General features: G+C 44.4%; 47 protein-coding genes. 34 read left to right on the forward strand and 13 right to left on the reverse strand.

Annotated features, from left to right (window positions below):
• Nucleotides 1–324: 324 nt before the first annotated feature.
• Nucleotides 325–570: a YfhL family 4Fe-4S dicluster ferredoxin gene (locus tag CWC03_RS07210; RefSeq protein WP_138581190.1), complete on the reverse strand. Its 246-nt coding sequence runs from the start codon at nt 568–570 to the stop codon at nt 325–327.
• Nucleotides 571–572: 2 nt separating this feature from the next.
• The gene (gene trhP / locus CWC03_RS07215) at nt 573–1,931 is read right to left on the reverse strand and encodes a prephenate-dependent tRNA uridine(34) hydroxylase TrhP (RefSeq protein ID WP_138581191.1); all 1,359 of its coding nucleotides are present in this window, start codon (nt 1,929–1,931) and stop codon (nt 573–575) included.
• A gap of 584 nt (nt 1,932–2,515) precedes the next feature.
• Here trhP and ndk point away from each other — a divergent pair.
• The 10 genes from ndk (at nt 2,516) to CWC03_RS07275 (ending at nt 13,310) form a co-directional block, all read left to right on the forward strand.
• On the forward strand, nt 2,516–2,947 hold the full coding sequence (ndk, locus tag CWC03_RS07230; protein WP_010377338.1) for a nucleoside-diphosphate kinase: 432 nt from the start codon (nt 2,516–2,518) through the stop codon (nt 2,945–2,947).
• A 195-nt stretch (nt 2,948–3,142) separates the two neighbouring features.
• Nucleotides 3,143–4,279, forward strand: coding sequence for a dual-specificity RNA methyltransferase RlmN (gene rlmN, locus CWC03_RS07235; RefSeq protein ID WP_039494386.1), 1,137 nt, complete (start codon nt 3,143–3,145; stop codon nt 4,277–4,279).
• Nucleotides 4,280–4,420: 141 nt separating this feature from the next.
• Nucleotides 4,421–5,914, forward strand: a complete 1,494-nt coding sequence (pilW, locus tag CWC03_RS07240) for a type IV pilus biogenesis/stability protein PilW (RefSeq protein WP_138581193.1) — start codon at nt 4,421–4,423, stop codon at nt 5,912–5,914.
• A gap of 8 nt (nt 5,915–5,922) precedes the next feature.
• A complete protein-coding gene (locus CWC03_RS07245; RefSeq protein ID WP_249313971.1) occupies nt 5,923–6,774 on the forward strand; it encodes a RodZ domain-containing protein in 852 nt (283 codons plus the stop codon).
• 5 nt (nt 6,775–6,779) lie between these two features.
• Nucleotides 6,780–7,898 (forward strand): flavodoxin-dependent (E)-4-hydroxy-3-methylbut-2-enyl-diphosphate synthase, encoded by a 1,119-nt coding sequence (ispG, locus tag CWC03_RS07250; RefSeq protein WP_010377346.1) that lies wholly within the window; start codon nt 6,780–6,782, stop codon nt 7,896–7,898.
• Nucleotides 7,899–8,077: 179 nt separating this feature from the next.
• On the forward strand, nt 8,078–9,355 hold the full coding sequence (hisS, locus tag CWC03_RS07255) for a histidine--tRNA ligase (protein ID WP_138581195.1): 1,278 nt from the start codon (nt 8,078–8,080) through the stop codon (nt 9,353–9,355).
• Between the two features lie 9 nt (nt 9,356–9,364).
• A complete protein-coding gene (locus CWC03_RS07260; RefSeq protein WP_095728661.1) occupies nt 9,365–9,982 on the forward strand; it encodes a YfgM family protein in 618 nt (205 codons plus the stop codon).
• A 9-nt stretch (nt 9,983–9,991) separates the two neighbouring features.
• The gene (gene bamB, locus CWC03_RS07265) at nt 9,992–11,173 is read left to right on the forward strand and encodes an outer membrane protein assembly factor BamB (RefSeq protein WP_138581196.1); all 1,182 of its coding nucleotides are present in this window, start codon (nt 9,992–9,994) and stop codon (nt 11,171–11,173) included.
• 74 nt (nt 11,174–11,247) lie between these two features.
• Nucleotides 11,248–12,717, forward strand: coding sequence for a ribosome biogenesis GTPase Der (gene der, locus CWC03_RS07270; RefSeq protein ID WP_138581197.1), 1,470 nt, complete (start codon nt 11,248–11,250; stop codon nt 12,715–12,717).
• 206 nt (nt 12,718–12,923) lie between these two features.
• Nucleotides 12,924–13,310, forward strand: coding sequence for a VOC family protein (locus CWC03_RS07275; RefSeq protein WP_138581198.1), 387 nt, complete (start codon nt 12,924–12,926; stop codon nt 13,308–13,310).
• Between the two features lie 43 nt (nt 13,311–13,353).
• On the opposite strand, the gene CWC03_RS07280 is transcribed toward CWC03_RS07275, so the two are convergent.
• The 4 genes from CWC03_RS07280 to CWC03_RS07295 all read right to left on the reverse strand — a co-directional run bounded on the left by CWC03_RS07280 (nt 13,354) and on the right by CWC03_RS07295 (nt 15,297).
• Nucleotides 13,354–13,710 carry a DUF2750 domain-containing protein gene (locus tag CWC03_RS07280; RefSeq protein ID WP_010605663.1) on the reverse strand — a complete coding sequence of 119 codons (357 nt, stop codon included), beginning with the start codon at nt 13,708–13,710 and terminating at the stop codon, nt 13,354–13,356.
• Nucleotides 13,711–13,721: 11 nt separating this feature from the next.
• Nucleotides 13,722–14,300, reverse strand: coding sequence for a glutathione S-transferase family protein (locus CWC03_RS07285; RefSeq protein ID WP_138581199.1), 579 nt, complete (start codon nt 14,298–14,300; stop codon nt 13,722–13,724).
• A gap of 99 nt (nt 14,301–14,399) precedes the next feature.
• Entirely contained in the window at nt 14,400–14,681 is a 282-nt protein-coding gene (locus CWC03_RS07290; protein WP_010377362.1) for a peptidylprolyl isomerase, read from the reverse strand.
• Between the two features lie 64 nt (nt 14,682–14,745).
• The gene (locus CWC03_RS07295) at nt 14,746–15,297 is read right to left on the reverse strand and encodes a glutathione peroxidase (RefSeq protein ID WP_171040220.1); all 552 of its coding nucleotides are present in this window, start codon (nt 15,295–15,297) and stop codon (nt 14,746–14,748) included.
• Between the two features lie 67 nt (nt 15,298–15,364).
• On the opposite strand from CWC03_RS07295, the gene CWC03_RS07300 reads away from it, so the two are divergent.
• From CWC03_RS07300 to CWC03_RS07310, 3 genes are all read left to right on the forward strand, one after another.
• The gene (locus CWC03_RS07300) at nt 15,365–15,853 is read left to right on the forward strand and encodes a GNAT family N-acetyltransferase (protein WP_138581201.1); all 489 of its coding nucleotides are present in this window, start codon (nt 15,365–15,367) and stop codon (nt 15,851–15,853) included.
• A 138-nt stretch (nt 15,854–15,991) separates the two neighbouring features.
• On the forward strand, nt 15,992–17,959 hold the full coding sequence (locus CWC03_RS07305) for a hybrid sensor histidine kinase/response regulator (protein ID WP_138581202.1): 1,968 nt from the start codon (nt 15,992–15,994) through the stop codon (nt 17,957–17,959).
• A gap of 158 nt (nt 17,960–18,117) precedes the next feature.
• The gene (locus tag CWC03_RS07310; protein WP_138581203.1) at nt 18,118–19,251 is read left to right on the forward strand and encodes a response regulator; all 1,134 of its coding nucleotides are present in this window, start codon (nt 18,118–18,120) and stop codon (nt 19,249–19,251) included.
• A gap of 142 nt (nt 19,252–19,393) precedes the next feature.
• Here the strand turns inward: CWC03_RS07310 and queG are convergent, their stop codons facing one another.
• Nucleotides 19,394–20,527, reverse strand: a complete 1,134-nt coding sequence (queG, locus tag CWC03_RS07315; protein ID WP_138581204.1) for a tRNA epoxyqueuosine(34) reductase QueG — start codon at nt 20,525–20,527, stop codon at nt 19,394–19,396.
• Between the two features lie 11 nt (nt 20,528–20,538).
• On the opposite strand from queG, the gene CWC03_RS07320 reads away from it, so the two are divergent.
• From CWC03_RS07320 to hflC, 9 genes are all read left to right on the forward strand, one after another.
• The gene (locus tag CWC03_RS07320) at nt 20,539–22,023 is read left to right on the forward strand and encodes an NAD(P)H-hydrate dehydratase (RefSeq protein WP_138581205.1); all 1,485 of its coding nucleotides are present in this window, start codon (nt 20,539–20,541) and stop codon (nt 22,021–22,023) included.
• An 11-nt stretch (nt 22,024–22,034) separates the two neighbouring features.
• Nucleotides 22,035–22,493, forward strand: coding sequence for a tRNA (adenosine(37)-N6)-threonylcarbamoyltransferase complex ATPase subunit type 1 TsaE (gene tsaE, locus CWC03_RS07325; protein ID WP_209319077.1), 459 nt, complete (start codon nt 22,035–22,037; stop codon nt 22,491–22,493).
• On the forward strand, nt 22,486–23,829 hold the full coding sequence (locus tag CWC03_RS07330) for an N-acetylmuramoyl-L-alanine amidase (RefSeq protein WP_138581206.1): 1,344 nt from the start codon (nt 22,486–22,488) through the stop codon (nt 23,827–23,829). Before tsaE ends, CWC03_RS07330 begins: the two co-directional genes overlap by 8 nt.
• Before the next feature lie 3 nt (nt 23,830–23,832).
• Nucleotides 23,833–25,698, forward strand: a complete 1,866-nt coding sequence (gene mutL / locus CWC03_RS07335) for a DNA mismatch repair endonuclease MutL (RefSeq protein WP_249313972.1) — start codon at nt 23,833–23,835, stop codon at nt 25,696–25,698.
• A 106-nt stretch (nt 25,699–25,804) separates the two neighbouring features.
• The gene (gene miaA / locus CWC03_RS07340; protein ID WP_212748146.1) at nt 25,805–26,695 is read left to right on the forward strand and encodes a tRNA (adenosine(37)-N6)-dimethylallyltransferase MiaA; all 891 of its coding nucleotides are present in this window, start codon (nt 25,805–25,807) and stop codon (nt 26,693–26,695) included.
• A gap of 76 nt (nt 26,696–26,771) precedes the next feature.
• Nucleotides 26,772–27,035 (forward strand): RNA chaperone Hfq, encoded by a 264-nt coding sequence (gene hfq / locus CWC03_RS07345; protein ID WP_128728666.1) that lies wholly within the window; start codon nt 26,772–26,774, stop codon nt 27,033–27,035.
• Nucleotides 27,036–27,059: 24 nt separating this feature from the next.
• Entirely contained in the window at nt 27,060–28,349 is a 1,290-nt protein-coding gene (gene hflX / locus CWC03_RS07350) for a ribosome rescue GTPase HflX (RefSeq protein ID WP_010605651.1), read from the forward strand.
• 92 nt (nt 28,350–28,441) lie between these two features.
• Nucleotides 28,442–29,617 (forward strand): FtsH protease activity modulator HflK, encoded by a 1,176-nt coding sequence (hflK, locus tag CWC03_RS07355; protein WP_138581208.1) that lies wholly within the window; start codon nt 28,442–28,444, stop codon nt 29,615–29,617.
• A gap of 5 nt (nt 29,618–29,622) precedes the next feature.
• Entirely contained in the window at nt 29,623–30,501 is an 879-nt protein-coding gene (hflC, locus tag CWC03_RS07360) for a protease modulator HflC (RefSeq protein ID WP_138581209.1), read from the forward strand.
• 489 nt (nt 30,502–30,990) lie between these two features.
• Here the strand turns inward: hflC and CWC03_RS07365 are convergent, their stop codons facing one another.
• Nucleotides 30,991–32,151, reverse strand: coding sequence for a DcaP family trimeric outer membrane transporter (locus tag CWC03_RS07365; RefSeq protein ID WP_138581210.1), 1,161 nt, complete (start codon nt 32,149–32,151; stop codon nt 30,991–30,993).
• Between the two features lie 319 nt (nt 32,152–32,470).
• Between CWC03_RS07365 and acs the strand changes: the two genes are divergently transcribed.
• Together acs and CWC03_RS07375 are read left to right on the forward strand one after the other, a co-directional pair.
• A complete protein-coding gene (gene acs, locus CWC03_RS07370) occupies nt 32,471–34,411 on the forward strand; it encodes an acetate--CoA ligase (protein ID WP_138581211.1) in 1,941 nt (646 codons plus the stop codon).
• Nucleotides 34,412–34,497: 86 nt separating this feature from the next.
• The gene (locus tag CWC03_RS07375; protein WP_095729712.1) at nt 34,498–35,151 is read left to right on the forward strand and encodes a response regulator transcription factor; all 654 of its coding nucleotides are present in this window, start codon (nt 34,498–34,500) and stop codon (nt 35,149–35,151) included.
• Nucleotides 35,152–35,198: 47 nt separating this feature from the next.
• Here the strand turns inward: CWC03_RS07375 and CWC03_RS07380 are convergent, their stop codons facing one another.
• From CWC03_RS07380 to CWC03_RS07390, 3 genes are read right to left on the reverse strand one after another with little or no spacing between them, the layout of a single operon-like run.
• Nucleotides 35,199–36,383 carry a vWA domain-containing protein gene (locus CWC03_RS07380; RefSeq protein ID WP_010605646.1) on the reverse strand — a complete coding sequence of 395 codons (1,185 nt, stop codon included), beginning with the start codon at nt 36,381–36,383 and terminating at the stop codon, nt 35,199–35,201.
• Between the two features lie 2 nt (nt 36,384–36,385).
• Complete coding sequence (locus CWC03_RS07385) at nt 36,386–37,219, reverse strand: AAA family ATPase (protein WP_138581212.1); 834 nt, start codon at nt 37,217–37,219, stop codon at nt 36,386–36,388.
• Nucleotides 37,220–37,265: 46 nt separating this feature from the next.
• The gene (locus tag CWC03_RS07390; protein WP_502705367.1) at nt 37,266–37,565 is read right to left on the reverse strand and encodes a DUF1653 domain-containing protein; all 300 of its coding nucleotides are present in this window, start codon (nt 37,563–37,565) and stop codon (nt 37,266–37,268) included.
• Nucleotides 37,566–37,586: 21 nt separating this feature from the next.
• On the opposite strand from CWC03_RS07390, the gene CWC03_RS07395 reads away from it, so the two are divergent.
• The 10 genes from CWC03_RS07395 to rpoS all read left to right on the forward strand — a co-directional run bounded on the left by CWC03_RS07395 (nt 37,587) and on the right by rpoS (nt 44,711).
• Nucleotides 37,587–38,057: a DUF2947 domain-containing protein gene (locus CWC03_RS07395; RefSeq protein WP_138581213.1), complete on the forward strand. Its 471-nt coding sequence runs from the start codon at nt 37,587–37,589 to the stop codon at nt 38,055–38,057.
• Between the two features lie 84 nt (nt 38,058–38,141).
• Entirely contained in the window at nt 38,142–38,780 is a 639-nt protein-coding gene (locus CWC03_RS07400) for a hypothetical protein (RefSeq protein WP_171040221.1), read from the forward strand.
• 38 nt (nt 38,781–38,818) lie between these two features.
• Nucleotides 38,819–39,112 carry a cell division protein FtsB gene (gene ftsB, locus CWC03_RS07405; protein ID WP_010605642.1) on the forward strand — a complete coding sequence of 98 codons (294 nt, stop codon included), beginning with the start codon at nt 38,819–38,821 and terminating at the stop codon, nt 39,110–39,112.
• Nucleotides 39,096–39,794 carry a 2-C-methyl-D-erythritol 4-phosphate cytidylyltransferase gene (gene ispD, locus CWC03_RS07410; RefSeq protein WP_138581214.1) on the forward strand — a complete coding sequence of 233 codons (699 nt, stop codon included), beginning with the start codon at nt 39,096–39,098 and terminating at the stop codon, nt 39,792–39,794. The genes ftsB and ispD overlap by 17 nt, the downstream gene beginning before the upstream one ends.
• Nucleotides 39,787–40,263 (forward strand): 2-C-methyl-D-erythritol 2,4-cyclodiphosphate synthase, encoded by a 477-nt coding sequence (gene ispF, locus CWC03_RS07415; protein ID WP_138581215.1) that lies wholly within the window; start codon nt 39,787–39,789, stop codon nt 40,261–40,263. The genes ispD and ispF overlap by 8 nt, the downstream gene beginning before the upstream one ends.
• Entirely contained in the window at nt 40,260–41,297 is a 1,038-nt protein-coding gene (gene truD / locus CWC03_RS07420; protein WP_138581216.1) for a tRNA pseudouridine(13) synthase TruD, read from the forward strand. The genes ispF and truD overlap by 4 nt, the downstream gene beginning before the upstream one ends.
• Nucleotides 41,298–41,332: 35 nt before the next feature.
• Nucleotides 41,333–42,073: a 5'/3'-nucleotidase SurE gene (surE, locus tag CWC03_RS07425; RefSeq protein WP_138581217.1), complete on the forward strand. Its 741-nt coding sequence runs from the start codon at nt 41,333–41,335 to the stop codon at nt 42,071–42,073.
• A gap of 9 nt (nt 42,074–42,082) precedes the next feature.
• Nucleotides 42,083–42,721, forward strand: coding sequence for a protein-L-isoaspartate(D-aspartate) O-methyltransferase (locus tag CWC03_RS07430; RefSeq protein ID WP_138581218.1), 639 nt, complete (start codon nt 42,083–42,085; stop codon nt 42,719–42,721).
• 124 nt (nt 42,722–42,845) lie between these two features.
• Entirely contained in the window at nt 42,846–43,667 is an 822-nt protein-coding gene (locus tag CWC03_RS07435; protein ID WP_138581219.1) for a peptidoglycan DD-metalloendopeptidase family protein, read from the forward strand.
• 63 nt (nt 43,668–43,730) lie between these two features.
• On the forward strand, nt 43,731–44,711 hold the full coding sequence (rpoS, locus tag CWC03_RS07440; protein WP_017217021.1) for an RNA polymerase sigma factor RpoS: 981 nt from the start codon (nt 43,731–43,733) through the stop codon (nt 44,709–44,711).
• Nucleotides 44,712–44,801: 90 nt separating this feature from the next.
• On the opposite strand, the gene CWC03_RS07445 is transcribed toward rpoS, so the two are convergent.
• Nucleotides 44,802–47,651 (reverse strand): valine--tRNA ligase, encoded by a 2,850-nt coding sequence (locus tag CWC03_RS07445; protein WP_130164772.1) that lies wholly within the window; start codon nt 47,649–47,651, stop codon nt 44,802–44,804.
• A gap of 20 nt (nt 47,652–47,671) precedes the next feature.
• The gene (locus tag CWC03_RS07450) at nt 47,672–48,118 is read right to left on the reverse strand and encodes a DNA polymerase III subunit chi (protein WP_010377414.1); all 447 of its coding nucleotides are present in this window, start codon (nt 48,116–48,118) and stop codon (nt 47,672–47,674) included.
• Nucleotides 48,119–48,440: the final 322 nt, after the last annotated feature.

Consider the following 48,440-nt stretch of genomic DNA (forward strand, 5'->3'; position numbering starts at 1 on the left):
AATGAACCTTAGCTGCGGATAATTAATGCCTTTCTAGCAGCCAGTTTTAGCGCTAACTGTGTTGAATTCACTTCCAATAGCCAGCTATTGGTGCGTAAATTCGCCTTGCCTACAAGGATGTAGGTACCTGGGCGGTAGCAGGACGCGAGAGTGGAGTTATCCCCAAAACTCTCTAGCTAGATAAGAAAGTAATTTAATGTAATTTTAAAAACAGAGGGTTAGATCATTCCTTATCCTAACCTCAGGTTTGGAAATTTTTATCGTGAGGTAGGGAAGAGGGGGGAGCTGAGAGGCTAACAAGATGAAGCGCGTGGCTTCATCTTGTTATTCAGTGAGTCGAAGGTACTTTTCGGCTAATTGATCAAGGCTTTCTTTATGATTTGGATCTGGTTTGATGCAATCAATGGGGCAGACACTCACACAGGTGGGTGTATCGTAATGACCAACGCATTCGGTGCATTTATCAGGGTCAATTTGATAAATTTTATCGCCCATGTAAATAGCCTGATTAGGGCACTCAGGGTCGCACATATCACAATTGATACATTTATCAGTAATAAGTAGCGCCATCGTTATGCCTTTTTAAAAGGATTACGAGTGTCCTCACTTTGGCCTAAATTGCGCATTAAAATGGCGTGACTTAAGTCTATGTCTTCTGGCAGTGGAATTTTGACGATATGACCAGAGCCCTTGGCATCGTTTATCGTCTCGCCTTTTTTATTTTCCATGTGTTCAAGATTAAAGTGAATATTGCCCTTAGGCGTCATCAATTCTAAGCTGTGACCAGTACAGAACTTGTTTTTAACCTCAATTTCAACGAGGCCATTGTTAGTGCGACCTAGCACTTCACCAACAAACTGCTGCTGATCAGATACTGAGTGGCCGTAGTCGTAATTTTGATAGTCTTGATGTACATGACGTTTCAAGAAGCCCTCGGTATATCCTCGGTGGGCTAGGTTTTCTAGGGTCTTCATTAAGCTTGGGTCAAATGGTTTACCCGCAACAGCATCATCAATGGCTTTACGATAGACTTGTGCGGTGCGAGCAACATAATAAAATGACTTGGTACGGCCTTCGATTTTAAGGCTATGCACGCCCATGCGAGTCAGTTGCTCAACATACTGGACAGCACGTAAATCTTTTGAATTCATGATGTAAGTACCATGCTCATCCTCAAATGCTGGCATGTATTCACCAGGTCGACCTTGCTCTTCGAGCATAAACACTTCGTCGCTTGGTTGACCTTCCCCTAAGGTTGGAATAATCGCTTTTGGATCGACCTTATGGACAACATCCCCGGTTTCGTTTTCTTGACCAGGTTTCACATCGTAACTCCAGCGGCAAGCATTGGTACACGTACCTTGGTTTGGATCGCGCTTGTTGATATAACCCGACAATAAACAGCGACCAGAATAAGCCATGCATAAGGCGCCGTGAACGAACACTTCAAGCTCAGTATCTGGGCACAATGTACGAATTTCTTCTATTTCTTGTAGCGACAACTCGCGAGAAAGAATAACCCGCTCAACCCCTTGTTTGGCCCAAAATTGCACTGCTGCATAGTTAACGGCATTCGCTTGTACGGATAGGTGAATTGGCATGTCTGGCCACTTATCGCGCACCAGCATAATTAGCCCGGGATCGGACATGATAAGCGCATCTGGCTTCATCGCGATAACAGGCTCAATATCACGCAAGTAAGTTTTCACTTTGCCATTGTGCGGTGCAATATTTGATACGACATAGAGCCTTTTGTTTTGTTGATGGGCTTCGTTGATTCCGATTTCGAGGTTGCTTAAGTCAAATTCGTTATTACGTACGCGCAGGCTATATCTTGGTTGTCCGGCGTAAACAGCATCGGCACCGTACGCAAAAGCGTAACGCATATTCTTTAAACTGCCGGCAGGAGAGAGAAGTTCTGGTACAAACATGGTTTACCTCATACATTGAACTAGGGCCTGTTGACCTTTGCTGTTTTATTTTTGTTCTCCTGAGTGTGTTTTGGTCGCGACGCTCGACTTGCCGCCTAGTAATCTAGGCAAAAGTTGAGCAACAATGAACAAAGCGCACTCAGGTGAACCCAAAGGGCAGCGCTTGATTGGCATTTCTACTGTGTTATCGCCTGACTCACATAGAACAACTATGCTACGCAGGCTCTGCCTTGTATAAATACCAATCACACTGCTGCAAAAACAAACTTGAAAGATAAACAGGCCCTAATTACGGGTCAGCTGTTGAGTGATTTCGCGTGCTGATTCTAAAAAGCGGCGCAGTATAGAAGAAAGCTAAGTAAGTAATTTTGATGTAGATCAGGTTTTTTGACATTGTGCAAGGAAGGGCAAGTGACCTTGTTGTTAAGGCTTCGGCTGGCAATTCTGCGTATTTAATCGACAAATAATTCACCAAACTTTCGTTTCTTCGCAAAGAAAGCGGCTCGAGATAGTAGGTTTTTTCTACCAAAACACGTATAATTCGCGCCCGTTAATATTCACAATAATATTTTGGAGCAAAAAAGATGGCTTTAGAGCGCACTTTTTCAATCATCAAGCCTGATGCTGTAGCTAAAAACCACATCGGTGCTATCTACAACCGTTTTGAGTCTGCTGGTCTTAAAATCGTTGCATCAAAAATGGTTCACCTTTCTCAAGAGAAAGCTGAAGGTTTCTACGCAGAGCACAAAGAGCGTCCTTTCTTTGGTGCACTAGTTTCTTTCATGACTTCTGGTCCAGTAATGGTTCAGGTGCTTGAAGGTGAAGACGCAGTTCGTAAAAACCGCGAAATCATGGGTGCTACTAACCCTGCTGAAGCGCTAGCTGGTACGCTACGTGCTGACTACGCAGACAGCATCGACGAGAACGCAGTACATGGTTCTGACGCGCCTGAGTCTGCTGCTCGCGAAATCGCTTACTTCTTCGCTGAAGAAGAGATCTGCCCACGTACTCGTTAATTCGAGACTTGGTGCCAAAGAAGGGCTTTCGAGCCCTTTTTTTGTCCCGCAGCTAAGTTACGGGATAAGCGTGCTTTGTAAAGTAATCACACTACTTCACAAAACACGTTACATTATTTGTGATGTTTGCTGCTTTTTTGTACAATGCGTTGTTGGCAATTTAGCTGTTCTTACCGTCTTTAACCGAGGTTGTTCATGACCACTATTGAGAAAAAAATTAACTTACTTGATTTAAATCGCGAGGGGATGCGCGAGTTATTTGCATCATATGGCGAGAAGCCATTTCGCGCGGATCAGGTGATGAAATGGATTTATCATTTTGGTATCGATAACTTCGATGACATGAGCAATCTGAATAAAAAGTTGCGTGCGCGTTTGCAAGCTGAGTGTGAGATTAAGGCGCCTGAAATTTCAGTAAAGCAAGTGGCTTCTGACGGTACTATAAAATATGCTCTATTACTTGAAGGCGGCCAAGAAGTTGAAACTGTGTGGATCCCAGAAAAAGATCGAGCAACATTGTGTGTGTCTTCCCAAGTTGGTTGTGCGCTAGAATGTACTTTTTGCTCAACGGCGCAGCAGGGCTTTAACCGTAACTTAAAAGTGTCTGAGATCATTGGTCAGGTTTGGCGCGTGGCAACCGACATTGGTCTACATAAAGGCGATAGCACTAAACGCCCGATTACTAACATCGTGATGATGGGTATGGGTGAGCCTCTGTTAAACCTAAATAACGTTGTACCAGCGATGGAGCTGATGATGGACGATTGGGCATTTGGTTTATCCAAGCGCCGCGTCACGCTAAGTACATCAGGCGTGGTACCAGCGCTTGATATCTTGAAAGAAAAGATTGATGTGGCACTGGCGATTTCGCTACATGCGCCAAACAATCCACTACGTGATGTGCTTGTACCAATCAACAAAAAGTATCCGATTGAAGAGTTCTTAGCAGCATGCCGTCGCTATATCGATGGCTCTAAAGCAAATAAAGACGTCACCATTGAGTACGTGATGCTACAAGACGTGAATGACAGTACAGATCATGCCCATGAGTTGGTGCAAGTTCTCAAAGGCACGCCGTCAAAAATTAACCTGATCCCATTTAACCCGTTCCCAGGTAATGAATATGGCCGCTCGAGCAACAGCCGTATCGATAGGTTTTCTAAGGTACTACAAGCGGCAGGACTTACCTGTATCGTGCGTCGTACCCGTGGCGATGACATTGACGCTGCGTGTGGACAGCTAGTAGGTGATGTTGTAGACAGAACCAAACGTTTAGCTAAGAAAAAACAGCGTGACGATAATGCCATTGCTGTCAATGTGAGCGCACAATAATATTAATGAGCTGGGTAAACCCAGCTCATTTCTTCTTAACAACAGATAAGTTCTGACTATCTTACAAAAAATAGATGAATCTCTTAGCCTTTTGGGTAATATAGGGCACACATAGAACCCAGTGGCATTCAAAGGTGAGTGATGCAATCGCGAAATTATCGCAAAACAGGATTGGCTGCATCCATTCTCGCAGGCGCGAGTTTAGTTCTGTCAGGTTGTGTGACGGAGAGTAGTTATCGCTCCGACGGGCGTCCTGTGGCCGAACAACAAGTCAATAACACCAATGCCGCAAGAACTCGCATTGCACTGGCACTTCAATATCTCAACTCAGGTAACACCACCTCAGCCAAATTTAATTTAGAGCGAGCATTACAGTTAGCGCCGAAATTGGCCGAAGCCCATTATACGTTGGCGTATTACTATGAGCAGGTAGGTGAGCAGCAACGCGCTGATAACGCTTATCAGGCGGCTTTAGATATTGAGCCTGATAACCCTGACACCCTAAACAACTACGGTACTTTTCTTTGTCGAGTTGGTCAGTATGACAAGGCGAGCCAATATTTTTTCAAAGCGATAGAGGTACCAAGTTATTTGCGGGTATCGGCAAGCTATGAAAACTTGGCGCTGTGTGCGCTGAAACAAAATGAGTATTCCCTGGCCGAGGAGTATCTGCAAAGTGCGATTAAGCATAACGCTCAGCAGATATCGTCGCAACTTGCGCTCGCGGGCCTGTACTATGCTCGCAGCGATTTCTTAAGAGCAGAAGATGTGCTTGATAATGTTGCCAAGCGTGGATTTATTTCACCAAGAAGCTTAATGCTTGGACACTTAGTACATGTGCAAATGGGCCACCTACAGAAGGCGCAAGACATCGCCACGACCTTGGTGCAAAGTTACCCCAAATCTGCCCAAGCAGGGCTTATCTTAACTGATAACATTGCTGCAAGTGAATTTGAACGGTTGCGCAATCGCTATCGAGAAGCACAGTTAAATAAGCTTGCCGAGGCATCGCCCAATCATATTGTTGCAAATCCAAAAATTAAAATTAAACGTAAGAAAACGCAATCGAATTCAACCCAATCATTCACCGTTGATTCACCCGCTGAGACCAATAATTTTGCGCCTTCGGCAAAACCTGAAGAGGCAAAAAGCATGTCTTTAGTGAACGTGAGTCAGGACTCTGAAGCTCGGGTTGAGTTTTATCAACCGGACCCATCGGAAGTCACATTTAGTCCTCGCTCACGCGAGCCTCAAGTGTTAGCGAGTACATCGTCAAGCAGTACAAGTGTACCGTTATTAAATCGTGATGTTGCGCCTCCTCAGGTACCTTTTCATACTGTTATTGCAGGTGAAAACCTATTTAGTATTTCAGTCAAATACGACATTAAAATGGTTGAATTGATGGAATATAATCAAGTGCGGGAATCTGCAAGATTGTACGCAGGTCAAAAGGTGTATCTTAATAACCCCAATGTTGTGCATGAAATTGTGGCGGGAGATACTTTGCTCAGTATTGCCGATCGATATGGTGTGTTGATCGATGAAATTATGCGATGGAATAAACTTACTCCTGATGTGGCGCTGCAAGCAGGCCACGGATTATTAATTGTAGACCCAACAAATTACGTTTTATGAACCAAACAATGAAAGAGCAGGAAGCACCTGAACAAGAGCAGCCTTCACTCGGGCAAACTTTAGCAACGGCAAGACAAAATGCTGGGATCAGCTTTGCTGAAATTGAATCGCGTTTAAAGATGACCCACGCCCAACTTACCAAGCTCGAGCAGGATGACTATCAAGACCTAGGGCCTGAAACTTTTGTGCGTGGCTATATCAAAAATTACGCGGCGCTATTGGGGTTAAACCCTGTAGAAGTACTGGCTAAATATCAATCGCCAGAGTTGCCGCTACAGAAAAAGCGGATGCAAAGCTTTTCTCGCCGCACTCACAAAGAAGCCCACGATAACCGCCTAATGATGGTGAGCTACATCGTGCTGGCTATCGTACTGGGGTCATCGGCATTTTGGTTTTGGCAGACTAATAGCTCAGAACAAGAAATGGTGTCCGAAACGCCGGTTACTCAGCTTGAGACGCCAGCTGAAAACATCACAACACCAGCGGCCAATGAGATGGCATTACCTTCTGAGCAAAACAATGAAATAGCCCCGCAAAGCGAGTCGCAGGTGAGCGAAACGGAGGTTTCAGCACCTGTTGAAGCGAAACCGCAAGCGGTAAAACGAGATCCAGCATTGAGCACGGTAGTCATGCATTTTAACGAAGAAAGTTGGGTTGAAATGTTTGACGCAACACAAGAGCGAGTTGCGTTTGGTGTTAAAAAAGCGGGATATACCATGACAGTTGAAGGTAAGGCCCCTTTTTCTGTTATACTCGGCAAGCATCAGGCCGTAGAGGTCACGCTTGACGGCAAACCAGTGTCATTGCCTGCGTTTACTAAAAACCGTCTAGCTAAATTCAATTTACCGTTAACAGAGTAGTCAGCATGTTTTCAGAACCACCTATAAAGCGTAGAAAATCAACAAGGATCTATGTCGGTAATGTGCCTATTGGTGATGGCGCACCGATAGCTGTACAGTCTATGACAAACACTAATACTCTAGATGTTGATGCGACGGTGGCACAAATTAGAGCTATCCAAGACGCCGGGGCGGATATTGTCCGTGTTTCTGTGCCGACAATGGATGCAGCTGAAGCATTCAAAAGCATTAAAGAGCAAGTGGATATTCCACTCGTCACAGATATTCACTTCGATTACCGTATTGCATTACAAGTGGCTAAGTATGGTGCCGACTGCTTACGGATAAACCCAGGTAATATTGGCAGTGAAGACCGTATTCGTGCAGTGATTGATGCGGCGGGTGAGCACAACATTCCAATTCGTATTGGCGTGAATGGCGGTTCACTAGAGCGCGATTTGCAAGAAAAGTATGGTGAACCAACACCTGAAGCCTTGCTTGAGTCTGCGATGCGACATGTCGAAATTCTCCAGCGCCATAATTTTGATCAGTTTAAAGTCTCAGTAAAAGCTTCCGACGTGTTCTTAGCCGTTGGCGCTTATCGGTTACTGGCAAAAGAGATTGACCAACCTCTGCACCTTGGGATCACAGAGGCTGGTGGTTTTAGAGCTGGTTCGGTTAAATCGGCAGTTGGTCTAGGTATGCTACTTGCTGAAGGGATTGGTGATACATTACGTGTTTCACTGGCGGCTGATCCGGTGCAAGAAATCAAAGTGGGTTTTGATATTCTAAAGTCGCTGCGAATTCGTTCGCGCGGCATTAATTTTATTGCTTGCCCAAGTTGTTCTCGTCAAGAATTTGATGTAGTGAATACTATGAATCAGCTTGAGGAGCGACTAGAAGATATCGTCACACCAATTTCGGTTTCTGTGATTGGTTGCGTGGTAAATGGCCCTGGCGAAGCACTTGTCAGTGACTTAGGTCTTGCTGGCGCAAATCGCCGTTCAGGCCTTTATATTAATGGCGAGCGCCAAAAGACACGGATTGATAATGATGATATTGTCGCTCAATTAGAGTCTCAGATCCGAGAATATGTAGAGAAAAAAGAAAGCGAAGAAAAAATCGATGTAAAAATCATCGACTGATACCGGTGTAATCGTTAAGATAAGCGAATTTTCGCGCTTTCTCACGGCGTGCTAGACTGCACGACGATAAATGGCATTAAAGAAATAAAACCAATGCGATGAGACTGTTTTAGCGTATTTAGTTAAAGGGCTAAAGCAGCAGGAAATCGGTTGGTGACAAATTTAAGTTAGGGTTTTCAGTGACTAAACAACTTCAGGCAATCCGTGGAATGAATGATTGTCTGCCAGGTGACACGCAGGTCTGGCAGAAAGTAGAATCGGTGTTAAGAGACACAGTAGCGGCATTTGGTTATCAAGAGATCCGTTTTCCAGTCGTTGAGTCGACCGATCTATTTAAGCGCTCTATCGGTGAAGTAACCGATATCGTCGAAAAAGAAATGTATACCTTTGATGACCGTAATGGCGATAGCTTAACGCTACGTCCGGAAGGCACAGCAGTGTGCGTCCGTGCGGGTAATCAAAATGGTTTGCTATACAACCAAGAACAGCGCCTTTGGTATATGGGACCGATGTTCCGCCATGAAAGACCGCAAAAAGGCCGTTACCGTCAATTCCATCAATTTGGCGTTGAAACCTTTGGTATAGCAACACCAGATATTGATGCCGAAGTGATCTTATTGACGGCGCGTCTATGGCAGCAATTTGGCATTCAGGACCATGTTACGCTTGAGCTCAACTCTTTGGGGTCAAATGAAGCGCGTGCTGAATATCGTGATGCTTTGATTGCATATCTGGAGCAACACAAAGAAGCGCTTGATGAAGATAGTCTGCGCCGTATGTATAGCAATCCACTGCGTGTGTTGGATAGCAAAAATCCAGAGGTACAAGCTGTACTTGTTGATGCGCCTAAGCTTTCTGAACACTTAGATGATGAATCACGCGAACATTTTGCTAATTTGTGTGAACGTTTAGACGCAGCTGGCGTCGAATACCAAGTTAATGAAAAGCTGGTACGTGGCCTAGATTACTACAACCGCACCGTATTTGAGTGGGTGACGACAAGCTTAGGTTCTCAAGGCACAGTATGTGCTGGCGGCCGCTACGACGGCTTAGTAGAGCAGCTTGGCGGTAAAGCAACACCAGCCGTTGGCTTTGCGATGGGTATCGAGCGTTTAGTCTTGATGCTACAGACGTTGGAGTGTGTGGGCGATATTCGTCGTAATGCAGACGTATACGTCGTTGCGATGGGTGACAAAGCGGCTATTCAAGCTCCAGTGGTTGCACAGCAATTACGAGATGATATTGCTGGCCTTCGCGTGATGGTTCATTGTGGCGGTGGCAACTTCAAGAAACAATTTAAACGTGCAGATAAAAGCGATGCTGTTATTGCGCTAGTGCTAGGCGAAGATGAACTCGCTGAAGGCAAAGTGACAGTGAAGTATCTGCGTGAACAGAAAGAACAAATCACCTTACCACTTGCAGAAGTAAAAACGCTGTTAGCAGAGCTGGTAAGCTAAGAGGTTAGAATGGAAATTTATTCAACAGAAGAACAACAAGCAGAAGCAATAAAACGATTTTTCCGTGAAAATGGCACAACGATTGTAGTCGGTGCTGTGCTTGGTTTAGGTGGTTTATATGGCTGGAAAGCGTATAACCAAAGCCAGATCGAGAGTGCAGAAGCAGCATCCGAAGCATACACCCAGGTTGTTGAAAGTGACGATGTACTAGCAAAAAGCGACGCTTTTGTTGCTGCAAATGCAGATTCTAACTACGCCGTGTTAGCAGCTTTCGTTGCTGCTAAAGAGGCAATCGACAAAGACGATCTTAAACTAGCTGCTGAGAAGCTAACTTGGGCGGCTGATAATGTAGCCAACGCTGAGCTAAAAGCAACGGCGTTGTTAAGACTTGCACGTGTACAAGCGTCTCAGTCTCAATACGAACAAGCACTTGCAACACTGGCTAAGCCAATGCCTGAAGCGTTTAAGGCGCAGCTTGCTGAGATCCAAGGTGATATTTACCTTGCTCAAGGCGACAAAGATAAAGCACGAAGCGCTTATCAATCGGCATTAGAAGCAGCGGAAGGCAATAGCAATCCTATGCTGCAAATTAAACTGGATGATCTTGCACAAAAGACAACGGTTTAAGGAGCTGCCATGAAGAAGTTAACGATGGCCTCATTGGCTTTATGTGTTGCAGCACTCACCGCGGGTTGCTCTTCAAGTGATGATGAAGAAGAGTTAACGCTCCCTGAGATCAACAATCAATTCGACGCCGCTGTTGTATGGCAAGAGGGGATTGGTGACGGGGTTGAGCACTACTTTTCACGCTTATCTCCAGTAAGCTATCAAAGCACTGTTTTTGCAGCTGCCCGTGAAGGTTTAGTGACAGCATTTGACGCACAAACAGGTGAAGAAAAGTGGCGAGTTGATGTTCGTGAGAATAAGAGCTTTTGGCCATGGGAAGACAGTGACAGTGCGAAGCTGTCAGGTGGGATCACACAAGCTTATGGCAAACTGTATGTTGGTTCTGAGCACGGACAGGTTTTTGCGCTGGACCGTGAAACTGGCGAAATCGTTTGGCGTAAGTCAGTACCAGGTGAAGCGCTGTCTGCGCCAGCTGCAGGTGACGGTCTTCTTTACGTTAACTTAGGTTCAGGCAAGCTGGTTGCGCTGCACCCAGATACAGGTGAAGAGCGTTGGCACTATGAGCAAGAAGTTCCTGCGCTGACATTACGTGGTTTAAGCTCACCAACGAGCGCGAATGGTGGTGTATTGGTTGGCGAAGAAAGTGGCAAGTTAACCGCACTGATCGCTGAAAACGGTTTTACCGCTTGGAGCTCGGATGTTGCAATTGCAAAAGGGGCTTCTGAGTTTGAACGTTTGGTCGATGTTGATACTAAACCCATTGTAAGCGGCGCATATGTGTATTCTATCGCCTATAATGGTAAACTAGTCGCTATTGATGTGCGCAGCGGCAATGTAGTGTGGGATCGTGAGTACAGTAGTTACCGAGACCTCACACTCGATCTTGACGTAATTTATTTGGTTGATAGCGACGGCGTACTGTACGCACTAGACAAAAACTCTGGTATTGAACGTTGGACACAACCTGCTCTGCGCGGTTGGTATCTAACCGCTCCTACGGTTGCTGGCAACTACGTAGTGGTTGGCGATCAGGAAGGTAACTTACATTGGCTGGATAAGAGCTCTGGTGAGTTGGTATCGCGTACCGAGTTTGATAGTTCAGGCTTTTTTGTCGAACCGATTGTGGTTGATGGCAAAGTATTTGTTTACACGCGTGATGGTGAACTTAGCGCAGTTCAAATTCCGCAGTAACTTTCTGAATTTTTAGATATTTTATGGGGCTTCGCTTTTGCGAAGCCTTTTGTTGTTTTTAAAAGAGGTAGTCTATGCTTCCTGTGATCGCTCTGGTTGGGCGACCTAATGTGGGTAAGTCCACACTGTTTAATCGTTTAACACGTACTCGTGACGCGTTAGTTGCTGACTTTCCGGGTCTGACTCGCGACCGTAAATACGGCCAAGCAAACTATGAAGGCTACGAGTTTATTGTGGTAGACACGGGTGGTATCGATGGCTCTGAAGAAGGCATTGAAACTGAAATGGCCGAGCAGTCGCTGCTTGCAATTGAAGAAGCGGATATTGTGCTATTTTTGGTGGATGCGCGCGCAGGTATGACGGTTGCTGATCAAGCTATCGCGCAGCACCTTCGTAAACAACAGAAAAACTGCTTTGTTGTCGCCAATAAAACGGATGGCATTGATGCTGACTCCAACTGTGCTGAGTTTTACCAGCTAGCGCTCGGTGACGTTCAACAGATCGCCGCCGCGCACGGTCGTGGTGTTACTCAATTATTAGAGTTGACGCTACAACCGATTATCGCTGAGCTTACGGCTCAAGATGAAGAGCTTGAGCATGACGATGAAGATATCGCCGAGCTTTACCTTGAAGGTGAAGAAGTCGAAGACGGTAAAACAGGTTTTGAAGACAAGCCTGTTAAACTCGCGATTATCGGTCGTCCAAATGTTGGTAAGTCAACACTAACCAACCGTATTTTAGGTGAAGACCGCGTTATCGTTTACGATATGCCGGGCACAACGCGCGACTCAATTTACATTCCGATGACGCGCAATGATAAAGAGTACGTGTTAATCGACACCGCTGGTGTACGTAAACGTAAGAAAGTCAGCGATGTCGTAGAGAAATTTTCGGTTATCAAAACACTGCAAGCGATTGAAGATGCCAACGTGGTATTGCTCGTTGTAGACGCGCGCGAGGGGATCTCAGATCAAGACTTGAGTCTACTTGGTTTTGCACTAAATGCGGGTCGCTCGTTGGTTATTGCGGTAAACAAGTGGGATGGTCTTGATGACTATGTCAAAGAGCGTATTAAAACTGAGCTAGACAGACGACTGGGCTTTGTGGATTTTGCTCGTTTGCACTTTATCAGCGCATTACATGGTACAGGTGTTGGTCACTTGTTTGAGTCGATTGACGAAGCTTATGAATCAGCGACTAAGCGAGTAAGTACGGCAATGTTACGTCGTATTATGGATATGGCTCAGGCGGATCACCAGCCTCCACTGGTTCGTGGACGTAGGGTGAAGCTTAAGTACGCTCACGCAGGTGGTTATAACCCGCCGCGTATTGTTATCCACGGCAATATGGTGCATGAACTGCCAGATAGCTATAAGCGCTATTTGATGAACTACTATCGTAAAGCGCTTAACGTAATGGGTACGCCGATTAAGATTGAATTCCGCGAAGGGGATAACCCTTACGCTGGTCGTTCAAACAAAATGACGCTATCGCAAAAGCGTAAGCTTCGCGCATTCGCAAAAGAAAACCGCAATAAGTCGTAAGGCTCTTTGCGTGAAGTTTAGCTCGACGCCATCTGGTTAGTGCGTCGAGCTAAACACAAGCTCCATATCTATCCAACCGATTCCTGTTTCCACATCTGACTATAATTAACGTTAACCCAGAACTCTCTCACTTTGTTTTACCTTGCCCAACATTTGTGCTTAAGTTATATATAGTTACATTAGATTTTATTGATAGTGAGGCTTAGGTGTTTGCCAAAACGGTGATTTATGTAGAAAGTGTTGAGGAAGTGCTGGATTTTTACTATCAAGCATTTGGCTTGAGCACTTTTGATATGACCGATGAAGGGGATTATGGTGAGTTAGACACCGGAGAAGTGAAACTCGCCTTTGCCAGTCATCCATTAGCCCAATCACAGTTTAGGCAAGACTATATTCGTTGCCATCCTAAACAGCCTGCACTTGGTTTTGAAATTAGCATCAGCTGTGAAAATGTCCCTGAATGCTATGATAAGGCGGTAGCCGCTGGGGCTGAGCCATTAAGCCCACCAAACCAAAAGGGCAGAGTAACACAAGCTTATGTAAGAGCCATTGAAGGGACTTTAGTTGCTTTGGTGTCAAAACCTGGTGAATAGTGGCACTCAAAAAAGCTGAGCGCCATTTTGGGGCTATTTGCCTTTATTCTATATCGACAAGTAGTCTAGCAAGACCAACGGGCTCGATTTCAACACAAACGTTGTCATCGTTCCAGTTTAGACCAACGAGAGCATCATCTTCTTTTAGGTCGAGTACCCATTCGTCAAGAAAACTTTCAACATCAATACTCATCGGCGAGAACTCACTCCACTCGTCGCGACATTGAGCTTGCGCTTTTTCTTCACTATCCCACAGCAATAACACATCAGTCTCGTCAAACTGGTTTGAGTCGACCACAACCATGCCACCGTCATCAGAGCTAAGTGCCCAAACGCTTTCAGTATTTTTTACTTGCTCAATAAACTCACTGACTTCTGAGCCAATTTCTTCTTCATTCATCATAGGTGTTCTCAATTTCGTGGATCAGTTTGCTGGGCGATTGCTTGGCTTTGCCAACGGTCATGAAATGCCATCAGGTTGGTGTAATCGCTCAGGTCGACGAGCTCTCTAAATAGAACCCAATCAATGAGGCAGTATAAACTGATTTGGAGATAATCACAGTGTAAAAACTCTTCTGTCACACACTCTTCATTGAGATAGTGCAGGGTATGGTCAATTCGTTCCCGCTGTAGATTAAAAAATAGTTTATCTTGTTCAATGTCAAAACCAGAGCGCTTACTAAGTAACAGTTCCACCAAAGAGTCATTACAGGCATTGATAAGGATCAGCCAATTTTCTTGATCCCAACTGGGAAATGGAAGTTGATGTTTTTCACGGAGATAACGAACAATCAGATTTGAATCACAAATAAGTTGGGCATCATCTATTAAAAATGGGATCTTACGAGCAGGATTATGGCGAATAAGTTCGTCATGGCCTGCTTCAGAAAATATATCTATGTGCTGGTAGCTCATTGGGAGCTGTTTAGCCGCGGCCCACATTCTAATTCGACGGGCGTATGGACTGGTGTTCGAACCGATAAGTTTCATGCCATCATTCCTTCAACTAAATAACTTTCGCTCATTCAGTAAATGTAGCGAGTTGGTATTAAGGAATGATGGCGAAGTGATTCACTTTTCGCAAGCGAATTAATCGCTACGACTGGTTACCTCAAGCAAGTGAAAACCAAACTGCGTTTGCACTGGGCCTTGTACTTGATTGATTGGGGCTGAAAAAACCACTTTATCGAATTCAGGCACCATCATGCCTGGTCCGAACTCACCTAGCGCACCACCATCTTGGCCCGACGGGCAATTGGAGTACTGCTTTGCGATTTCTGCGAAATCTTCCCCTGCTGCAATGCGTTCTTTGAGCTCCATGCATTGCGCTTCACTATCTACTAGGATGTGTCTTGCACTAGCGATTGCCATAATTTCTCCGATGATTATTTATTATTCATACTTTATTCTAATCTAGGTACGTTAAAAAATCAGCTTATCTAGGCAAGAGTTTTTCAATTTCGCTAGTGAGCTCGTCAGACATAGGTTTAGTACGGCTGTTAAAACGCTTAATTGTTTTCCGATCAGCTGACACTAAGTATTTGTAAAAATTCCAGTTTGGAGAACTTGTTACTTCATTCAAATGTTGGAAAATGGGGTTGGCATCAGAGCCCCTAACTTCCGATGTCGCAAACATATTGAAGGTTACGCCGTAGTTGATAAAACATACTTTTGCAGTTTCTTTTTCGTCGTCTTCTTCTTGGAAAAAGTCATCAGAGGGAAACCCAAGCACAATCAGGCCTTTATCTTGATATTTTTGATGTAGTTGCTCTAGGCCTTCAAACTGACCAGTAAACCCACAGTTACTGGCTGTGTTTACGATGAGGAGTGGTTTGTCTTTAAATTCACACAGGTTAAGTGAGTCGTCAGAACGCAGTTTTCGCAGCTCAACATTGGTAAAATCATCACAGCTGGATGTCTTTGCATATGCGTTACTCGAGATTAGGAAACCAAGCGCTAAGCTCAGAATCGAAAGACTTTTTATCATCAGTGCTTTCCTTTTATTTATGTTATCTCTTATGATACGAAAATATTCGTTACCTTGATCAGCTTTCATGAATATTAGACTCGCTAAACAGCATGACCTTTGTGCCATTGTAGCCATCTACAACGAAACGATACCGAGCCGCCAAGTCACGGCGGATACGGAGCCCGTAAGCGTAGCACAAAAGCAAAGTTGGTTCGCCGCACATACACAAAATCGTCCAATTTATGTAGTAGAGCAGGAGGATGAGGTGATTGCATGGGTAAGCTTCAGCAGCTTTTATGGGCGTCCTGCCTACGATGGTACAGCTGAGTTGAGTATTTACCTTGCAAAAGCCGCACAAGGCCAAGGGTTAGGTAGTAAACTCATGGATTTTGCTGAGCAGCAAGCACCAACACTGGTTATTACAACGTTACTTGGCTTTATTTTTTCTCATAATCTCCCCAGTATCCGCTTGTTTGAAAAGCACGGTTATAAAAAATGGGGAGAGTTACCCAATGTCGCGGTCATGGATGGTAATCACTATAGCTTAACGATTTTGGGCAAGTCTCTCGCTTAGTTTGATATGCCATTGGACTATTGTTTCAAAAAGTAAGTGTAGTCGCGGCGCGGAACGTATCAAAATAGTGCTATTTTTTAGCGTCTTGTGATTCTTCTACTAAACTGGATCTCAGAATTATCGGTAAAGGATCTGGTTATGACGAATCGCGTGCTGATTATTGACAGCAGCAGTGTGCAAGCGATGCGAGTAAAGGTATTATTTGAGTTACTCGGTGGTGAGGTAGAGCATGTGCATTACCGGAGCCTAGAAGCAAATCTCGATTTTGATAAATTTGATGTTGTTGTTATTGCTCATGGGGTGCCTGCCAGTAAGCTCCAAGCGTTATATCAACTGAGGGATCACGATAAGTTAGTGTTGCTGGCACCTAAACCTGATAATGCTGAACACTTGAAGTCGTTCAGCGAAATTAACCGTGCCCTGCCAAATGGTATTGTTATCTACCCCTTCTTTGCCAATAAAGATATTACTGGCTTACTTGAGCGCCTACTGGAAATAGGTTCTACTAATACCTTAGTGCTGCCTAAAGTGTTGCTGGTTGACCATCACACTCCTCGTCTTGAAGCCTTGGCCAATGGCTTGCGTGGTGCACAATTAGCAGTCACAACCGCCACAACACTTAATGAAGCGATGCAAGTCGTTGAACGACAGTCGGTCGACCTTTTGATCTGTGATTTTAATCTAGAGAAAGACACAGGTTTAGATGTGTTTAATAAAGTACGTCAAGTGCATCATAACTGCCGCTGTTTATTGATGACTTCCCGGGTTAATCAAGTGGATATGTTAGAGGCTGTACGTCAAGGGGTTGAGGACATTCTGATCAAGCCGTTTGATGAGAGCGATCTATTACAAAGCCTACATAAACTATGGCAAACGGAGTTATTGAGGCGTCATAATCAAGAGCTAGTTGAGCGTCTACAGGATACGGTAGACGCATTGATAGAACGCGATAGTCTGTTGCGAGTGATTTACAAGCATACCCCAGATCCGATTATGTTGTTCAACCGTCAGGGCCATATCATTGAAGCTAATGACGCGTGTTGTGAGTTGTTTGAACTTACACAAGAAGAATTACAGCCTTTATCGATTTTTGAGCTCTTCGATGAAATATCAGTATCGCAATTGCGCGATTTAATGAAGCATGTTGGTATGTTAAAGCACTTTAACTGTGAGCTGAGTTTGCCAAAAGCTGGCGAGCGCAGCATTCCTTTAATGGGAACGTTTAATGAAATTGATCATCACGGTGATATGGCATTTGCGGTCATTTTTAAAAACGTCTCAAAGCTTAAAGAACAGCAAGAAGTGCTAGAAGAAACCAAAGAGTTGCTAGAGTTTGAGGTGCAAGCTCGAACGGCACAGTTACAAAAAGCTAAAGAGGCGGCGGAAGCGGCCAACCTATCAAAATCTGAATTTTTAGCCAATATGTCTCATGAGCTACGCACGCCAATGCACTCCATATTAAGTTTCGCTCGATTTGGTTTAGATAAACTCACGGCTCCAGAGGTGCCTACAGATAAGCTCAAAAAATATTTATCTCGTATCGAAACCAGTGGTGAGCGCCTATTAGTACTACTTAATAACTTGCTTGATTTATCAAAGTTAGACGCGGGACGTTTCCCATTTAATCCAAGTTTCCACAATTTGGTTAATGTGATCCAAAGCGGCATTGAAGATGTATCCGGTACTGCGCTTGAGAAAAAGATAAAAATTCGCTTTGAAAAGCCAGAGCAAGGCGTGATGACCTTTTGCGATCCGGAGCAAATGAACCAAGTGATCAGAAACTTATTAGGTAATGCGCTTAAGTTTAGCCCTGAAGGCAGTGAGGTGAGAGTGCTGCTAAGTTGTAAAGATCAAGATATTCATATCAAGATCACCGACCAAGGAGTTGGTATTCCTGATGATGAATTGGAACAAATTTTTGCCAAGTTCGTACAAAGTAGTAAAACAGACAGTGGTGCTGGCGGCACGGGGTTAGGCCTTGCTATTTGTAAAGAGTTTATTTTACTGCACAAAGGGCAGATTTATGCAGAGAACAATCCTGAGGGCGGTGCGTGTATTAATGTGAGTCTACCTTTAACAGAGCATCTCGAGAGTAATACGATGTAATTGTTGTGATTGGAAAGGCGTTGAGTAAGCGTCTATAAATAATAATAGAGCTTGTACAAATACAATGTGGTTGGGAGCTGTTGAAGCATAGACCGTAAGTTACCTTTTCCCCGCAGTACCTTTCCCATTGTAAATCAACGAAGGAAGGACATCCATTTATGGCTTTACGAAGAATCTTAGCTGTTGACGACGAACCATTTAATTTAGAAATCATTGAAGAGATTTTAGAGGACTTAGACTTTGATTTAAAAACCGTTGATAGCGGTCATGAATGTCTAGCTGTGGTTGAAGAGTTTGATCCTCAAGTTATTTTACTTGATGTAAGCATGCCAAAGATGAGCGGTTATGAGGTATGTAAGGCGATTAAAGCCAACCCAAACACACAGCACATTATTGTTATGTTTGTGTCGGCAAGAGGTTCAGTTGAAGAGCGAATGGAAGGCTACTCGGTTGGTGCTGAAGATTATATTGTTAAGCCGTTTGGCCAAGGTGAGTTAAAAGCTAAGTTAACGAACTTGAACCAAATGCTATTAGAAAAAGATATTCTGGCTCAGCAAATTGAGGATGCAACCTCCACGGCATTTAGCGCCATGGCTAATAGCAGTGAAATGGGGCAAATTGTTACCTACATTGAGCAAATCGGTGACATAGAAACGATCCCGCGGCTGGCAGAAGCGTTATGTCAATGTTTAAAGGGACTGGGACTTAATTGTAATGTTGAGGTTCGGCTTGAGGGACAAAAGCATCACTTTGCAACTATGGGTATTTGTTCGCCAATCGTGGTTGAATTATTTGAGATCTTACACACCAAAGGACGGTTACATGAATTTACCAATCGCATATTGGTTAACTATCCGTTTTTGAGTATTTTGATTCTCAATATGCCGGGAGACGATCCTGATAAACACGGGAGATTGCGAGATCATATTTGTTTTATTGCCAGTGTAACGGAGCAACAGTTGATTGCCATTTCTACAAAACGCAAGCTAGTACAGCAACATGAAGATTTGGAAGAAGCGATAAAAATGGTACAAGGTAAGTTTAACAGCATGGTGTCGTTGCTTGATAAAAATCGTCAAGAAAACGAAGAAGTGTTCCGTTCATTACAAGAGCTATTCGAAGAGCGCATTCCAACGATGGGTCTAGATGAAGATCAGGAGATGTTTATCTATCAAAACGTCGATAAAGCGATTCAAAGTTCAGTCGCACGAGAAGAAAGTGTGCGAGAAGTGAAAACCGCTTTCCATGATATCGAAGAAGACTTAAAACTACTCTCACGACGCTCAGAATAGCAACCCTACTTCCAATACTGCCGTAGGTCGCGCTTTAGCGCGACTTCTTTAGCTTTTATAGCGCAGCTTTTTTATCGTGATTCTCTCAACCTATTTTGCTGTAGGTCGTGCTTTAGCACGACTTTTTATCGCGACAATCCTGCTAAGCGTCTCGTGGTAAACCCTTTTCAATAATGCGGATCAGCCTTGCTTTTTTGCGCTCATGTTGGTCTGACTTTTGTCTTTGTTGCTCCAGCGCCCAGTCGATATGTTCGATAACAAGGGGAGTGGCGTTTTGCCGCTTTTCTTCAAGTGCTATAACGATTGCTTTATCGTATTGCGCATTGCCAAGACCAACGGCTAAGTTTCGTAGCCAACGCTCATGTCCAATTCGCCGAATGGGGCTACCTTCGGTGTTTTTCAAAAATGTTGCTTCATCCCAAGCAAATAAGCTCAATAATTGCTGATCTTTCAGGTGAGTTCGCGGCAAAAAGTCGGCTTCTTCCGTTATTTGACCATAGCGATTCCATGGGCAAACTAACTGGCAATCATCACAACCGTATATCCGGTTGCCCATTTTTGCCCTAAACTCCTCTGGAATAGCACCCTGAAGCTCTATGGTGAGATACGAAATACAACGTCTTGCATCGACGACATAAGGTTCGACTATAGCGCCTGTGGGGCATAAAGTTAGGCAGGCGGTACAACGGCCGCAACCTTCTTCTTGGTTTGGTTCATCAATAGGAAGAGGAATATCAACAAACAGCTCACCCAAGAAAAACCAAGAACCTGCCTGCTTATTGATCACTAAACTATTCTTTCCACGCCAGCCAAGTCCTGCTTTTTCTGCAATTTGTCGCTCCAGCACTGGGGCAGAGTCAACAAAAGGGCGAAACCCTAACGCCCCGACTTCTTGCTCAATTTTTTGTCCAAGCTGCTTGAGCCTGTTGCGCATCACTTTATGATAGTCTCGGCCTAATGCATAACGAGAGATGTAGGCGGTGGTTTTATTACCAAGCGCTCTGGCAAAGCTGGCATCTGGTGGCAGGTAGTTCATTTTTACCGAAATAATACGCTGAGTGCCAGGAACCAATTCAGCGGGGCGAGCACGTTTCATTCCATGCGCCGCCATATACGCCATCTCACCATGATAGCCTGCGTCTAACCAGCGCTGAAGTTGCGCTTCATGCTCGCGTAAATCAATGTCGGTTATACCGACTTCTGCAAAGCCAAGTTCTTGGCCCCATTGCTTAATTTGTGTTGCAAGTTCACTATAATTGATATTATCGGTCGTCACGGGAAGAAATTATGGCTAATGAATACACGGACAATTTACCACAATTTGCTTATTCAGCCCAACAAGTGCAGCAATATGAAGCAAAAGCCGCTAAGTTATCAGGCACTGATCTAAGTACCTTAATGCAACGAGCTGGGGCCGCTGCATTTCGCTTTATTGAAAACAGCCAGTCTAAATCCAGCCATATCTTAATTATCACCGGCAAAGGCAATAACGCGGGAGACGGTTTTGTCGTCGCTCAATTATGTCAACAGGCAGGGTTTTCCGTCACCGTGTTTGCGTTATTTGCACCCGACAGCTTAACGGGCGACGCGCAGCAGGCATTTTCTCAATATCAAGGCGCATTGGCTTTCTCGTTGAACGAAGTAGAGTTAAGTCAGTTTACGGTTGTGGTTGATAGCGTGTTCGGCACTGGTTTTAGAGGTGAGTTGCCTGAGCATGTTTGCCGTTGTTTTGACAGCATAAATAAACTGCCGGTTATTAGGTTGGCACTTGATGTACCGAGCGGTATAAATGCCACAACAGGAGAAGTTTCATCTAGTGCATTTTTAGCTACCGAAACCATCACCTTTATCGCGTTAAAACAGGGCTTACTTAGCGGCTCAGCGAAGCGTTTTGTGGGAACGTTATTGTTAGCCGACTTGGATGTTGGTGAAGCATTCAGAACTCTAGTAACGCCAACTTCTAATTATTTAAATCATGAAACATTAATGGCAGCAAGGCCACTGCGAGCACTAGATAGCTATAAAAATGCACATGGTCATGTGTTACTTATTGGTGGTAATCGTGGCATGGCTGGGGCAATTCGATTGGCAGCAGAAGCCGCTTTGCGAGCAGGGGCGGGCCTTGTATCGGTCGCTACTCATCCTGATAATATCGCGAGCGTCTTACAGGGACGCTTTGAATTAATGGTGCACGGTGTTGAGAGTGCGAATGAGTTATCGCCACTGATGAAAAAAGCCAGTGTGATAGTGCTTGGTCCCGGGCTTGGTCAAGACGCTTGGGCAAAATCACTTTTTAATTGTGCGATGGCAACTGAATTGCCGATGGTTGTGGATGCTGATGGGCTCAATTGTTTAGCGCATGCACCGAGGCAAAAATCAAACTGGGTGTTAACGCCTCACCTAGGTGAAGCTAGACGATTATTGAACCACTTAGAGACACCGCTAAATGAACACGACCGCTTCGCGGTGGCTAAAAAAATTAGCCATGAATATGGCGCAATTACGGTACTAAAAGGGCCGGGCAGTTTGATATCTGAAGGTGAGCGGATAAATATTAATCGTTCAGGCTGTGCAGGAATGGCGAGTGCTGGGATGGGCGATGTTTTATCTGGTATCATAGGCGGTTTAATTGCCCAAGGGATGGAAGCATTTGCTGCAACAAACCTAGCCGTGTATATTCATGGTTTAGCTGCCGAGCAGGCCGCCCATGATGGCGAAAAAGGTATGTTGGCCGGGGATTTATTCGAACATATTCGGGGTATTTTAGGGTGACGACAGGTCATATGAAATTCGATTTGGCTGATGAGCCAGCAACAGTTGCCATGGGTAATAAAATTGCCAATGTTATTCGTCAAGGTGCGGTACTATTTTTACACGGTGATTTAGGCGCAGGTAAAACCACGCTCACTCGCGGGATCGTGCAAAGCCTTGGTCATTCAGGTAAGGTAAAAAGTCCAACTTATACCTTAGTTGAACCTTATGAACTGGATGATGTCTCAATATATCATTTTGATTTATATCGATTAGGTTCGCCTGAAGAGCTCGAATACATGGGGATCCGGGATTACTTTGCAAGTAATGCTATCTGTGTTGTTGAGTGGCCTGAAAAAGGTGAAGGCTTTATTCCAAACCCAGATATAGACGTCACAATGCAGTATGCTGGTGATGGCCGTCAAATCACACTTGAGGCCAAGTCTAGCCGCGGCGAGGCACTATTAAAACAATTACAAGATTATGCGTAATCAGCCGACTATTAGTTATATTTTCATTTTTATCTGCATGCTCTTAACGAGCATGCACAGCATCGCCCAAAACGCCATCGAAAGTGTGCGTGTTTGGCCCTCCCCAGAAAGCACTCGTATTGTTTTTGATATGAGCGATAAGCCGGATTACAGCTATTTTGTGCTGAAAAATCCACTGCGCTTGGTGATCGATCTTGAAAACACCAAGCAACAAAAAGACTTTCCGAGTGTTCCTGACGAACATCGCGTTGTAAACAAGGTGCGCCACAGCAAACCGAAAAACAGCAATTCTGCACGTATTGTTGTGGAGCTAAGTCGTAGCGCTACGCCAAAAATCTTTGCGTTAGCACCAACCGGTCCGTATAAAAACCGCTTAGTCGTTGATTTGTATGGTAAGCAGATGAGCGCTTATGATGATATAAAAACTGCCACACCACGAAAAACACTCGCGCAAGATAGAGATATTGTCATCGCCATCGATGCCGGTCATGGCGGTGAAGATCCGGGTTCTATTGGACCTTCAGGTACTTATGAAAAGCTCGTAACCATTCAAATTGCGAAGCGTTTAGCACGCTTAGTCGATAGCCAGCCGGGAATGAGCGCAAAGCTTATTCGTACTGGCGATTATTACCTCAAGTTGAATACGAGAACTGCAAGAGCGCGCGAAAGAAAAGCAGATTTCTTTGTGTCTATTCACGCAGATGCCTTCACCAGCCCTCAACCACGCGGTGCGTCGGTCTGGGTGTTATCACTGCGCAGAGCAAATTCTGAAATAGGTAAATGGCTAGAGGACAAAGAAAAACACTCACAACTACTAGGAGGGGCTGCTGATTTAATTAAAGATACGGCCAACGAAAAGTATTTAGCCAAAGCGCTACTTGATATGTCGATGGAACATTCGATGAAAACCGGGTTTCAGGTCGCAGAAGAAGTTGTCAAGGAGCTGAAAAAAGTAGCAAAAATGCACAAAAGCAGACCACAAGCTGCAAACTTTGGGGTACTAAAATCACCAGATATACCTTCGATCCTGGTGGAAACAGGCTTTATTTCAAACCCTCAAGAAGAAAAACTATTAATGTCTCCGCACTATCAAGAGCGTTTAGCTCGGGCTATTTTTAGTTCGATAAAGGGCTACTATGAGAAGAATCCACCGGATAACTCGCTTTTTGCGCGTATGCAATCCAACAAGCCGGTAACGCATAAAGTAAAAAGTGGCGAGTCATTGAGTGTGCTGGCTAGCCGTTATGGTATTACGGTCAGTGAACTGAAAAAAGCAAATAATCTGAAAAACAATACCTTGTTTATTGGGCAAGTCTTAACTATTCCAAAAGCGTAAATGATGACGATAGAAATACTTCCAGCTCGGTTGGCCAACCAAATCGCTGCCGGTGAGGTGGTGGAGCGTCCAGCATCCGTCGTGAAAGAGTTGGTGGAAAACAGTATTGATGCTGGTGCGACGCGTATTCAAATAGACATTGAGCGCGGAGGACACAAGCTCATTCGGATCCGTGATAATGGCCACGGTATTGTGAAAGACGAGCTGATGTTGGCGTTGTCTCGCCACGCGACAAGTAAACTGAAAAGTTTGGACGATCTGGAATGTATTGCTTCGCTTGGCTTTCGAGGTGAGGCGCTGGCATCCATCAGTTCAGTATCGCGGCTGACTCTGAGCTCTAAGCCGCAAGCGCAAGAAACTGCGTGGCAAGCTTTCGCTGAAGGGCGAGATATGGCTGTGCAGGTTCAACCTACCGCGCATCCAGACGGCACCACCATTGAAGTCAAAGATCTGTTTTTCAACACGCCTGCGCGCAGGAAGTTTTTACGCACCGAAAAAACCGAGTTTAGCCATATTGATGAATTGGTTAAGCGCATCGCATTGAGCCGTTTTGATGTTGCTATCACGCTCACTCATAACCAAAAGGTGGTTCGTCAATATCGCCCACGTACTATTGAAAAAGGGGTTGAGCGAGTCGCGCAAGTTGGTGGCAAAGCATTCTTACAGCAAGCAAGCTTTATTGACTCAGGGCATGAGGGATTAAGATTATTCGGCTGGGTGTTACCTGCGGGAGTAAACAACGGCACCCAATATACCTATGTAAATGGTCGTATGATGCGAGATAAACTCATCTTGCATGCGATTCGTCAAGCATTTGATGAATCAATCGGGCATGACGAGCTCCCCGGTTTTGTCATATATCTTGAGTTAGACCCGAGACAAGTTGACGTTAACGTCCATCCTGCGAAACATGAAGTTCGTTTTCATCAAGCGCGCTTGGTTCACGATTTTATTGTACAAGCAATAAAGCAGGTCGCGACGGAACAAATTGATCTACCTTGTACAATCGAGACTGAGACTCAAGCACCTGATACCACCTCGCCATTATTTACGCCTCAAGAACAGGTAGATGAAACCTACCATCAAAGTTATCGTTCAACCTTACAGCCAGAAACACAAGCGCAGGCCTATTCGGCTCCAAGTGCTTTTGGCGAGCGTTCTGAAGCATCAAGAGCAGCCCCAAGTAGTGGTCGAAGTAATTATGGCGGTGCAACAGGTAGTGGCAAAAAGCAGGTCAATGTAAACCAGCTCTATCAAGGGCTATCACACCAACAAATGCAGCACTTCGATCAAATTGAAGAAGGTGCATTACCGCCAAGTGAAGTAAGTAGCGTCCCGATAGCCGCCAGTAAATCTAGCTGGATGTTGTTGCCACAAGGCAAAGTTATGCTTGAGCAAGACAATCAGTTGTTGTTTGGTGATTGTAGGCAGGGACTATTGCCATATTGGCAGATGCAAATTGAACAAGATGGCACACTGCAAGGCAAAGCGCTGTTGTTACCTGTGCGCATCAAGTTAGATAAAGCCGCACTGGAAGCATTACAGCAGCGTGAAACTTGGTTGGCAATTTTAGGGTTTGCGATTGAAATTTTTGATGGCCATATTTTAGTTAAAAAATTGCCTGTGTCGCTCTATAGCATAGATGTTGGTGAAATTTCTAAGCAAATGATGGAACCAAGCTCAGATGCTAAGCTCCAAGATTGGTTACAGTGGCTAGAAGTCTCAACACCCAGTAGTTATTTCGATAGTCAGCATTTTGATTTAGTTAAAGAAAAATTACTTTCAAAAGCCTCATGTTTGGCTCGTATTCATAAAAGTGCGGTTACAATTGATGCCCAGAAGTTGGTCAGTTTTTTAAGTTCGCAGTAATTCGTGCCTAAGTAGGTATTAATTACCATGTACTATCAGCTATAATAGGAGATTAGTGCAGTTTATTAGTAGGTTAGATGTGAACAAGTTACCTGTCATTACCCTTATGGGACCGACAGCAGCGGGCAAAACCGCATTGGCCATAGAGTTATGCCAAGCGTTAAATACCGAAATCATCAGTGTAGACTCGGCGTTAGTGTACAAAGGTATGGATATCGGTACGGCAAAGCCGAGCGCACAAGAGCAAGCTCTGGCACCACATCACCTAATTGATATTATTGACCCTGCACAAAGCTATTCGGTTGCTGAGTTTCGTGCTGATGCTATTAAACTAATTGATGATTTTCATCAGCGTGGCAAGGTGCCAATTTTGGTGGGTGGCACGATGATGTACTTTAAAGGCTTGATTGAAGGTCTGTCGCCATTACCAGAGGCTGATGTCGAAATCAGAGCGGTATTGGAACGCGAGGCTGAACAAAAAGGCTGGCCTGCAATGCATCAACAGTTAAAAGAGATTGACCCAGAAGCCGCGGCCAAAATCAGCGAAAACGACTCGCAGCGCATAAATCGCGCTTTGGAAGTTTATCGTATTAGTGGTAAAACGATGACTCAATTGCAGCAAAGCAAACAGGATGCATTGCCGTATCAATTTCATCAATTTGCGATTGCACCAAGTGACCGAAAAGTCTTGCATGAACGTATAGAGAAAAGATTTGAAATAATGTTGGATGAAGGCTTTAAAAATGAAGTTTTGGCCTTATATCAACGTAAAGATTTACACCCTGATTTGCCTTCTATTCGCTGTGTCGGATATCGGCAAATGTGGGAGTATTTAGCTGGCGAGTGCGATTATAACGAAATGGTTTTCAAAGGCGTCGCAGCGACCAGACAACTGGCGAAGCGGCAATTAACTTGGCTGAGGGGGTGGCAAGATGTGACTTGGCTTGACACCGATAGTCAAGAAAACTTGCAACGTGTTCTAACTTCGCTAAGCTAATAGTAGTTGTTAAATCAGCGTGTTCTGATTAAATCAACGACCTGACATAATAACACCTAAAACGAAGGATAAGAAAATGGCAAAAGGCCAATCTTTACAAGACCCATTTTTGAATGTCTTGCGTCGTGAGCGCATTCCTGTCTCAATTTTTTTAGTGAATGGCATTAAATTACAGGGCAAGATCCAGTCATTTGACCAATTTGTGATTTTGCTTGAAAACACAGTAAACCAAATGGTTTACAAACACGCCATCTCCACTGTGGTTCCAGCTCGTGCGGTTAACTTCCAAAATGCAACAGGAAGTGAAGCGGGCGACCAAAGTGAAGAAGGTAATTATTAATTCTTATTAGTAGGAGCTTAATGCTTGTTTGACCGTTATGAAGCCGGCGAACAGGCAGTCTTGGTTCATATAGAATTTCCTCACGAAGGAGATCGCGAAGATCTACGTGAATTGGAAATGCTAGTTTCTTCTGCTGGTGTTAGTAGTGTGGCGGTTGTGCAAGGCAGCCGTCAAGCACCACATGCAAAGTTGTTTGTCGGAACGGGTAAAGCTGAAGAAATTGCCGAGATTGTCAACATCCACAACGCAGATGTCATCATATTTAACCACCAACTCAGTCCCTCACAAGAGCGCAATTTAGAACGCGTTTGTAAGTGCCGAGTGTTAGATAGGACAACGCTGATCTTAGATATTTTCGCGCAAAGAGCCCGTACCCACGAAGGTAAATTGCAGGTTGAGCTTGCTCAGCTAAGGCATATCTCTACGCGCTTAATTCGAGGATGGACGCACTTAGAAAGGCAAAAAGGGGGGATCGGCTTACGTGGTCCGGGTGAAACCCAATTAGAAACCGATAGACGGTTACTAAGAGAGCGAATTAAGAGTATTCGCAAACGATTAGACAAGGTAGCCGTTGTGCGTGAGCAAGGGCGTCGAGCGCGAAGTCGCAATGAGATCCCAACAGTTTCTCTGGTAGGTTACACCAATGCGGGTAAATCGACGCTGTTTAACAAAATTACGGATGCCGATGTTTATGCTGCGGACCAACTGTTCGCAACGCTGGACCCTACGCTACGAAAGATAGAAATCGATGATGTTGGCCCTGTTATCTTAGCAGATACAGTTGGTTTTATTCGTCATTTACCTCATGACTTGGTAGCAGCATTTAAGGCGACTTTAACAGAGACTCGTGAGGCAGATTTACAGCTTCATGTCATCGATGTTGCAGATCCGAGAAGAAAAGAAAACATAGAACAGGTACAATTGGTTCTAGAGGAAATTGAAGCTAATGACATTCCTCAACTTTTAGTCTACAACAAAATTGATCTAATGGACGAAGTTGCGCCTAGAATAGATAGAGATGATGAAGGAAAACCGATCAGAGTGTGGTTAAGTGCCCACTCTGGAGAAGGGATTTCGTTGTTATTCGACGCCGTTAAAGAGTTGTTGGCAAAAACCGTTTTCACAGCTGAGCTTGCCGTACCTCCTGCGCTTGGGCGTTTACGAGGTGCGCTATTTGAGCTCAATGCCGTGGATGAAAAAGGCTACGACGAGCAAGGCAACTGGCTTGTTTCGGTAAGAATGCCAAAAATCGAATGGGAGAAGCTCAATAAGGAATTCGGGCGAAATCTCAATGATTTGGTCGTTGGTAGTTAAAAATCGTCAATTTCGAGCGTATTTTTATATGAGAGTCGCTCGAATTTTGTTAGATTTAACCTAATTCATTTAAATAACAATGGAGTATAGCTATGGCCTGGAACGAACCGGGTAATAATGGCAATGATAACGATCCGTGGAAAAACCGCGGGGGGCGGGATCAAGGCCCACCTGATCTAGATGAAGTATTCCGTAAATTTGGTAATAAATTCGGCGGTATTTTCGGCGGTAAGCCGGGGAAAGGTGGTAATGGCGGATTAGGCGGTGCTGGTTTCGTCTTTATACTTATTATCGCAGCCATCGTATGGGCACTAAGTGGTATTTACACGGTAAAAGAGGCTGAACGCGGCATCGTGTTGCAATTTGGTAAGTTTGACCGTATTGCTGAGCCGGGTCTGCGTTGGAAAGCCACGTTCATCGAACGTGTTATTCCTGTAGATATTGAAGCGGTGCGTTCATTATCGGCTTCAGGCTTTATGCTTACGGAAGACGAAAACGTCGTGAGTGTTGAGTTTGAAGTACAATATCGTGTTGTAGACCCAACGCTTTATCGTTTCAGTGTGACCGATGCTGATCACAGTTTACAACAAGCGCTAGACAGTGCTCTGCGTTATGTTGTGGGCCATTCTCGCATGGACCAAGTGTTAACTACGGGCCGTGAAGTGGTTCGTCAGCGCACTTGGGAAGAGCTAAATAGTATTATTGAACCATATAACCTTGGTTTAATTGTTACTGACGTTAACTTTAAAGATTCTCGTCCGCCAGCAGAAGTAAAAGACGCATTTGATGATGCGATTGCTGCACAAGAAGATGAAGAGCGCTTTATCCGTGAAGCTGAAGCTTATGCGAAAGAAATTGAACCACGAGCGCGTGGTCAAGTGACTCGTATGACGCAAGAAGCAGAAGCTTATCGCGAGCGTATAATCCTTGAATCTCGAGGTGAAGTAGAGCGCTTTGAAAAGTTACTGCCAGAATACCAAGCTGCGAAAGAAGTAACACGTAAACGCTTATATATTGATGCAATGGAGCAAATTTTGGGCCGTAGCTCAAAGGTATTGGTTGATGTTGAAGGTGGTAATAATATGCTGTATCTACCACTTGATAAGATTATGCAATCCCATAACAACGCTTCATCACCAGTACGTTTACCAAATCAGAGCGATATTGAGCAGCTTCGTAGAACGATTGAAGGTACTCAACAGCAAAATAGTTCTGTCAATTCAGGTGGTGATAGATTTAATCGCGACAGATTTGGTAACGGGAGATAATCGATATGAAGAATTTTAGTCTACTTCTATTAGTCACTGCCGTGATCATGTCTTTCTCTGGTATCTTTGTGGTAAATGAAGGTCAAAGAGCGATTGTATTGCTATTTAGCAAGGTACAAAAAGATGAGAATGGCGATGCGTTGGTGTATGAACCAGGCCTTCATCTGAAAGTACCTTTCTTTAGCCAAGTACGTAAATTAGACGCACGGATCCAAACCCTAGATGGTCAACCTGATCGCTTTGTAACGAGCGAGAAGAAAGACTTGATCGTGGATTCTTACGTGAAGTGGCGCGTGAATGACTTTAGCGCTTATTACCTACGTGCACGTGGCGATAAACAGTATGCTGAAACGCTACTTAAGCAAAAGGTTAATAACGGTCTAAGAACAAACTTCGGTTCACGTACTATCAAAGAGATAGTATCGGGTGAACGTAGCGAGCTAATGGAAGAAGCGTTAGTTCAAGCGTCAGAAAGTGCAACTGAACTTGGTATTGAAGTGCTGGATGTCCGTGTTAAGCAAATTAACTTGCCTAACGAAGTAAGTAACTCAATCTACCAGCGTATGCGTGCGGAGCGTCAAGCAGTGGCGAAAGAGCACCGTTCAGAAGGTCAAGAGAAGGCGGAGACCATCCGTGCTAATGTTGACCGTCGTGTTACCGTAATGCTCGCAGATGCTGAGCGTAATGCTCGTGCGGTTCGCGGTCAAGGTGATGCAACGGCGGCAAACATTTACGCTAAAGCATATAACAAAGATCCTGAGTTTTTCGGGTTTGTTCGTTCGCTTGAAGCATATAAAAATACCTTTAAAGATAAGAATGACGTTATGGTGTTATCACCGGATAGCAAGTTCTTTGATTATATGAAGGATGCAAAAGCTCAATAAGATGATGCTTTTAAAATGATAGTAAAACCCCGCCTGCCAGCGGGGTTTTTTATTGGCGCGATATAGTCACAAACTTTAGATGATGAAATCACACGTTTTATGCCGCAAAAAAACACACTGTAGCAACGTCCTTATGTCGCGAAAAAACACACCGTAGCAGCGATTTTATGTCGCGAAAAAACACATTGTAGCAGCGACTTTATGTCGCGAAAAAGCCTACCGTTGCAGTGGACTTTATGTCGCGAATAAACACACCGTAGCAGCGGTTTTATGTTTCGAAGAAACACGCCGTAGCAGCGATTTTATGTTGCGAAGAAACACACGGTAGCAGCGCCTTTATGTCGCGAAGAAACACATTGTAGCAGCGCCTTTATGTCGCGAAGAAACACACGGTAGCAGCGACTTTATGTCGCGACCAACAATAAAAAAGCGGCCAATAGGCCGCAGTTAGGAAGTGAATTGGTAGTAGTCTATTAAAATAACAAACCCCTAAAACACGTACTTCACTGAAAGTTGCAGTCTGTCTAAATCACCTTCGAGGCCACTTTCTGTTTCCCGAGTACCCATCTTATATTCAGCACCAAAGGTAAGTTTTTTCACGGGTGAATAAAGTAGGTTTGCGCTGTAACTCATACTTGATTTTGTCGGATCGCCAGTCACCGCCAGCAAATCGCTTTCGTTATCAGCATTAAAGAAAGAGTATAAGAATGTTGAACGGAATTGTTCATTCCAGCTATGTTGATAAGCGATAAAGCCCGACGTCGAGTCAATTGCATGTAACGAGTTACCGTCGTATACCGCGCCATTAGCAACGTTTAGGCCTACGTAACGACCAAGCCCTTGACCTTGGGTCAGCATAAATTTCAAGTTATTGTTGCCAAAATTAACACGACCAGACGCACTAACCCCAAATGAGCTTTCAGACTCATCAGCTCCAGCGACTTTATAGGTAATTTGGCGCGCAAGTGCCGCTACCGCAATATGACCCCAATCAGCATTGTGTGTGTAACGTGCAGTGAAATCAGGCATGCTAGCGTCATCAGTGACGACACGGCCACTATCTGCAGTGGTAACCGTGCTTTCTGGGTTTTCAATAGAGAAAGACCAGTTTCCAGTGGTGTATTTAGCCATGGCTTGGCGTACGAAAACGGTACCTTCAGCTGGGCCAACGAAGTCTAAAGTCTCTGGTAATGCACTAACATTTTGGAAGTTTGACCAAGCCTGACCGAACAAAAAGCCTTTGTAGGTCACAAAAGCCTGACGTACACGTGGCGAGTAAGAGTTACTGACGCGCTCATTGCCACCGATCGAAGCGATAAAGTCCAGTTCAATCTTAGTTTTGATACTACTGCCATCATCCAGCTTAGTATCAGTGGCTAAATTAAAGCGAGATTGACGAGCATGCATATCAAATACAGCATCGCTATCGGAATTAACCCCGACAGGCGTAGTGCCTGGGACGTAAAAATCTCGGCCGATATTTTGCGCACCCAGCGCGCCGTCAGAAAAGTCACTCCAAATGGCATCAAGCTTGATATAACCACCATAGTTAACTTTAGTATCGCCAATTTCAGCTGCGGTGGCAGGGAGAGCGCAGAGACTACTGATAGCAACCGCGAGCAGTTTTTTATTAATATTATTCGTTGTCATAATTCAGTTCCTCAATAGCTGTGCTTTGAAGTTGGCAGCAGCCGATATTCATTTTAATCATCACTAACTGTTGTTTAAGGTTGGTTTTTACTCAATTACCTATTGGTCTATTAGACTAAGGTGGCATACGGTAAATGAGTGGAGGATAAGGCGATCATAACGTTTGTATTAAACTAGGTACAATCGGTAAGTTGTATGAAACTTTTACGTTTGCAGGTGTTCTACAACTAAGGTCTAATACTTAAACACCCAAGGCTGGGTGATCCTTAGGAAAAGCGTGTCTAGCAGACCTAGACCTCTAAATATGATGGAGATGACTATGTCACAGAGCATTTATCCAGTTCCTGAAAAAATCAAGAACGCAGCATTAATCAACGACGAGCAATATCAAGAACTATATCAAAAGTCGATTGATGACCCCGCAGAATTTTGGAAAGAGCACGGTCAACGTTTAGATTGGTTCAAACCCTACAGTAAAGTTAAAAATACCTCATTCGACAAAGGCCATATCAATATTAAATGGTATGAAGACGGCGTACTAAATGCCTCTTATAACTGTATCGATAGACACCTAGAAAAACGCGCCGATAAAATCGCCTTGATTTGGGAAGGTGATAACCCAGAACAAACAGAAAATATTACCTACCAACAGCTACATGATGAAGTCGCAAAGCTTGCTAATGGCCTTAAGAGCCTAGGAGTTTCAAAGGGTGATCGCGTCGCTATTTACATGCCGATGACTCCACAAGCAATTTATGCCATGCAGGCCTGTGCAAGAATTGGTGCTATCCATTCCGTTGTGTTTGGTGGCTTTTCACCTTCAGCGATTGCAGATCGTATTAAAGATTCTGGTGCTAAAGTGGTGATCACTTCAGATGAAGGTCGTCGCGGTGGTAATTGTGTGCCGCTTAAGGCAAATGTTGATGAGGCGGTAGCGCAAGCTGGCGTCACCACTATCGAGCATGTGGTTGTGCATCAATTAACAGGTGGCGATGTTGAATGGAATGCTCATGACGTATGGTGGCATGAATTAGTTGCTGATAAACCTGCCGAATGTGAACCTGAAATGATGAATGCGGAAGATCCACTCTTTATTCTTTATACCTCGGGCTCTACCGGTCAACCTAAAGGGGTAGTTCATACTACAGGTGGATACCTAGTGTATGCATCAATGACCCATGAGTATGTATTCGATCTGCAAGAAGATGATATTTACTGGTGTAGCGCGGATGTGGGTTGGATCACAGGTCACAGTTATATTGCCTATGGTCCACTTGTGAATGGTTGTACTCAAGTTGTATTCGAAGGCGTGCCAACCTATCCAACTTCAGGGCGTATGGGTGAAATTGTTGATAAACATGGTGTGACTATCCTTTATACTGCACCTACCGCGATCCGTGCTTTGATGGCGAAAGGTGACGAGCCGACTGCAAGTTCTAAGCGCGATAGTTTACGTATTTTGGGCTCGGTCGGTGAGCCAATTAATCCAGAGGCTTGGTCTTGGTATTACGAACAAATTGGTAATAGTGATTGTCCTATTGTCGATACTTGGTGGCAAACCGAAACGGGTGGCATCATGATTACGCCATTACCTGGCGCTACTGCACTTAAGCCGGGTTCTGCCACCCGTCCATTCTTTGGTATTGCTCCTGCACTATTTGATGCGGAAGGCAATACGCTGACAGGCGCAACCGAAGGTAATCTGGTGATTTTGGATAGCTGGCCTTCACAAGCTCGTACGGTTTATGGCGACCATGAGCGCTTTGAACAAACGTACTTCTCGGCTTATCCGGGCGTTTATTTTACGGGCGATGGTTGTCGCCGTGATGAAGACGGTTACTACTGGATCACCGGTCGTGTGGATGATGTACTTAACGTTTCAGGCCACCGCCTCGGTACTGCTGAAATTGAAAGTGCGTTAGTCGCTCACGAAGCGGTTGCTGAAGCGGCTGTGGTGGGCTATCCACACGATATTAAAGGCCAAGGGATCTATGTCTATATCACGCCAAATGAAGGAGTAGCGGTATCAGACGAGTTAACTAAAGAGGTGAGAAATTGGGTGCGTAAAGAGCTAAGCCCAATTGCAACCCCTGACATGATCCAATGGTCTCCAGGTTTACCTAAAACCCGTTCTGGCAAAATCATGCGCCGGATTTTGCGTAAGATTGCGGCCAATGAGTATCAACAGTTAGGAGATACTTCTACACTTGCCGATCCAAGTGTGGTTGATGAATTAATCGAGAATAGATTGAATCGTTAACTGAATAACTTGAATTGCGACCTAATATAAACATACTATAACGGCTGTTATCTTTACGATAACAGCCGATTTTTTAGGAGCATAGCATGTATCAGTTTTTAATCGCGGATGATCATCCTCTATTTCGAGAGGCGCTTAAGGGGGCTCTAAAAGCGCAGTTTGAAGGACTAGAGGTATTCGAATCTGAAAACTTTGACACTACGCTCTCGGTCTTACAACAACAAGAAGAACTAGACCTACTCCTGCTCGATTTACATATGCCGGGCAATGGTGATTTATATGGACTAATTCGGATCCGTGAGGATCATCCAAGTCTTCCAGTTGTTGTGGTTTCGGGAAGCGAAGATCTTTCTATCATCTCTAAAGTGATGGGATACGGCGCGATGGGTTTTATCCCAAAAGCGGCGTCAGTAGAACAAATTACCGAAGCCATAGAGCAAGTGCTCGAAGGTGACACGTGGTTGCCTGAAGGCATAAAAGACAAAGTGGCTGAACTTGAAGGGGAAGACAAAGAGCTTGCTCAGCAAGTGGCCTCGCTCACACCGCAACAATATAAAGTGCTGCAATATTTACACGAAGGCTTGCTGAATAAGCAAATTGCCTACGAGCTAAATATCTCAGAGGCAACGGTGAAAGCACATATCACCGCTATCTTCAGAAAGTTAGGTGTCTATAACCGTACTCAAGCCGTATTGATTGCTTCAAAATTACAACTAGAACCTATCGAAGCGAATGACTAACTTCGCATCATTGCTTGCAAGGCGCTTACCTTGCAAGCAGCACTGCTTTAGCTTAACTCTTTAAACGCCTGACTTAGTCCCTCTATTGTTAGCGGATACATTCGGTCTTGCATTAATTGATTTATTAGCTCTATCGAATGGTAATAAGACCAATAGCTTTGCGGCTGAGGGTTAAGCCAAGCCACCTTACTAAAGTGATTGGTTAAACGATTCAGCCACGTGGCTCCTGCTTCTTGATTCCAATGCTCTACGCTACCGCCTGGATAGGTGATTTCATAGGGGCCCATTGTCGCGTCACCAACAAATATTAGTCGATAGTCTGAGCCGTATCGGTTAATTAGCTGATAAGTATCAAGCAATTCGCTGTCACGACGGTCATTATCGTGCCAAACATGTTCGTACACACAATTATGAAAGTAAAAAAACTCAAGGTGCTTAAATTCACTGTGTGCGGCACTGAAGAGTTGTTCACAAAGCTGGATATGGTCATCCATAGAGCCGCCAATATCAAACAGCATCAATACCTTCACTGAGTTATGTCGCTCAGGAGCCATTTTCACATCCAACATGCCGCCTTGTCTTGCGGTAGCGCGAATGGTTTCATTAAGGTCGAGCTGATCACTTGCTCCGCTGCGTGCAAATTTACGCAACTGCTTGAGTGCAAGCTTAATATTACGGCTGCTGATGTCGGTATTACTGTCAAGATTACGGTACTGCCTTTTATCCCAGACTTTTACTGCTCTGCGATGGCGGTTTCCATCTTGGCCAATACGGATCCCTTCAGGATTATAGCCGTAAGCGCCAAAAGGCGAAGTGCCCCCTGTACCAACCCATTTATTGCCGCCTGCGTGACGTTTTTGTTGTTCTGCCAAGCGTGCTTTTAACGTTTCAAGGAGCTTATCGAGTCCTCCCATGGCGTTCAATTTGGCTTTTTCTTCTTCAGACAGCGATTTCTCAAACTCTTTACGCAACCAATCCTCTGGTAATTGCTGCTGTTGAAGTTGTGAGAAGAGGTCTATTGATTCTATCCCCTCAAAATAATCAGCAAACGCACGGTCGAATTTATCAAACAAGGTTTCATCTTTGACGAAGATGGTTTTTGCCAAAAAGTAAAAACCGTCTAGATCGGCAAAGCAAACTTCTTTATCCAGCGCCTCTAGACAGTCTAGTAATTCGCGCAGGCTCGCTTTGATACCGTAACGCCTAAGGGTGAGCACAAAATCGATGAGCATGATCAGCGGCGGCTCATAAAGGCGAGTTTCTCAACCAAAGAAACATCTTGCTCGTTTTTAAGTAGCGCACCAAATAACGGCATTAGGCCACCTTGGTTAGATTTGTCATGCAACGCGTCAGGGGAAATATCTTCCGCTAATAATAGTTTTAACCAGTCGAGTAGCTCACTCGTACTTGGCTTTTTCTTTAGGTTTGGTGTGTCGCGTAATTGGAAAAAGCTTTCGAGTGCTCGTTGTACTAAATTCGCTTTAATATGTGGAAAATGTACGTCTACAATCTGCTGCATCTCTTCTTTACTCGGAAAGTCGATGTAGTGGAAAAAGCAGCGGCGTAAGAAGGCATCTGGTAGCTCTTTTTCATTGTTAGAAGTAATAATCACGATTGGGCGAACTTTGGCTTTTACTTGCTCGTTAGTTTCGTAGACATGAAACTCCATTTTATCGAGCTCTAACAGCAGATCATTGGGAAATTCAATATCGGCTTTGTCGATTTCATCAATCAGCAGAACGGGGCGCTTTGTGGCGGTAAAGGCCTGCCATAGCTTACCTTTGATGATGTAATTGCCAACGTCATTAACGCGAGGATCGCCAAGTTGACTGTCGCGTAAACGCGAGACCGCATCGTATTCGTACAGGCCTTGCTGGGCTTTGGTTGTTGACTTTATATGCCATTGGATTAGTTCGGTATCTAAACTTTTTGCCAGTTCTTCGGCGAGTAAGGTCTTGCCTGTACCAGGTTCACCTTTAATGAGGAGTGGTTTTTCTAAAACGATGGCCGCATTCACGGCCTGTTGTAGAGCAGAGGTAGTAATATATTGATCAGTACCTTTAAACATAGTTCAACTTCTTGTGGTCAGATGAGATAGGCTCATCTTGCCACAATCAGCTTTTCGCTGCCAACCCTGCTTCGGTTTCGATTAAGGTGAAGCGGGGCATCGCTTCGCCTTCGACCATAACGTCTTCTAAAAACATTTCAAGTGGTCGAACCCAAAAGCTCATATCTCCATATAAAGTTTGATAAACCACTTGCTTCTCTTGCGTTTCACTGTGCGTTGCCAAAGCATGCACACGATAAAGTTTTCCTTTGTAGTGGCGGTAAATTCCAGGTGTGATATCCACTAATTCAAGCTCCAAAAAATAAAAGCCGTACGTGACGGGCTGAAATGTTATAATCCGTGCCATTAAGACTGAAGGTGTTTAAAGATGAATTATATTGCGCTGGACGATTATAAGAAAGCTTGGGTTTTCAAACATAAAGATCTTCCAATCGAAGAATCTGACCTGGCATTGATAAAACCGATGTCAGCGGCGCGTGCTGCGGTGCTTTGGAGCACTATGGTAAGCAATGACAAAGATCACCCTGATTTCTTTGATAAAACAGACTGGGTTGGTAAAGCGGACTCATGGCAAGAGACCCTCAATTGGGAGCAGCCGTGGGAAGCAGGAGAAGCGTTTCCTGAAACTATCGAGCAATTTCTTGATTGGCAAGCCAATACCACCGTGTATTTTTGTCTCTCTCGAGATGATGTGATCGAGACCCGTTTTGATGTATTTAAGCGATGTTGGCAGAACTTTATGTTTTTGACTGACGGTAGTTTCTTAATAGGAAAAAAACGCAGTTCAGTAGTACAATTTATGGCTGAGGGGCAAGCAAAATTAGGAACCAAGCCGTAAGCAAGTACAACAAAGCAGTTTGCTTTGATTTGAAACATGGCTAGTGTATAAAGGATGTACACCAGTCTACTAAAGTAGATTGCATTGACGGGAGGCGTTTTGGAGCAACAGCAAAATACAATCTGGTATGACGAAGCATCTCGCCTTGTATTTGCCGAGCTTGTAAACGTATTTTATGCCAGAGAGTTGCCGAAACTTGCTGAACTCTCCGATCATACTCGCCTTCAGCGTTTGTTAAACAGCCTGCCGTATTATGTTGAGCGCGCGGCCACACATATTATTCATGGTGATGTCCCGCTTGAACTAGATAGTTTCAATGGATGTTGGTTAGCTAAGCAAAAATCACAGCCTAAATGTGATGAGGCTGCCAACGCAGCATTTTTTACTACTAAGGTGAAAGTAGGGCTGGTGGTTCCTGTGCTATACGCAGAAGCGACAGGGACAACGGTTAGGCTCGACAGTGTCGACCAAGTGGGTGAGGCTGACAAATTGCACTGCAACCAATTTGGCTGGTTTAGTGTTAATGGCAATAGCTTACAAGCAAGTGATGAAGCGCGTGTACAATTGCTCAAGCCGACTAAAGCGTTAATGGTCGCAGCCTGTTGTGGCCACTCTTGGCATTTTGGCAAAGCGGTAGTACCACGAAGGCTGACACTAAGAGAAATGCTACTTGCCAGTTCAATTAATTGGCCACAAGTACAAAAAACAAAAATGAGTCAGTGATCCTAATCGACTCAAAAAACAGAAGTTTGGATTAAGCAATGCGATTTTTTCAGTTAGCGCTGTTGGTTTTAGCGCTATTTATTCAGTACAGACTTTGGTTCGGCCACAACGGCGTGGAGGACTACACTCGGATAAAATCCGTGGTTAAATCGCACCAAGAAACCAATGCTAATCTCAGTAAACGCAATAAATTATTAAAAGCGGATATCGAAGATTTAAAGCTCGGCCTTGAAGGAGTTGAGGAGCGTGCCCGTCATGAACTTGGCATGATTAAACCTGGCGAAACTTTTATCCGTGTATTACCGAAAGTACCTCATGAAAAGAAACGATAAACTTGCAGTCGTCATCCCAGCTGCTGGGGTTGGCAGTCGTATGCAGGCGCAGATGCCTAAACAATATATTCTACTATTAGGCAAACCGATTTTAGTACACACACTGGAAAAACTAGCCGGACTTGAGTGCGTTGATCAATTTATGGTCGCCGTTTCCAAAGAAGATGGATATTTTTCATCGGCGTTACTGCCTGATAGCCGTTTTAGCCACTGTGAAGGTGGACAAGAACGTGCCGACTCCGTTTTACTGGCGCTAAAAGCGTTAGCACCAAGTCGCCCTGATTGGGTGTTAGTTCATGATGCGGCTCGACCTTTAGTTGCGCTGGACGATATTCATCAGCTGATTTCACAATGTATAAATCAACAGCAAGGTGGCATACTGGCTGCCAAGGTTAAAGATACCATCAAACGCGGTACGGAGTTGGTACAGGAAACCGTACCTAGAGCGTCGTTATGGCAGGCTTTCACACCGCAAATGTTTAGGTATGAAGAGTTATTGGCGGCATTAGAGCTTGGGTTAGGGCAAGGCGCCAATATTACAGATGAAGCGTCAGCGATGGAATTACAAAAAAAACCAGTTCAGTTGATAGCCGCACGCACAGATAATATTAAGATCACCACGCCGGAGGATTTACCTCTGGCGGAGTTTATAATTCAACAACAAGGTAAACAGCATGATTAGAATTGGCCACGGATTTGATGTTCATAAATTTGGTGGAGCTGGTCCATTGACGATTTGTGGGGAAAAAATTCCTTACGAACAGGGCTTTATTGCTCATTCCGATGGTGATGTGGCAATTCATGCTTTGTGTGACGCCTTGTTGGGTGCGCTTGCGCTGGGAGATATTGGTAAGCACTTTCCTGATACCGCGAGTGAATTTGAAAATATCGACAGTCGTATTTTATTACGCCGCGTGATGGAACAAGTGAAAACGCTTGGCTATCAAATAGGTAATATCGACGTCACGATTGTCGCACAAGCACCAAAAATGCGACCGCATATTGATGCGATGCGCGGTAATCTTGCTGCGGACTGTGAAGCGCAGCTAGACCAAGTTAATGTTAAAGCAACCACCACCGAAAAACTGGGCTTTGAAGGACGTAAAGAAGGGATCTCAAGCCATGCCGTGGTGCTATTGGTAAAAGCATGAAGACACTCAATTATCTTTATGGCAAACCGTTATCTGACGGCGATTATAAGTCACAACCAGAAGACTTTAGAGTCGAAGAAATTTTAGATATTCCTTTTACTGGCGAAGGTGAGCACGTTTGCTTGCAGATCATAAAAAAGGGAGAAAACACTGCATTTGTCGCTAAAAAGCTTGCAGAATTTGCCCAAATTTCACCGCGAGATGTCAGCTATGCTGGGATTAAAGACAGGCACGGTGTTTGTACGCAGTGGTTTAGTGTGCCGGTGCCAATTAAAAAGTCGATAGATTTTAGTGCATTAAATAGTGACTCTATTTTTGTGGTGCAACAAATGCGGCACAATCGAAAGTTAAAAACAGGTTGTCATAAGGGCAATCGCTTTGCCATTACCCTCAGAAACGTGACTGCTCCACTTGATATTCTGTCGCGTATTAATGCCGTACGCCAAGGGGTTCCTAATTATTTTGGAGAACAACGTTTTGGTCATGATGGCCACAACTTAGCCATGGCAGGTAGGTTATTTGACGGTGAAAAGATCCGCGATAAAAAGCTCCGAGGGCTGGTGCTTTCAGCCGCTCGCTCTCATCTGTTCAACGAAGTTGTCAGTCGCCGCGTGGCAGAGCATGGTTTGGCAACGACTTGGCACCGTGAAATCTTTTTACTGAGCGGTAGTAACGCCTTTTTTGATTCAGAGATTGATTGCGAGCTCATTGAGCGATTACTAAATGGCGACATTCTGCTTTCTGCGCCATTGGTTGGTAAAGGTGAAAAGGGCTTATTGCCGCAAGAGCGTGAATGGTTGGCACCTTTTGCTAAATGGCACGAAGGATTGGCAGAATTTGGGATGAAAAATGAGCGTAGAGCACTCAGATTAATACCCGAAGCGCTTAAGGTAAGTATGGCTGACGACAGTACGCTAACCCTTGAATTCAGTTTACCAAAAGGAACTTTTGCCACGGCGCTGCTCAGAGAGCTTGTTAATCATAAAGATGCCAGTAAAAAGTTTAATAAACATGAAGAGTCGATACAGCAGTGAGATACTCATTGTCTAACAAGAAAAAGAGGTGAAATATGAAGATCCTATTGAGTAATGACGATGGTGTTCACGCCAAGGGCATTGCTATCTTGTATCAAGCGTTATCACAAATCGCGGACGTAACCGTCATTGGTCCAGATAGGAATTGTAGCGGTGCAAGTAATTCGTTAACCTTATTAAACCCACTCAGAGCAACGACGCTAGATAATGGTTTTATCTCCGTAAATGGCACGCCAACCGACTGTGTTCACCTTGGAGTGAACAAACTGATGGATGAATTGCCGGATTTAGTCGTTGCAGGGATCAACAATGGCGCTAACCTTGGCGATGATACGCTGTACTCAGGTACCGTTGCGGCGGCCACTGAAGGTCGACATATGGGCTTGCCCGCGATTGCCGTTTCTCTTTGCTCTAAAAATGAAGCCCACTACGAAACGGCAGCACATGTCACGGTAGAGATCATTAAAAAGCTTGCAAACCACCCGCTACCAAAAGACCAAATCATTAATATCAACGTCCCTGATATTCCGTTAAGTGACTTAAAAGGGATTAAAGTCACTCGACTGGGCTCACGTCATAAAGCGGATACCATGACCGAACAAATAGACCCGTGGGGTCGAAGTGTTTACTGGTATGGCACGTTAGGTCATGAAAGTGACGCTGGTGAAGGCACGGATTTTCATGCTGTAAGCAACGGTTATGCTGCTATCACACCGCTCAAGGTAGACATGACGGCTTATGAGAGCTTAGATGCCGTGGCGAGCTGGTTATCTTAAGAGGCGTATGTGCTGAGTAATTATCAGGGCAGTGCCAACGCGCTGGTGGAACTGCTAAAACAGCAAGGCGTAGAAGATAAAATGGTACTCAATGCCATCGCAAACACACCTAGGCATATGTTTGTCGATGAAGTGCTTAAACATAAGTCATATGAAAATACAGCACTTCCTATCGGCCAAGGGCAAACGATATCTCAACCTTTTATCGTCGCAAAAATGACTGAAGTGTTAAAGCAAGTGGGTGTTAAAGGGCGCATATTGGAAGTGGGTACGGGCTCTGGTTATCAGACCGCCGTGCTCGCGCAAGTGTTTGAGCAGGTCTTTAGCATTGAACGGATAAAGTCGCTGCAGTGGCAAGCCCGAAGAAGGCTGCATTTACTGGACTTATACAATGTTACCATGAAACATGGAGACGGTTGGAAAGGCTGGGCTTCAAAAGCGCCCTTTGCGGGGATCATTGTTACAGCCGCTGCACAATCAGTTCCAGATGAGTTGTTGGCGCAACTAGAAGAAGGCGGTGCCATGGTCATTCCCATCGGGGTTGAAGCGCAAACACTCACCTTGTTTGTCAAACAGGGTGAGCAGTTTATTCGTCATGCCCTCGCACCGGTACGCTTTGTGCCTTTAGTCGCTGGCGAAGTCGGTTAATTTTGTAGGCTTTAAAATAACTCCATAAAATATAACTATTTTTCCATGTAGAGTGTGAAAACCAAGCAAAATTAAGTTAAATTGATATGATAGTCGTTGATAGTAGCACTGGAAAATATAAGTAATGCACAAGTCTCAGGTCATCATATCGATTTATCTAAGCGGCCTGCTTGTTGCCTGCTCATCAAATCATACACCTGCACCTGTAACAACTTTATACTCTGGTAAGACCACTTCGACACATAAAATTAATATTAACGGAAGTCGTTACAAAGTAAAAAAAGGCGATACTTTATTTGCAATTGCATTTAGTGCGAACAAAGATGTAAGAACACTCGCGAAAATCAATAAAATTAAGCCTCCGTACACGATCTACCCCAATCAGATCATTCGTCTAGAATATCCCAAAAATAAAAACAAAAAGAACACAAAATACACGAAAGTAAACCACAAGTCTCAGTCTTTAAAACAAAAAAGTAACAAAAGCCCCAAAAAAGAGCTTGATAAGCCAAATCAACGAGAGTATGTTCAAAGACAAGCCACACAAAAATCTAGTAGTACCAAGGCTTTGTATAATAATAAGGTACTATGGAAATGGCCTGCTGAAGGCAAGGTGACTCGTCACTTCTCTGTTAAAGAGAATGGTTATAAGGGGTTGGAGATCTCTAATAAACCGGGTACTTCAGTTAAGGCTGCTGCTGGCGGTGTAGTTGTATATGCAGGGAGTGCGTTGCGTGGGTATGGTAATTTAATCATTCTGAAACATACAGATGATTACCTAAGTGCGTATGCCCACAACGCTAAGTTACTCGTCAGAGAACAGCAAAAAGTTAAAGTTGGGGAAAAAATTGCCGAAATGGGTAGTACAGATGCTTCTAAGACGGCGCTTAGGTTTGAGATCCGGTTTAAAGGTCAAGCTGTAAACCCGGCAAAATATTTGCCATAAAGTAATGCGAGTACATCGATTGGTTCGAGTACCCTTACTTTTATTCGCTTGGGGAGAATACTTATGGCTCACACTGCAAAATTACCTACAAAATCTACTCCAGAGTTAGACAAGTTCGAAGATGATAATATTGACGAACCGAAAGACGAATTACTTGAAGACCTCGAAGACGACGAAGAAGTTTTTGCCAAAGAAGAAGTGGTTAAAAACTTAGATGCTACTCAGCTCTATTTAGGTGAAATTGGATTTTCCCCGCTGCTCAGTGCAGAAGAAGAAGTTTACTTTGCGCGTAAAGCGTTAAAGGGGTGCGAAGCCTCACGTAAACGGATGATAGAGAGTAACTTGAGATTAGTGGTTAAAATCGCTCGTCGTTATAACAACCGTGGTTTGGCATTACTTGACCTTATTGAGGAAGGTAACCTAGGTCTCATCCGAGCGGTGGAAAAGTTTGATCCGGAACGTGGATTTAGGTTTTCTACTTATGCAACTTGGTGGATCCGTCAAACCATTGAACGTGCGATCATGAACCAAACTCGTACCATTCGTTTACCTATTCATGTTGTCAAAGAGCTCAATGTTTACCTACGTACTGCACGTGAATTGACGCAAAAGCTGGACCATGAACCGACCGCAGAAGAAATCGCTGAATGTCTCGACAAACCCGTCGAAGAAGTCAGTAAGATGCTCCGCCTAAACGAAAGGATCACTTCGGTTGATACGCCTATTGGTGGTGAAAATGACAAAGCACTGCTCGATATTATCGCGGATGAAAAGGGCGGTGGTCCGGAAACCGAAGTGCAGAGCAACGATATTAATAAGCACATTGTTGATTGGCTGGGAGAGTTAAATCCAAAACAGCGAGAAGTGCTCGCGCGACGCTTTGGTTTGCTTGGTTATGAACCGTCTACGCTTGAGGATGTTGGTCGCGAAATCGGGCTAACAAGAGAGCGTGTAAGACAAATTCAAGTTGAGGCGTTGAGACGCTTAAAAGACATTTTACAACACGAGGGGTTAAGTACCGATAGTCTATTTGAGCAACAGTAAATCTCATACCAATCTAGTCATTAAAAAAGCCGCAATATGCGGCTTTTTTAATTTTTGAAATGGTATAAAACCAGCAAAGATAGAAAGCGATTATAAGCTTTCTATCTTTGCTTTTTGTTCAAGTAGCTTCGTTTTTGCATCGCTAAACTCAGCTAATTTCGCTTTTTCTTTAGCAAGTACTGCTTCAGGTGCGTTACTTACAAACTTTTCATTTGCGAGTTTCTTTTCAACCTGCTCAAGACCTTTTTCTGCTTTTTCAAGCTGCTTAGCAATACGCGCAAGCTCTGCTTCAACATCAATCAGGCCTGCCATTGGGATCATAATCTCAAGGTCGCCAATAAATGCAGTTGCACAAGCTGGTGCTTCGTCTTTGCTTGCGAGTAAGTCTACTGTTTCCAGTTTCGCTAATGCGCTTAAGAAAGCTTGGTTTTCTTCTAGACGACGTTTGTCATCTTCGCTTGCACCAGTAAGTAGCACGTTTAACGGCTTACTTGGACTGATGTCCATTTCACCACGAATGTTACGGATAGCGATAATAAATTGCTTCACCCACTCAAGGTCCGCCATCGCTTGCGCATCAACTTTGCTTTCGTCGAATACAGGGAACGCTTCAAGCATAATCGTCTTTGCTTCAACACCTGCGATTGGTGCTACACGTTGCCAAATTGTCTCTGTGATATAAGGCATTAGTGGGTGCATCAAACGAAGTAAGCCTTCCAACACGGTGATAAGCGTATGGCGTGTACCACGCTGCTGCGCTTCATTACCTTTAAATAGAATTGGCTTAGTTAGCTCTAGATACCAGTCACAGAACTGGTTCCATGTGAACTCATAAATAGTGTTTGCCGCAAGGTCAAAGCGATAGTTATCCAAGTGCTCAGAGAACACCTTAACTGTATTTTGGAATTGACCTAAAATCCAACGATCCGCTAGAGAATACACTTTTTCGTTATCGTTGAAGCCACAGTCTTGTTCTTCTGTGTTCATCAATACATAACGGCTAGCATTCCAAAGCTTGTTACAGAAGTTACGGTAACCTTCAAGACGGTTCATATCCCAGTTGATATCACGTCCCGTTGACGCCATTGCTGCAAGAGTGAAACGCAATGCATCAGTACCGTGTGCTTCAATACCATCGACAAATGTTTTGCGCGTATTCTTTTCGATTTTTGCTGCAAGCTGTGGTTGCATCATGTTGCCAGTACGTTTAGTCACTAGGCTCTCAAGATCGATACCGTCAATCATGTCTAGTGGATCTAACACGTTACCTTTTGACTTAGACATCTTATCGCCATTTTCATCGCGAATAAGGCCAGTCACATAAACGGTCTTAAATGGCACTTGAGGTTTACCATCTTCATCTTTGATGAAATGCATGGTCATCATGATCATGCGAGCTACCCAGAAGAAGATAATGTCGAAACCAGTCACCAAGGTATCTGAAGGGTGGAATACCTTTAGATCTTCCGTGTTTTCAGGCCAACCTAATGTTGAGAAAGTCCACAGTGCAGAAGAGAACCAAGTGTCTAGTACGTCTTCATCTTGGGTCAGCGTTACGCTCGCATCCAGGTTATGGTTTTGACGAACTTCAGCTTCGTCACGACCAACATATACATTACCTTCGCTGTCATACCATGCCGGGATCCTGTGGCCCCACCAAAGCTGACGGGAAATACACCAGTCTTGAACATCACGCATCCAAGAGAAGTACATGTTCTCGTATTGCTTAGGTACAAATTGAATATCGCCATCTTCTACCGCTTTTACCGCAGGCTCTGCAAGAGGAGCAACGCGAACATACCACTGATCGGTAAGTAATGGCTCGATAACTACGCCAGAGCGGTCGCCGTAAGGAACGGTTAGACTGTGATCGTCGATTTTCTCAAGTAGACCAAGCTGCTCAAACTCGTCAACGATTTGCTTACGCGCATCGAAACGGTCAAGGCCGTGGAAACGCTCTGGGATTGGTGCATCCATCGCTTCAAGTGGCTTACCATCAAAAGTAAAGCACTCACCCGTATTCAGAACAGCCGCGTCTTTGTTGAACACGTTGATCATTGGCAGCTCATGGCGCTTACCAACTTCATTATCGTTAAAGTCGTGTGCTGGCGTGATTTTTACGCAGCCCGTGCCTTTTTCCATATCTGCATGTTCATCAGCAACGATAGGAATGCGACGGTTGACAATAGGAAGTAGAATTTCTTTACCAATTAAGTCTTGGTAACGTTCATCATCAGGGTTTACTGCAACGCCAGTGTCGCCAAGCATGGTTTCTGGACGAGTGGTTGCTACGATAATGTAGTCTTTACCATCTTTAGTGGTTACGCCATCCGCAAGTGGATAGCGCAAATTCCACATATGGCCTTGCTTGTCTTTATTCTCAACTTCTAAATCAGAAATCGCAGTGTGTAATTTAGGATCCCAGTTAACTAGACGCTTACCACGGTAGATTAAGTCATCTTGATATAGGCGAACGAATACTTCTTTTACCGCTTCAGACAGGCCGTCATCCATCGTAAAACGTTCTCTATCCCAATCTACAGACGCGCCTAAACGGCGTAACTGTTTGGTGATTGTGCCACCTGATTGCTCTTTCCATTCCCAGATTTTATTGATGAATTCGTCACGGCCTAAATCATGGCGTGATTTACCTTCTTCGGCTGCAAGCTTACGCTCAACAACCATCTGAGTGGCGATACCAGCATGGTCAGTACCCACTTGCCATAGCGTGTTTTTGCCTTTCATACGCTGATAGCGGATCAAAGTGTCCATGATAGTGTCTTGGAACGCGTGGCCCATGTGTAGACTACCTGTGACATTCGGCGGTGGGATCATAATCGAGTATGCGTCACCATTGCCTGATGGCTTAAAGTAGCCATTTGACTCCCAGTCTTGATATAAAGACTGTTCAATATCTTGTGGATTGTAGGTTTTATCCATTACACAGAACCCTAAAAATGCTATTTCTCAATGTCTTCAGTGGAAATTGTTGCGCCAAGTGCACGAAGTTGCTTAAAGCGTTCTCGTGCGGCTTGCTTAGCGCTGGCTTCAACAGGCACAAAATCTATCACCTGTTCAAAGCGACGAATAAAGTCAGGGACGACCCGAGCTAGATTAATAAGCACGGGGCGACGAGCAGCAGGAGGCATAGTGCCGATTTCCACTGGTGCGCCGCCTTTGGGGCCTTCGCCTTGTAAGTTGTGGGGCACAAATCTGTCTGCGTCAAAACACCAAAGGTGCTCATCGAATAAATGAGCGTCGTCAGTATTATCGACGTTAACAAAGATACGGTGTCCAGCTTGATATAAGCTCGCCGCAGTTTGTGCTGCCAGATCAAAATGAGCCGGAACGCTAATCCCCGGCTCATCGTTTTGTTTTAACACGTAAAAGCGCGCTTTGATAGTCATGATAATAATACCAATTGCGAGGAGTACTGAGGTTTGCCACAGGCTCCACAGCTGCTCAATATCTGTAATCTTGTTTACTGTGATAGCGTAGACGAAGAAAATCAGTATGCGCGGCTTAGTTTAAAACTAATTATAGCGCCACTTAAATGCACATAAATAAGCCTATATTCTGCCATATAAAGGCAATACCATCAATCAAGAAGCAAGAGAAGAAGAATAAAATATGGTAAGTGGTGGGAAGTACTTACTGAGGTGGTTTAGTTGCTTTGTCGTCTTAATTTGGCACGGGATATAGTCGCGGGATAAACCCGCTGCTACGGTT

The sequence above is a fragment of the Pseudoalteromonas sp. S2755 genome (assembly GCF_005886535.1).
Taxonomy (GTDB): domain Bacteria; phylum Pseudomonadota; class Gammaproteobacteria; order Enterobacterales; family Alteromonadaceae; genus Pseudoalteromonas.

Coding starts and splice junctions, on each gene's coding strand:
- CWC03_RS07305 (WP_138581202.1), top strand. CDS start 15,992: ATGACGAATCGCGTGCTGATTATTGACAGCAGCAGTGTGCAAGCGATG.
- CWC03_RS07290 (WP_010377362.1), bottom strand. CDS start 14,681: ATGGCAATCGCTAGTGCAAGACACATCCTAGTAGATAGTGAAGCGCAA.
- CWC03_RS07210 (WP_138581190.1), bottom strand. CDS start 570: ATGGCGCTACTTATTACTGATAAATGTATCAATTGTGATATGTGCGAC.
- miaA (WP_212748146.1), top strand. CDS start 25,805: ATGGGACCGACAGCAGCGGGCAAAACCGCATTGGCCATAGAGTTATGC.
- CWC03_RS07435 (WP_138581219.1), top strand. CDS start 42,846: ATGCACAAGTCTCAGGTCATCATATCGATTTATCTAAGCGGCCTGCTT.
- CWC03_RS07365 (WP_138581210.1), bottom strand. CDS start 32,151: ATGACAACGAATAATATTAATAAAAAACTGCTCGCGGTTGCTATCAGT.
- CWC03_RS07450 (WP_010377414.1), bottom strand. CDS start 48,118: ATGACTATCAAAGCGCGCTTTTACGTGTTAAAACAAAACGATGAGCCG.
- hflK (WP_138581208.1), top strand. CDS start 28,442: ATGGCCTGGAACGAACCGGGTAATAATGGCAATGATAACGATCCGTGG.
- ndk (WP_010377338.1), top strand. CDS start 2,516: ATGGCTTTAGAGCGCACTTTTTCAATCATCAAGCCTGATGCTGTAGCT.
- CWC03_RS07285 (WP_138581199.1), bottom strand. CDS start 14,300: ATGAAACTTATCGGTTCGAACACCAGTCCATACGCCCGTCGAATTAGA.
- mutL (WP_249313972.1), top strand. CDS start 23,833: ATGACGATAGAAATACTTCCAGCTCGGTTGGCCAACCAAATCGCTGCC.
- CWC03_RS07295 (WP_171040220.1), bottom strand. CDS start 15,297: ATGATAAAAAGTCTTTCGATTCTGAGCTTAGCGCTTGGTTTCCTAATC.
- hfq (WP_128728666.1), top strand. CDS start 26,772: ATGGCAAAAGGCCAATCTTTACAAGACCCATTTTTGAATGTCTTGCGT.
- CWC03_RS07395 (WP_138581213.1), top strand. CDS start 37,587: ATGAATTATATTGCGCTGGACGATTATAAGAAAGCTTGGGTTTTCAAA.
- ispG (WP_010377346.1), top strand. CDS start 6,780: ATGTTTTCAGAACCACCTATAAAGCGTAGAAAATCAACAAGGATCTAT.
- trhP (WP_138581191.1), bottom strand. CDS start 1,931: ATGTTTGTACCAGAACTTCTCTCTCCTGCCGGCAGTTTAAAGAATATG.
- CWC03_RS07390 (WP_502705367.1), bottom strand. CDS start 37,565: ATGGCACGGATTATAACATTTCAGCCCGTCACGTACGGCTTTTATTTT.
- CWC03_RS07280 (WP_010605663.1), bottom strand. CDS start 13,710: ATGAATGAAGAAGAAATTGGCTCAGAAGTCAGTGAGTTTATTGAGCAA.
- rpoS (WP_017217021.1), top strand. CDS start 43,731: ATGGCTCACACTGCAAAATTACCTACAAAATCTACTCCAGAGTTAGAC.
- rlmN (WP_039494386.1), top strand. CDS start 3,143: ATGACCACTATTGAGAAAAAAATTAACTTACTTGATTTAAATCGCGAG.
- CWC03_RS07320 (WP_138581205.1), top strand. CDS start 20,539: ATGGCTAATGAATACACGGACAATTTACCACAATTTGCTTATTCAGCC.
- CWC03_RS07385 (WP_138581212.1), bottom strand. CDS start 37,219: ATGTTTAAAGGTACTGATCAATATATTACTACCTCTGCTCTACAACAG.
- surE (WP_138581217.1), top strand. CDS start 41,333: ATGAAGATCCTATTGAGTAATGACGATGGTGTTCACGCCAAGGGCATT.
- CWC03_RS07380 (WP_010605646.1), bottom strand. CDS start 36,383: ATGCTCATCGATTTTGTGCTCACCCTTAGGCGTTACGGTATCAAAGCG.
- tsaE (WP_209319077.1), top strand. CDS start 22,035: ATGAAATTCGATTTGGCTGATGAGCCAGCAACAGTTGCCATGGGTAAT.
- CWC03_RS07260 (WP_095728661.1), top strand. CDS start 9,365: ATGGAAATTTATTCAACAGAAGAACAACAAGCAGAAGCAATAAAACGA.
- CWC03_RS07375 (WP_095729712.1), top strand. CDS start 34,498: ATGTATCAGTTTTTAATCGCGGATGATCATCCTCTATTTCGAGAGGCG.
- acs (WP_138581211.1), top strand. CDS start 32,471: ATGTCACAGAGCATTTATCCAGTTCCTGAAAAAATCAAGAACGCAGCA.
- ftsB (WP_010605642.1), top strand. CDS start 38,819: ATGCGATTTTTTCAGTTAGCGCTGTTGGTTTTAGCGCTATTTATTCAG.
- ispF (WP_138581215.1), top strand. CDS start 39,787: ATGATTAGAATTGGCCACGGATTTGATGTTCATAAATTTGGTGGAGCT.
- CWC03_RS07310 (WP_138581203.1), top strand. CDS start 18,118: ATGGCTTTACGAAGAATCTTAGCTGTTGACGACGAACCATTTAATTTA.
- truD (WP_138581216.1), top strand. CDS start 40,260: ATGAAGACACTCAATTATCTTTATGGCAAACCGTTATCTGACGGCGAT.
- CWC03_RS07330 (WP_138581206.1), top strand. CDS start 22,486: ATGCGTAATCAGCCGACTATTAGTTATATTTTCATTTTTATCTGCATG.
- ispD (WP_138581214.1), top strand. CDS start 39,096: ATGAAAAGAAACGATAAACTTGCAGTCGTCATCCCAGCTGCTGGGGTT.
- CWC03_RS07445 (WP_130164772.1), bottom strand. CDS start 47,651: ATGGATAAAACCTACAATCCACAAGATATTGAACAGTCTTTATATCAA.
- CWC03_RS07300 (WP_138581201.1), top strand. CDS start 15,365: ATGAATATTAGACTCGCTAAACAGCATGACCTTTGTGCCATTGTAGCC.
- CWC03_RS07245 (WP_249313971.1), top strand. CDS start 5,923: ATGAAAGAGCAGGAAGCACCTGAACAAGAGCAGCCTTCACTCGGGCAA.
- der (WP_138581197.1), top strand. CDS start 11,248: ATGCTTCCTGTGATCGCTCTGGTTGGGCGACCTAATGTGGGTAAGTCC.
- bamB (WP_138581196.1), top strand. CDS start 9,992: ATGAAGAAGTTAACGATGGCCTCATTGGCTTTATGTGTTGCAGCACTC.
- hflC (WP_138581209.1), top strand. CDS start 29,623: ATGAAGAATTTTAGTCTACTTCTATTAGTCACTGCCGTGATCATGTCT.
- pilW (WP_138581193.1), top strand. CDS start 4,421: ATGCAATCGCGAAATTATCGCAAAACAGGATTGGCTGCATCCATTCTC.